Below are 56,852 nucleotides of genomic sequence, written 5' to 3'. Positions count from 1 at the left end.
TCACGGATAACGTTGTGATCGCCGATCACCAGACGTGTTTCTTCGCCTTTGTATTTGAGATCGGGCGTGTCCTCACCCACCGAAGAAAACTGGTAGATGCGGTTATGCCTACCGATTCGGGTCGGGCCTTTGAGAATCACATGCGGCCCGATCACTGTACCCTCGCCGATTTCCACACCAGCGCCGACGATCGACCAAGGGCCGACCTCGACGTCGTCGGCCAGAATGGCCGTCGGATCGATGATTGCGCGAGGGTCAATCAAACTCATAGTTTGCGTTCCGCGCAGATGATTTCAGCGGAGCAGACCGGCTTGCCATCGACCGAAGCCTGGCATGCGAATTTCCAGATCTGACGCTTGCAGCTGATGAAACGGGCTTCGAGGATCAACTGATCGCCAGGGGTGACGGGCTGGCGAAAGCGCAGCTTGTCGGAACCGACGAAGTAATAAAGCGTACCGTCGGCAGGCTTCACATCGAGCATTTTGAAACCAAGGATACCGGCAGCCTGAGCCATCGCTTCGATGATCAGTACGCCCGGCATGATCGGATGAGCCGGGAAGTGACCATTGAAGAAAGGTTCGTTGATGCTGACATTCTTGTAGGCACGAATGTACTTGCCCTCAACGTTCAGCTCCGCTACACGATCCACCAACAGGAACGGGTAACGGTGAGGCAGGTATTCGCGAATCTCGTTGATGTCCATCATTTGGGGGGGAAGCCTGTAGTAAAGATTGGGAGCGCGCGACTGACGCGCACTCCTCTAGCAAATCAAGGAGGCAGTCTAATGGCTGAGCACACTTGATATGGAAATGGTATCAGCCATCTGATGAAGCATTACCGCCAGGGGTCACGTCCCCTACACGCTTTTCCAATTGCCGCAGGCGTCGCGCGATGTCATCGAGCTGACGAATGCGTGCCGCGCTTTTGCGCCACTCGGCAGCAGGCTGCATAGCCGTACCGGATGAATAGGAGCCCGGCTCTGTAATGGAGTGGGTCACCATGGTCATCCCGGTCAGGAAAACGTTGTCGCAAATATCGATGTGCCCAACCAGACCGACACCGCCGGCGAGCATGCAATGCTTGCCGATTTTGGTGCTGCCGGAGATCCCCACGCAGGCGGCCATGGCGGTGTGATCACCGACCTGCACGTTGTGGGCGATCTGAATCTGGTTGTCCAGCTTCACGCCGTTGCCGATCACTGTATCGGCCAACGCACCGCGGTCTATAGCCGTGTTCACGCCGATTTCCACATCGTCACCGACCAACACGCCACCGATCTGGGCAATCTTCTGCCAGACACCCTTTTCATTGGCGAAGCCAAAGCCTTCACCGCCAATGACAGCGCCAGACTGAATCACCACACGCTTGCCGATCCGCACGTCGTGGTACAGCGTCACTCGGGGAGCCAGCCAGCCGTCTTCACCGACTTCAGAGCGAGCACCGACAAAGCAGTGAGCACCGACCGTGACACCAGCGGCAATGCGCGCAGCGCTTTCGATCACGGCAAATGCACCGATGCTCGCAGCCGGATCGACCACCGCATCCTCAGCCACAACCGCAGTCGGATGAATACCGACGCTGGCTTTTGGCTTGGGATCGAACAGATGGGAGATTCGCGCGTACGCAAGATACGGGTCAGCGATGATCAGCGCATCACCGGTAAAACCGTCGGCGTCAGCAGCCTTCAGCAATACGGCTGCGGCCTGGCTGGCTGCCAGATATTTACGGTATTGGGGATTTGCCAGAAAGCTCAACTGAGTTGGGCCAGCCTCCTGCAAGGTGGCCAGCCCGGTAATTACTTTCTCCGGGGCACCACGCAGGGTGGCGCCGAGGAACTCGGCCAACTGGCCGAGCTTTATAGTCGCGCTCATGGCTTACTTCAGCTGATTCATGCGCTCGATAACCTGGCGAGTGATGTCGTACTGAGGTTTGACATCAATCACTGCGCCACGCTCGAAGACCAGGTCAAAAGCACCTTTCTTGATGACTTCTTCCACAGCGCTATCCAGTTTCGGCTTGAGCTGTTTCAGCATTTCACGGTCGGCAACGGCTTTGGCTTCGTTCAGCTCCTTGGACTGGAACTGGAAGTCACGGGCCTTTTGCTTGAACTCGAGCTCAAGACGCTCACGCTCGCCTTGGGCCATCTTGTCGCCACCACTGACCAGACGGTCCTGGATGCCTTTGGCACTGCTTTCCAGGCTTTTCAGCTTGGTCAGTTGCGGGCCGAACTTCTTCTCGGCATCCACGGCGTATTTCTTCGCCGCGTCGGACTCCAGCAGAGCCATTTGGTAGTTCAGTACTGCAATTTTCATTTCGGCAAATGCCGGGGTCGCTACCAGGACAGTTGCCAGGAGAACCAATTGAGTCAACTTACGCACGATGCACTCCTACAAAATCCATTGTCGTTATCTTGGGTCAGACTATTAGAAAGTCTGGCCGAGGGAGAATTGGAATACCTGGGTCTCAGCGTCATCCGGCTCTTTGATCGGCATTGCCAGGCTGAAGCTCAACGGGCCCAAAGCGGTGATCCAGGTCACGCCGAGACCGACGGAGCTGGCCAGACCGTCAAGGCCGATATCGTTGCATGTAACTTTTTCGCCGGTAGCGGATACCTTGCTCGAGCTGCAATTGCTGTTGAACACGTTACCCACGTCCCAGAACACCGAGGTCCGCAACGAGCGTTGATCCTTGACGAATGGCAGAGGGAACAGGAGTTCTACACCACCTTGAATCAACACGTTACCACCGAACGGCAGTGGGTCCTGATCCGGGTTTAGGCTGGTACCCGGGTTCGTACCCTGACTCGGCGTACTACGCGGGCCTAGCGTACTGTCCTTGAAGCCACGCACCGAGTTGAAACCACCGGCGTAGTAGTTCTCGTAGAACGGCAGACCATCGGTGGAACCGTAACCATCGCCATAACCCAGCTCTGTGTGCAGGCGCATGGTGTAGTTATCAGTCAAAGGCTGGAACAACTGGCCGCGATAATCGAGCTTGAAGAACGACAGGTCGCTGCCAGGCGTCGTGGTTTCCAGCACCAGGCTTTGGGAATGGCCACGAGTTGCCAGCACACCCTTGTTCAGGGTCGATTCGGACCAACCGGCCGAAGCCTTGAAGTTCAGGTATTTATCGCCTTCCTTTTCAACGAAGTCGAAAATCTCGTCAACGGTATAACGACCGGTCTTGATCGTGTCTTGTTGCGCATTCAGGCCGAAGGTCAGACGCGAGGTCTCGCTGATCGGGTAACCGACGCTGACGCCCGCACCATAGCTGTCCACCGCATAGCTGGCTACGTCGACATCGAGCTCGTCGTAGTCGGTGGTGCGATAGAACGCGTTGTAACCCAGGCTGACACCGTCCGCCGTCCAGTAGGGGTCGACATAACTGAAGTTATAGCGGCTCTGGTATTCGCTACGGGTCAAGCCGATGCTGACCTTGTTACCGGTACCCAGGAAGTTGTTCTGGGTGATCGAACCACCGAGGATCAAACCGGCGCTCTGAGCGAAACCGACGCTGGCGGTGATCGAACCGGAAGCCTGCTCTTCAACGCTGTAGTTCACGTCAACCTGGTCATCGACACCCGGCACGGCCGGTGTCTCGACGTTGACTTCCTTGAAGAAGCCCAGACGCTCCAGACGAGTCTTGGACTGATCGATCAGGTAGGTCGAAGCCCAGCCACCTTCCATCTGACGCATTTCACGACGCAGCACTTCGTCTTCGGTCTTGGTGTTGCCACGGAAGTTGATACGGTTTACATAAGCACGCTTGCCGGGATCGACCACGAAAGTGATATCGACGGTGTGGTCTTCATCATTGGGCTGCGGCACGCCGTTGACGTTGGCGAAGGTATAGCCTTCGTTACCCAGACGACGGGTGATCAATTCGGAAGTGGTGGTCATCAGCTTGCGCGAGAACACCTGACCCTTCTGAACCAGCAGCAATGCCTTGACCTGGTCTTCAGGCACTTTCAAGTCACCGCTCAGCTTGACGTCACGAACGCTGTACTTCTCGCCTTCATTGACGTTGACCGTGATGTAGACGTGTTTTTTGTCCGGGGTGATCGAAACCTGGGTCGAAGCGATATCCATGTTGATATAGCCACGGTCCAGGTAGTAGGAACGCAGACGCTCCAGGTCACCGGACAGTTTTTCACGAGCGTACTTGTCATCGTTCTTGAAGAACGACAACCAGTTGGAAGTTTTCAGCTCGAACAGGTCGATGAGATCTTCATCAGGGAAGACCGAGTTACCCACCACGTTGATGTGCTGGATAGCGGCGACAGTGCCTTCGTTGATATTGACCTTCAAGGCAACGCGGTTGCGCGGCTGCGGCACCACTTCGGTGTCGACGGTCGCCGAGTAGCGGCCCTGGGCAACATATTGACGTTGCAGCTCGTTACGCACGCCCTCAAGGGTCGCACGCTGGAAGATCTCGCCTTCGGCCAGGCCGGATTGTTTGAGACCCTTCATCAGATCTTCAGTGGAAATTGCCTTGTTCCCGTCGATCTCGATACTGGCGACAGATGGACGCTCGACTACCGTGATGACCAGAACATTGCCATCGCGGCCCAGCTGGATATCTTGAAAGAAACCGGTTTTGAACAGCGCACGAGTGGATTCCACCAGGCGACGATCGTCCGCCTGCTCACCGACGTTCAACGGTAAGGCACCAAAGACGCTACCCGCGGAGACCCGCTGGAGGCCATTGACGCGAATATCGGAGATAGTGAAGGACTCGGCGTGAACTTCGGCGATCATCAATACGGTGAGAACCGCAGTTAGCAGCAGACGTTTCATGAAGTCCTTTCTTATTCCAACTGGCAATAAACAAACTGCCGCAAAATGCGGCAGATTCGCAATTCAGCGAAGTGTTACAGACGACCCAGATCGTTGACCAGAGCAAGCAACATCACCCCGACCACCAAACTGATACCGATCTGTATCCCCCAACCCTGCACCCGATCTGACAAGGGACGACCACGCGCCCACTCGATCAGATAAAACAACAAATGCCCCCCATCCAGTACAGGAATGGGCAACAAATTGAGAACTCCCAGGCTAATACTCAGATAAGCCAGGAAATTCAGGAAATCAGCGACACCCGACTGGGCAGAAGCGCCCGCCACTTTAGCAATGGTTATCGGTCCACTCAAGTTTTTTACCGAGAGCTCGCCGAACAACATTTTCTTTAATGAATCAAGGGTCAACACACTCATGGTCCAGGTGCGTCGAGCACCCTCGCCAATCGCCTCCAACGGACCGAAGCTGACCTCGCGAATCATCGTTGGCGGCCAATCGACAGCTTTTACCCCTGCGCCCAGATAACCACTCGCGATTTTGTCCTTGCCGCGGGTACCCAAGGTCACCGGGACGTCGATTTGAGCACCATCACGTTCGACATGCAGCACAATTTTGGTATCAGGCCGCACACGGACCGAGTCGACGACTTGCTGCCAATCGCTCAAGGCCTGACCATCCAGCGCCAGCAGACGGTCACCGGTTTTCAGGCCGGCAGCCTGCGCAGGCCCTTTTGGATCGAGCTCAGCCAACACCGGCGGCAAGGCTGGACGCCAGGGACGAATCCCCAGCGAGCCAATCGGATCGGGCTCATTGGCACCTTTAAGCCAACGATCCAGAATCAGCTCGTGAGGTGAATCGGTAGTCGAGCCCTCCTCGCGCGTCAGCACCTGCAAGGAGCCGCTTTCACCCAAACGGCGCACCAGTTGCAGATTGACGTTCGCCCAACCAGAAGTCGGCTCACCATCGATCGCAACGATTTCCTGACCCGGGCTCAAACCGGCCCTGGCGGCAATGCTACCGATTTCAACCGCGCCGATGACCGGACGCACCTGCTCGCTGCCGAGCATCGCCAATACCCAGAAAAACACCAGGGCCAGCAGAAAGTTGGCAACCGGACCGGCCGCGACAATAGCGATACGCTGGCGAACGGTCTTGCGATTGAAGGATTGATCGAGCTCGTCAGCCGGCACTTCGCCTTCGCGCTCATCGAGCATCTTCACATAGCCGCCCAACGGGATGGCAGCGATCACGAACTCCGTGCCGCGACGATCATGCCAGCGCAGCAGGGGCATACCGAAGCCCACGGAGAAACGCAGCACCTTGACGCCGCAGCGGCGCGCCACCCAAAAGTGGCCGAATTCATGGAAGGTGACCAGCACGCCCAGGGTAACCAGGGTGCCGACAATCATATAGAGCGCGTTCATCTACTTTCTCCGCATTCCTGTCCAGTACCGCTACGCTCAAACCGCGCAATATCTATCGCCCGTGGCGACTTAACCATTGCTCGGTCAGGGTACGGGCCTTGGCGTCCGCCGAGAACACCGCGTCGAGTTCGTCGACGGCAACCACTGGCTCGAGGTTCAAAACCTCCTCAATGATACTCGCGATCTCCGGGTAGCGGATGCGCCGTTCAAGAAAGGCTGCCACAGCCACTTCATTTGCAGCATTCAACATAGCGGGGGCACTGTTGCCCGCCTCCGCCGCCTGGCGCGCAAGTCGCAAGCACGGGAAACGCTGCTCATCGGGCGCCTGAAAGTCCAGACGCGCAATTGAAAACAGGTCAAGAGGTGCAACGCCGGAGTCGATTCGCTCCGGCCAGGCCAGGGCGTTGGCGATCGGCGTACGCATGTCAGGGTTACCCAATTGCGCCAACACCGAGCCATCGACGTAGTCGACCAGCGAATGAATCACGCTCTGCGGGTGAATCACCACTTCGACCTGAGCAGGCCTGGCATCGAACAACCAGCAAGCCTCGATCAGTTCGAGCCCCTTGTTCATCATGCTGGCCGAATCCACCGAGATCTTGCGGCCCATCGACCAATTGGGATGCGCGCAAGCCTGCTCGGGCGAAACATGCTCAAGCTCGGACAACGGCGTTTGCCGGAACGGGCCACCGGAGGCGGTCAGCAGAATCCGCCGAACCCCGACAGCTGCTAGTCCACGAGCAAAGTCGTTAGGCATGCACTGAAAAATTGCGTTGTGCTCGCTATCGATCGGCAACAGGATCGAGCCGCTCTTGCGCACAGCCTGCATAAACAAGGCACCGGACATCACCAGCGCTTCTTTATTAGCCAGGAGGATTTTTTTGCCGGCTTCTACCGCCGCCAGGGTCGGACGCAGCCCCGCAGCCCCGACAATGGCCGCCATCACCGCATCGACTTGAGGATCGGCTGCGACCTGGCACAACCCCGCCTCCCCCACCAGGACGCGGGTTTGCAGACCAGCAGCGCGCAAATCGTCCTGAAGACCACGGGCAGTGGCAGCCTCAGGAACAACCGCGAAGCGCGGCGTATGGCGAACGCACAACGCGAGCAACTCGCTCAGGCGACTGAACCCACTCAAGGCAAAGACCTGGTAGCGTTCAGGATGGCGAGCAATGACATCAAGGGTGCTCAGGCCAATCGAACCCGTGGCTCCCAGCACTGTGATCTGTTGTGGGCGATTCATGGCGCAGCCATCCACAAGAGGACAGCAAATACTGGAATGGCCGCCGTCAGACTGTCGATTCGATCCAGCACACCGCCATGACCTGGCAACAGATTGCTGCTGTCCTTGATCCCTGACTGACGCTTGAACATGCTTTCGGTCAGGTCGCCCACCACTGAAATGAACACGATGACTGCGGCACCGAACAGGCCCATCAGCATCTGAACGAAACTCCAGTCCCGCACAAAACCGACGATTGCGGTAATCACCAGACTCACCAGCAAGCCGCCGTAAACGCCTTCCCAGCTCTTGCCTGGGCTGACCTGTGGCGCCAACTTACGTTTGCCGAAGGCCCGACCGGAAAAGTACGCACCGATATCAGCCCCCCAGACCAGCACCATCACCGCCATGATCAGCCAGTTACCCAGCGGATACTTCTTTATCTCTACCAGGCCCTGCCAGGCCGGCAACAGAATCAGCAGGCCGATCACCAGCTTGCAGGCCGCACTGGCCCAGAGCTCGCTGGAGCGTGGATACGTCAGTACCAGATAGCTCGCAACCCCCCACCAGAGCACCGACGCCCCCAACACCCAAGGCGCAAGACCGGGCAGGACATGCATGACAAACAGCATCAAAGCAACGACAGCAGCGTAGGTGACGCGCATTGACTGAGCATCGAAGCCCGCCAAACGTGCCCACTCCCACGCCCCAAGCGTCACCACCAGCCCGATGAACAGCGCAAAACCGGACCCTTCAAGCAGGAAAAACCCGCACAAGGCGATCGGCAGCAGGATCAGCGCTGTAATGACTCGTTGTTTAAGCATTAAACCCGGGCTCCAGCTTCGACCTGCTCGCTCGTTTTACCGAAGCGGCGCTGGCGGGAAGCGTAATCGGCCAGCGCAGCACGCATGGCATCGTGTTTGAAGTCCGGCCAGAACAGGTCGGAGAAATACAGTTCGGCGTACGCCAACTGCCACAACAGGAAGTTACTGATGCGGTGTTCCCCGCCGGTACGGATGCACAAGTCCGGCAAAGGCAGGTCGCCCGTCACCAGACAGGTTTGCAACAACTCGGGCGTAATGTCTTCAGGTCGCAGATGCCCGGCCTGAACCTCACGCGCCAGGCGCTGGGCAGCCTGGGCAATATCCCACTGACCGCCATAATTGGCCGCGATTTGCAGGATAAAGCGATTACTGCCGGCCGTCAGTGCTTCAGCCTCACGCATGGCCGCCTGCAGCTCCGGATGGAAGCGCGAGCGATCACCAATGATGCGCAGGCTGATGTTGTTGTCGTTGAGGCGCTTGGCCTCACGACGCAACGCCTTGAAGAACAGCTCCATCAAGGCACTGACTTCGTCAGCCGGGCGCTGCCAGTTCTCGCTGGAGAAGGCAAACAACGTCAGCACTTCGACTTTGGCCTCGGCACACACCTCGATCACCGCACGAACAGCGTCGACACCCGCTTTATGCCCGGCAACACCCGGCATAAAGCGTTTTTTTGCCCAGCGATTATTACCATCCATGATGATCGCGACATGGCGCGGCACCGAAGACGGAACATCCTGCTTGGTCTTTTCCATGAAAACGAGACCCTTATACGGCCATCAGGTCCGCTTCTTTTTGCTTCACGGCCGTTTCGATCTCCGCCACGAACTTGTCAGTCAGCTTCTGGATATCGTCTGCCGCGCGGCGCTCTTCGTCTTCGCTGATCTCTTTTTCCTTGACCAGGTCTTTCAACTGGCTCAGGGCATCGCGACGAATGTTGCGCACCGCTACACGGCCGTCTTCCGCTGCTTCACGCGCCTGCTTGGTGAAGCCCTTGCGGGTTTCTTCAGTCAAGGCAGGCATGGAGATCAGCAGCAACTCACCCAGGTTCGTCGGGTTGAAGCCCAGACCGGAGCTCTGGATCGCCTTATCGACCGCTTGCAGCATGTTGCGCTCGAAAGCCACGACTTGCAGGGTGCGCGAATCCTTGACGGTCACGTTCGCCACCTGGTTCAGCGGGGTATCAGCGCCGTAGTAAGGCACCATCACGCCACCCAGGATGCTCGGGTGAGCCTGGCCGGTACGGATTCGGCTGAACGCGTGCGCCAGCGATTCCAGGGATTTGGTCATGCGCTCTTGAGCGTCTTTCTTGATTTCGTTGATCATTGCTGGCCTTCCTCGATCAGAGTCCCTTCAGCGCCGCCATGTACGATATTCAGCAGGGCGCCGGGCTTGTTCATGTTAAATACGCGCAACGGCATCTTGTGGTCGCGGCACAGACAGATGGCTGTCAGATCCATTACACCCAGCTTGCGATCCAGCACTTCATCATAAGTCAGATGATCGAACTTCTCGGCATGCGGGTCTTTGAATGGGTCAGCAGTGTAGACACCATCAACCTTGGTCGCTTTCAGCACGACATCAGCATCGATCTCGATCGCTCGCAGACAGGCTGCCGAATCCGTGGTGAAGAACGGGTTGCCGGTACCGGCCGCGAAGATCACGACTTCCTTGGCGTTCAGGTGACGCATGGCTTTGCGGCGATCATAGTGATCGGTCACGCCAACCATGGAAATAGCCGACATCACGATCGCCGGGATATTCGCACGTTCCAGCGCATCGCGCATGGCCAGGGCGTTCATCACAGTGGCCAGCATGCCCATGTGATCACCGGTAACCCGATCCATCCCGGCGGCGCTCAGCGCTGCACCACGGAACAGGTTACCACCGCCAATCACCAGACCGACCTGAACGCCGATACCGACCAGTTGGCCGACTTCCAGCGCCATGCGATCGAGCACCTTGGGGTCGATCCCGAACTCTTCCGAGCCCATCAGGGCCTCGCCGCTAAGCTTGAGTAGAATGCGTTTATAGCGAGCCTGATAACCACTGCCCTGCTGAGCCATTGCGAATCTCTCCTGCGGCGTATTTTAAAAATTCTTTGCAAGCTGTTTGCAGCCTGCGTTCACTCTAGCTTGACGCTATCACAGCGCCATCGGAACACGGCTTTGTAAGCCAGTTCCGAAGGGAAACCAAATAAATTGATCACCCCATTTGAAAAGAGGCTGCGCGCGTGAGCGGGCAGCCTCTTCAGGGCGACAGTTAAAAAACCGTCTTACTGCTTGGCAGCAGCCAGCTGGGCAGCAACTTCTTCAGCGAAGTTGTCTACTGGCTTCTCGATGCCTTCGCCCACTTTGAAGTAGGTGAAGGAAACGATTTCAGCACCAGCTTTCTTGGCCAGTTCACCGACCTTGATTTCAGGGTTCTTGACGAACGCCTGCTCAACCAGGCTGGCTTCAGCCAGGAACTTGCTGATACGGCCTTTAACCATGTTTTCAACGATGTTTTCAGGCTTGCCTTTGATTTTTTCTTCGTTGAGGCTCAGGAACACGGCTTTTTCGCGCTCGATCGCTTCAGCGGAAACTTCCGATGGCAGCAGGAATTCAGGGTTGCTGGCCGCTACGTGCATAGCGATGTCTTTGGCCAGTTCAACGTTGCCGCCTTTGAGGGCAACCACAACACCGATCTTGTTGCCGTGCAGGTAAGCACCTACAACATCACCTTCGATGCGAGTCAGACGACGGATGTTGACGTTTTCGCCAACTTTACCCACCAGGACCAGACGCGCAGCTTCTTGAGCTTCGATCAGCGGAGCAACATCAGTCAGCTTGTCAGCGAATGCTTTTTCAACGCTGGCAGCGACGAAGTTCTTGAAGTCGTCTTGCAGGGCCAGGAAGTCGGTCTGCGAGTTCACTTCCAGGAGAACGGCGGATTTACCGTCTTCCTTGATAGCGATAGCACCTTCAGCAGCAACGTTGCCTGCTTTCTTGGCAGCCTTGATCGCGCCGGAAGCACGCATGTCATCAATGGCTTTTTCGATGTCGCCGCCAGCCTTGGTCAAGGCTTTCTTGCAATCCATCATGCCTTCGCCGGTACGCTCGCGCAGTTCTTTGACCAACGCTGCAGTAATCTCTGCCATTTCAAAATTCCTCTTGGATAGGTTTTCAACCATTCCACCCGATCGAACGGGCGTTCAATTCTTGCCCCGAAAACATCAGTAACCGCCGCTCATGACAAAAACTGCAGAGGGCATGTCCAGCAAATGATTTTCGAGGTGGCAAAAAGGGGGCCAAGCCCCCTTTTTGCGTACTGAGTAAACGCTAAGCGCTAGTTACTCAGCCTTCAACTACTGCTGCTGGAGCGTCTTCGACGAACACTTCGGTGCCGCCAGCAACGTGGTTGCGACCTTTGATCACAGCATCAGCCATCGCACCCATGTACAACTGGATGGCGCGGATTGCGTCATCGTTGCCTGGGATGATGTAGTCAACGCCTTCCGGGCTGCTGTTGGTATCGACAACGCCGATAACCGGGATACCCAGCTTGTTGGCTTCGGTGATCGCGATGCGCTCGTGATCAACGTCGATAACGAACAGTGCGTCAGGCAGACCGCCCATGTCCTTGATACCACCCAGGCTACGATCCAGCTTCTGAAGATCGCGAGTGCGCATCAGCGCTTCTTTCTTGGTCAGCTTGGCGAAAGTACCGTCTTCAGCCTGGACTTCAAGGTCACGCAGACGCTTGATGGAGGCACGGATGGTTTTGAAGTTGGTCAGCATGCCGCCCAACCAGCGGTGATCGACGTACGGCGAACCGCAACGTGCTGCTTCTTCAGCAACGATCTTGCCAGCGGAACGCTTGGTGCCAACGAACAGAATCTTGTTTTTGCCCTGGGCCAGACGCTCTACGAAAGTCAGCGCTTCGTTGAACATTGGCAGGGTTTTTTCAAGGTTGATGATGTGGATCTTGTTACGTGCGCCGAAAATGTATTTACCCATTTTCGGGTTCCAGTAACGGGTTTGGTGACCGAAGTGGACACCGGCTTTCAGCATATCGCGCATGTTGACTTGGGACATGATAGTTCCTTGATAAGTCGGGTTAGGCCTCCACGCATCCCAATGACCAACCAGCAGCGTCGAGCTGAAGGCACCCAGGTCATCGTGTCGACACGTGTGTGGGTTTAAGCTTTTCAGGGTATCCCCGGAAAGCGGCGCATTTTATACCATAAGAAAGGGAAAAACGAAACCTGGATTAACACCTCCCGACACCCGCTTTTGCCCTGACCTTGGAATCGGGTCAGAATGCCCCACTACTATAAGAGAGAAGCGAAGGCGAGAGGCTCATGATTTGCACCGATCGTCTGTTAGAATCGTCTTTTTAGGGCTGCGAAGACGCAACATTCAGTCACGCAATCCATCTTCCGTATTCATAGCGCCATTGTGCGCCTAGAGAGCCTGTATGACCGTCACCCTCAAGACCCCAGAGGACATCGCAAAAATGCGTGTCGCCGGCAAACTGGCCGCCGATGTGCTGGAAATGATCGCCGACTACGTCAAACCCGGCGTCACCACTGACGAGCTGGACCGCATCTGCCACGACTATATCGTCAATGAACAGAAGGCTATCCCTGCCCCCCTCAACTACAAGGGCTTCCCGAAGTCGATCTGCACCTCGATCAACCACGTGGTCTGCCACGGCATCCCGAACGAGAAGCCGCTCAAGGATGGCGACACCCTGAACATCGATGTCACCGTCATCAAAGACGGCTATCACGGCGACACCAGCCGGATGTTCCATGTCGGCACCGTACCTGTCTGGGCCGAGCGCCTGTCGCAAGTCACCCAGGAATGCATGTACAAGGCCATCGAACTGGTCAAACCGGGCTGCCGCCTCGGCGACATTGGTGAAGTCATCCAGAAACACGCCGAGAAGAACGGTTTCTCAGTGGTTCGCGAGTTCTGTGGTCACGGTATCGGCAAAGTGTTCCACGAAGAGCCGCAAATCCTGCACTACGGTCGTGCCGGCACCGGGATGGAACTGAAAGAAGGCATGACCTTCACCATCGAGCCGATGATCAACCAGGGCAAAGCCGACACCAAGGTTCTCGGCGACGGCTGGACCGCGATCACCAAGGACCGCAAGCTTTCCGCCCAGTGGGAACACACCCTGTTGGTGACCGCTACTGGCTACGAGATCTTCACATTGCGCCGCGATGACACCATCCCTCGCGTTTCGGCCTGATCCGCCCTGTTCTGTTCGTACCTATAGAAAGAAAGGAAAGCCAATCGATGCCGCAGGTGGATCCCGAACTCTTCGACCGCGGCCAGTTCCAGGCGGAACTGGCCTTGAAGGCAAGCCCTATTGCGGCCTTCAAGAAGGCTATCCGCCAGGCCCGCGAGGTGCTTGACGAACGCTTTCGCAGCGGGCGGGATATCCGCCGACTGATCGAGGATCGCGCCTGGTTCGTCGATAACATCCTGCAAAAGGCCTGGGAGCAGTTCAACTGGAGCTTCGAGGCCGATATCGCGCTGGTCGCGGTCGGCGGTTACGGTCGCGGTGAGCTGCACCCCTACTCCGACATTGATCTGCTGATCCTGCTCGACAGCGCCGATCACGAGATTTTCCGCGATTCCATCGAGCGGTTTCTGACGCTGCTGTGGGACATCGGCCTGGAAGTCGGGCAAAGCGTGCGTTCGGTGGACGAATGTGCCGAAGAAGCCCGCGCCGACCTGACGGTCGTTACCAACCTGATGGAAAGCCGCACCATTACCGGCCCCGAGCGGTTGCGCCAGCGCATGCTGGAGGTCACCAGCACCGCTCACATGTGGCCGAGCAAGGATTTCTTCCTGGCCAAGCGCGCCGAGCAAAAGGCTCGCCACCACAAGTACAACGACACCGAATACAACCTTGAACCCAACGTCAAAGGCTCGCCTGGTGGCCTGCGGGATATTCAGACCCTGCTCTGGGTAGCCCGCCGCCAATACGGCACGCTGAATCTGCGCGCGCTGGCTGGCGAAGGCTTCCTGGTAGAGAGCGAGAACGAGCTGCTGGCGTCTTCCCAGGAGTTTTTGTGGAAGGTCCGTTACGCCTTGCACATGCTGGCCGGCCGTTCCGAAGACCGTCTGCTGTTCGATCACCAACGCTCTATCGCCGGGCTACTGGGCTTCGGGGGCGAGGACGCCAAGCAAGCCATCGAAAGCTTCATGCAGCAGTATTACCGAGTGGTCATGAGCATTGCCCAACTCAGCGACCTGATCATCCAGCACTTCGAGGAAATCATTCTCGCGCCGGAAGATGATGCGCCACCGCAACCGCTCAACTCGCGCTTCCAGCTGCATGACGGCTACATCGAAGTCACCCACGTCAACGTCTTCAAGCGCACGCCTTTCGCCATGCTGGAGATCTTCCTGCTGATGGCTCAGCACCCGGAGATCAAAGGGGTTCGCGCCGATACCGTGCGTTTGCTGCGGGAAAACCGGCATTTGATCGACGACGATTTCCGCAATGACCTGCGCAATACCAGCCTGTTCATCGAATTGTTCAAGTGCGAGATCGGCATCCACCGCAATCTGCGACGGATGAACCGGTACGGCATACTCGGGCGTTATCTGCCGGAGTTCGGCTTTATCGTCGGCCAGATGCAGCATGACCTGTTCCATATCTACACCGTCGACGCCCACACCCTGAACCTGATCAAACACCTGCGCAAACTGCAGTACACCCAGGTTTCCGAGAAATTCCCGCTGGCCAGCAAACTCATGGGCAAGCTGCCCAAACCCGAGCTGATCTACCTGGCTGGCCTGTATCACGACATCGGCAAGGGTCGGCATGGCGATCACTCGGACATTGGCGCAGTGGATGCCGAGGCGTTTTGCGCGCGCCATCATCTGCCGCAGTGGGACACTCGACTGATTGTCTGGCTGGTGCAAAATCACCTGGTGATGTCGACCACTGCCCAACGCAAGGATCTTTCCGATCCACAGGTCATCCACGATTTTGCGCAAATCGTCGTCGATCAGACCCGGCTCGACTACCTGTACGTGCTGACCGTCGCCGACATCAATGCGACCAACCCGACCCTGTGGAACTCCTGGCGGGCCAGCCTGCTGCGCCAGCTCTACACCGAGACCAAACGCGCCTTGCGTCGCGGCCTGGAAAACCCGGTGGACCGCGAAGAGCAAATCCGCCAGACCCAGAGCGCAGCCCTGGACATCCTGGTGCGCAGCGGCACCGATCCGGACGATGTCGAACAGCTCTGGGCGCAACTGGGCGATGACTATTTCCTGCGTCATACCGCTGGCGACGTGGCCTGGCACAGCGATGCGATCCTGCAACAGCCGGCCGACGGCGGCCCTTTGGTGCTGATCAAGGAAACTACCCAACGGGAATTCGAGGGCGGTACGCAGATTTTCATTTACGCGCCGGACCAGCACGACTTCTTCGCGGTGACCGTGGCGGCGATGGACCAGCTCAACCTGAACATTCACGACGCCCGGGTTATCACCTCCAGCAGCCAGTTCACCCTCGACACCTATATCGTGCTCGACACCGATGGCGACTCGATCGGCGACAACCCGCTGCGCGTCAAGCAGATCCGCGACGGGCTGACCGAAGCCCTGCGCAATCCAGCGGACTACCCGACCATCATCCAGCGTCGGGTGCCACGCCAGCTCAAGCACTTCGCTTTCCCGCCACAGGTCACCATCCACAACGACGCCCAGCGTCCGGTCACCGTTCTCGAACTGAGCGCACCGGACCGGCCGGGCCTGCTGGCACGGATCGGAACGATCTTCCTCGAGTTCGACCTGTCGCTGCAGAACGCCAAGATCGCCACCCTCGGCGAACGAGTGGAAGACGTATTTTTCATCACCGACGCAAACAACCAGCCGCTGTCCGACCCACAGCTGTGCAGCCGCTTGCAGGACGCCATCGTCGAGCAACTGAGCGACAGCCACGAACCCCCTATCGAACTGACGCGCCTAAGTATCTGAATTAACCAACTTTCCCTGTGGGAGCGAGCCTGCTCGCGAAGAGGCCGTCAGCTTCAACATCAATGTTGACTGAAACACCGCTTTCGCGAGCAGGCTCGCTCCCACATTAAAAGAGGCCCCCATGAACAACGCTCTTGACCAGTTGCAACCCTACCCGTTCGAGAAACTCCGCGCCCTGCTTGGCAGCGTCCAGCCGGACGCCGACAAGCGCCCGATCGCCCTGTCCATCGGTGAACCGAAACACCGCTCGCCAGACTTTGTGGCGCAAGCCCTGGCCAGCAACCTGGATAAGATGGCGGTTTACCCGACCACTCTGGGCATCCCGGCTCTGCGCGAAGCGATTGCTCATTGGTGCGAACGCCGTTTCAGCGTTCCCAACGGCTGGCTCGATCCGGCGCGCAACATTCTGCCGGTCAACGGTACGCGCGAGGCGCTGTTCGCGTTCACCCAGACCGTGGTCAACCGCAGCGATGAAGCACTGGTGATCAGCCCGAACCCGTTCTATCAAATCTACGAAGGTGCGGCGTTCCTCGCCGGGGCCAAGCCGCACTACTTGCCATGCCTGGATGAAAACGGCTTCAACCCGGATTTCGACGCTGTTTCGCCGGACATCTGGAAGCGCTGCCAGATCCTGTTCCTGTGCTCGCCGGGCAACCCGACCGGCGCACTGATCCCGGTCGATACCCTGAAAAAACTGATCGCCCTGGCCGACGAATACGACTTCGTGATCGCTGCCGACGAGTGCTACAGCGAGCTGTACTTCGACGAACAAACGCCTCCCCCAGGCCTGCTCAGCGCCTGTGTCGAATTGGGTCGCAAGGATTTCAAGCGCTGCGTGGTGTTCCACAGTCTCTCCAAGCGCTCCAACCTGCCGGGCCTGCGCTCTGGTTTTGTCGCCGGTGACGCCGAGATCCTCAAGGCGTTTCTGCTCTATCGCACCTACCACGGTTGCGCCATGCCGGTTCAGACCCAGCTGGCCAGCATTGCAGCCTGGAACGACGAAGAACATGTGCGCGCCAACCGCACGCTGTATCGGGAAAAGTTCGATGCAGTACTGGATATTCTGAGCCCGGTACTCGACGTGCAACGCCCGGATGGTGGCTTCTATCTGTGGCCGAATGTTGAAGGTGATGATGCCGCGTTCTGCCGCGAACTGTTCGCTGAAGAACACGTGACCGTGGTGCCGGGCTCCTATCTGTCCCGTGAAGTCGATGGCTTTAATCCGGGGGCCGGACGTGTACGGCTGGCACTTGTAGCGCCATTAGCGGAATGTGTTGAAGCGGCAACGCGGATTCGCAATTTCATTCGAGCCCGCCAGTAATCTCATCCCTGTGGGAGCGGCGGTGCGGCGATCCGGCTTGCCCGCGAAGCAGACGCTGCGGTCCACCAGGCCAACCGCGTCATCGTTCTTCGCGGGCAAGCCACGCTCCCACATTAGATCGCCTATCCCTGTGGGAGCCGGGCTTGCCCGCAAAGCAGACGCTGCGGTCCATCAGGTCGACCGCGTCATCAATCGACTGCTAATGGCACACATCAGGCAACAATCGCCATTGAAGTGCCATATTAGTCGCTTAAGCTGCCGCCCGAGCACTGCACGAAAGTCGCAGCTGGCCCGGTAGCGGTAACACAGTGCAACAAAGCCCGGCCGCAGCCGGCGCCTAAACCGCCCGGTCATGGCATAATCCGTCACCTTTCGTTTCCAGCACCTGCAAAGGAGGCAATTCCTTGACCGCTTCAAGCAAAACGTTGCACCTTTTCGGCATCAAAGCCTGCGACACCATGAAAAAGGCGCGCACCTGGCTCGATGAAAACGCTGTCAGCTATGACTTTCATGATTACAAAACGGTCGGAATCGACCGTGAGCATCTGATCCAGTGGTGCAACGAGCACGGCTGGCAAGTGGTGTTGAACCGTGCAGGCACGACCTTTCGCAAACTCGACGACGAACGCAAAGCCGATCTCGATCAAGCGAAAGCCATCGAACTGATGCTCGCACAACCTTCGATGATCAAGCGCCCGGTGCTCGATCTCGGTAGCAGAACCCTGATTGGCTTCAAGCCAGATATCTACGCGGCGGCATTCAATTAAGTCTGCCCGTTCATTTTTGTAAGAGGTAACTGCATGTCCACTACTCTATTCAGCCTGGCATTCGGTGTCGGCACCCAGAATCGTCAAGGCACCTGGCTGGAAGTGTTCTACGCCCAGCCGTTGCTCAATCCATCGGCCGAACTGGTGGCTGCCATTGCGCCTGTTTTGGGTTACACCGAAGGCAATCAGGCCATCGCCTTCAGTACCGCTCAAGCAGCGCAACTGGCCGAAGCCCTGAAAAGCATCGATGCCGCTCAAGCTGCGTTGCTGACCCGTCTGGCCGAGAGCCACAAGCCGCTGGTCGCCACCTTGCTGGCAGAAGACACACAACTGAGCTCCACGCCTGAGGCCTACCTCAAGCTGCACCTGCTGTCCCATCGTTTGGTCAAGCCTCACGGCCTGAGCCTGGCCGGCATTTTCCCGCTGCTGCCGAACGTGGCCTGGACCAGCCAGGGCGCGATCGACCTCGCCGAACTGGCCGAGCATCAACTCGAAGCCCGTCTGCGCGGCGAGCTGCTGGAAGTGTTCTCGGTGGACAAATTCCCGAAAATGACCGACTACGTGGTTCCGGCCGGCGTGCGTATCGCTGACGCGGCACGTATCCGTCTGGGCGCCTACGTGGGCGAAGGCACTACCGTGATGCATGAAGGTTTCGTCAACTTCAACGCCGGCACCGAAGGCCCGGGCATGATCGAAGGCCGTGTCTCGGCAGGCGTCTTCGTCGGCAAGGGTTCGGACCTGGGCGGCGGCTGCTCGACCATGGGCACCCTGTCCGGTGGCGGCAACATCATCATCAAGGTTGGCGAAGGCTGCCTGATCGGCGCCAACGCCGGTATCGGCATTCCGTTGGGCGACCGCAACACCGTTGAGTCCGGCCTGTACGTGACTGCCGGGACCAAAGTGGCGTTGCTCGACGAGAACAACGAGCTGGTCAAAGTCGTCAAGGCCCGTGAACTGGCCGGTCAGCCTGACCTGTTGTTCCGCCGCAATTCGCAGACCGGTGCCGTGGAGTGCAAAACCCACAAATCGGCCATCGAACTGAACGAAGCGCTGCACGCTCACAACTAAGCAGCGACTCGATGTTAGTAGAGCGGCCGGGCGCGTATCATCAGCGCCCGGCCTGCTCAAACGAGTCTTGACCACCATGCTTGTGCCCTCTCCCTGGCGCGCCGATTTTCCGGCCATCGCCGCTCTGCAACGGCAAGACCAGACCTATCTGGACAACGCCGCCACCACTCAGAAACCCCAAGCGTTGCTGGACGCCCTGACGCACTACTACGCCAACGGCGCAGCCAATGTACATCGGGCCCAACACCTGCCCGGTGCGCACGCCACCCAGGCGTTCGAAGACAGTCGCAGCAAGGTTGCCCAGTGGTTGAATGCCGGCGACAGCGGGCAGATCATTTTTACCCACGGCGCGACTTCCGCGCTGAATCTCCTGGCCTATGGCCTGGAACACCAATTCAATCCGGGCGATGAGATTGTCATCAGCGCCCTGGAACACCATGCCAACCTGCTGCCCTGGCAACAGCTGGCCCTGCGTCGCGACCTTGAGCTGATAGTCTTGCCACTGGATGCCGATGGCCTGATCGATCTCGACGCCGCGGCCAGCCTGATCGGCCCGCGTACACGACTGCTGGCGGTCAGCCAGTTGTCCAACGTACTCGGCGCCTGGCAGCCGTTGTCGGCGCTGTTGGCGATGGCCAAGGCCCATGAGGCCTTGACCGTGGTCGATGGCGCTCAAGGCGTCGTTCACGGGCGCCACGATGTGCAGGCGTTGGGCTGCGATTTCTATGTCTTTTCCAGCCACAAGCTCTACGGGCCGGACGGCCTCGGCGTGCTTTATGGCCGCAATGAGGCGCTGCGCCAACTGCGCCACTGGCAGTTCGGTGGTGAAATGGTGCAGAACGCGGACTATCAACATGCCTCCTTCCGCCCCGCCCCGCTCGGCTTCGAAGCAGGAACACCGCCGATTGCCAGTGTGATCGGTCTTGGCGCGACCCTCGATTACCTAAACGGACTCGATCAGCAAGCGGTGAATGCCCATGAGGCCGCATTGCATGCCTATCTGCTGCACGGCCTGCTCGCGCGCAAAGGCATTCGCTTGCTGGGTAAACCGCAGGTGGCGCTGGCCAGTTTTGTCGTCGAGGGCGTACACAACTCGGACCTTGCGCACTTGCTGACCGAGCAGGGCATTGCCGTGCGTGCTGGCCATCATTGTGCAATGCCGCTGCTGAAAAGCTTCGCCCTGCCGGGAGCGATTCGGGTGTCTCTGGCGCTGTACAACGACTCCGAAGACCTCGAACGCTTCTTCGAAGCCCTCGATCAAGCCCTGGAGCTGCTGCGATGAATCTGCCCGCCGAAGCGCTGACGGCGCTGGAAACCTTCCAGGCCGCCGCCGGATGGGAACAGCGAGCACGCCTGCTGATGCAGTGGGGCGATCGCTTGCCAGCCTTGAGCGACGTGGACAAGATCGATGCCAACCGGGTGCATGGCTGTGAAAGCCAGGTCTGGTTGATCGGTACATTGCAGGATGGCCACTGGCAATTCGCCGCCAGCAGCGATGCGCGGTTGATTCGTGGCTTGGTGGCGCTGCTGCTGGCGCGGGTCAATGGGTTGTCTGCTGCGGAGCTGCAACAGGTGGATTTGCCGGACTGGTTCAATCAACTTGGGCTGAGCCGCCAGCTGTCGCCGTCGCGCAGCAATGGGTTGAATGCCGTCTTGCAGCGCATGCGGGAGTTGGCAGGGTACTAGATCTGCGGTGTCAGTCAGGGCCTCATCGCGAGCAAGCTCGCTCCCACAGGGATTTGTGTTGGATGCAAATTCTGCAGCCAATGGAGATCAAGTGTGGGAGCGAGCTTGCTCGCGAAGGGGCCATCAGCAGCAACCCTTAAACCACAGGCTTGACCCGATCCGCCGGCCGCCGCACGCCGGCTACGATCTTGTCCACAGCCTTGGTCGCGGCGACCATGCCGAAGGTCGCCGTGACCATCATCACTGCGCCAAAGCCGCCGGCGCAATCGAGCTTCACGCCGTCGCCGACAAAACTCTTCTGCAGGCAAATGCTGCCGTCCGGTTTCGGGTAGCGCAGCTGCTCGGTGGAGAATACGCAAGGCACGCTGTAATGGCGGGTCACGGTGCGGGAGAAGCCATAGTCACGACGCAAGGTCGAGCGCACTTTCGAGGCCAGCGGATCATTGAAAGTCCGATTGAGGTCACAGACCTGAATCAGCGTCGGGTCGATCTGCCCGCCAGCACCGCCAGTGGTGATGATCTGGATCTTGCGGCGTTTGCACCAGGCGATCAGCGCGGCCTTGGCGTTGACGCTGTCGATGCAGTCGATCACGCAATCGATGTCTGGCGTGATGTATTCGGCCATGGTCTCGCGAGTGACGAAGTCGGCCACCGGATGCACCGTGCAATCAGGGTTGATCCCACGCAAGCGCTCAGCCATCACCTCGACCTTGGCCTGGCCGACGGTGCTGTCCAATGCATGCAACTGACGATTGCTGTTGCTGACGCAGACATCGTCCAGGTCGAACAACGAGATTTCGCCGACCCCGCAACGGGCAACGGCTTCCGCCGCCCAGGAGCCGACTCCGCCGACCCCGACGATCGCCACATGGGCCGCACGCAAGCGCGCAAGACCTTCGATGCCATACAAACGGGCGACGCCAGCAAACCGCGGATCTTCTGAACTCATGACCATTACCCTAAAAACCGGCGCGCATTATAGGGCCGGCGTCGGCGAAGAGCATCTTTGCGCTATGAACGGCGGCCAAGCCTGCTTAAATAGACTACATATCACTGCGATTTAAGCTACAACGCAGCCGGTAAAGAACTTAATCGGACTTGGGTTGCCCAATGTCCGGCCATTCTGCTGTCCGCTGTACGATCAGCTGAAGGCCAGTGTAGGATGCGCGCCCCTTGGCGCACGCCAACCGTTCCCTCGTTCCACACCTTTTGGAACCCGAAATAGCTATGTCATCGCGTAAATTTGGACTCAACCTGGTGGTGGTTCTGGCAATCGCCGCGCTGTTCACCGGCTTCTGGGCGCTGGTCAATCGCCCGGTCTCGGCCCCCAACTGGCCTGAACAGATCTCCGGCTTTTCGTACTCGCCGTTCCAGCAAGGGCAGTACCCACAAAAAGAGCAGTATCCATCCGACGATGAAATGCGTCGTGATCTGGAGATCATGAGCAAGCTGACCGACAACATCCGTACCTACTCGGTCGACGGCCCCCTTGAGAACATCCCCAAGCTGGCTGAAGAGTTCGGCCTGCGGGTCACTCTGGGGATCTGGATCAGCCCGGATCAAGAGCGTAACGAGCGCGAAATCACCCGGGCCATCGAAATTGCCAATAGCTCGCGCAGTGTTGTGCGGGTTGTCGTGGGCAACGAAGCGATTTTCCGTAAGGAAATCACCGCCAAGGAACTGAGCGTTCTGCTTGATCGCGTACGCGCCGCCGTCAAGGTTCCGGTCACCACGTCCGAGCAGTGGCACGTCTGGCAAGAACATCCTGAGCTGGCCAAGCACGTCGATCTGATCGCGGCCCACGTCCTGCCCTATTGGGAATACGTCCCGGTAGACAAAGCCGGTCAGTTCGTTCTCGACCGTGCACGGGACCTGAAAAAGATGTTCCCGAAAAAGCCGCTGCTGCTGTCCGAGGTGGGCTGGCCGAGTAACGGCCGCATGCGTGGCGGTACCGATGCCAGCCCGGCCGATCAGGCGATCTACCTGCGCACGCTGGTCAACAAGCTCAACCGCCAGGGCTTCAACTACTTCGTGATCGAAGCCTTCGACCAACCGTGGAAGGCCAGTGACGAAGGCTCGGTCGGCGCCTACTGGGGCGTTTTCAACGCCGCACGCCAGCAGAAATTCAACTTCGAAGGCCCTGTCGTCGCGATCCCGCAGTGGCGCGTACTGGCCATCGGCTCGGCGGTTCTGGCGATGCTCTCGCTGGCCCTGCTGTTGATCGACGGCTCGGCGCTGCGTCAGCGCGGTCGTACCTTCCTGACCTTTATCGCATTCCTTTGCGGTTCGGTGCTGGTGTGGATCGGCTATGACTACAGCCAGCAATACAGCACCTGGTTCAGCCTGACGGTGGGCTTCTTGCTCGCCCTCGGGGCGCTCGGGGTGTTTATCGTGTTGCTGACCGAGGCCCACGAACTGGCCGAGGCGGTCTGGACCCACAAACGCCGGCGCGAATTCCTGCCGGTGGTGGGCGATTCCGACTACCGTCCAAAAGTCTCGATTCATGTGCCCTGCTACAACGAGCCGCCAGAGATGGTCAAACAGACCCTCGATGCGCTGGCCAACCTCGACTATCCGGACTTCGAAGTCCTGATCATCGACAACAACACCAAGGACCCGGCCGTCTGGGAACCGGTGCAGGCCTACTGCGAAACCCTCGGCCCGCGCTTCAAGTTCTTCCACGTCGCGCCACTGGCCGGCTTCAAGGGCGGTGCGCTGAATTACCTGATTCCGCACACTGCACCGGACGCCGAAGTCATCGCGGTGATCGACTCCGATTACTGCGTCGAGCCGAACTGGCTCAAACACATGGTGCCGCACTTCGCCGACCCGAAAATCGCCGTGGTGCAGTCACCGCAGGATTATCGCGACCAGAACGAAAGCACCTTCAAGAAGCTCTGCTACTCGGAATACAAAGGCTTCTTCCACATCGGCATGGTCACCCGCAACGACCGCGACGCGATCATCCAGCACGGCACCATGACCATGACCCGTCGTTCGGTGCTCGAAGAGCTGGGCTGGGCCGACTGGTGCATCTGTGAAGACGCCGAATTGGGTCTGCGGATCTTCGAAAAAGGCCTGTCGGCTGCGTATTACCACGACAGCTATGGCAAAGGTTTGATGCCCGATACCTTTATCGACTTCAAGAAACAGCGCTTCCGCTGGGCCTACGGAGCGATTCAGATCATCAAGCGTCACACTGCCAGCCTGTTGCGCGGTAAAGACACCGAGCTGACCCGTGGCCAACGCTATCACTTCCTTGCGGGCTGGTTGCCGTGGGTTGCAGATGGCATGAACATCTTCTTCACTGTCGGCGCCCTGCTGTGGTCGGCGGCGATGATCATCGTGCCGCAACGGGTCGACCCGCCACTGTTGATCTTCGCGATCCCGCCATTGGCGTTGTTCGTGTTCAAGGTCGGCAAGATCATCTTCCTCTACCGTCGTGCGGTCGGGGTCGACATGAAGGATGCATTCGCGGCGGCACTGGCCGGTCTGGCGTTGTCTCACACCATCGCCAAAGCGGTGTTGTACGGCTTCTTCACCAGCAGCATTCCGTTCTTCCGCACTCCGAAAAATGCCGACAATCACGGCTTTTGGGTGGCGATCTCGGAAGCCCGCGAAGAGATGTTCATCATGCTGCTGTTGTGGGGCGCGGCGCTGGGCATCTGCCTGGTGCAGGGTCTGCCGAGCAACGACATACGCTTCTGGGTGACCATGTTGCTGGTGCAGTCGCTGCCGTATCTGGCGGCGCTGATCATGGCGTTCCTGTCGTCGCTGCCGAAACCTTCGACCGAGACTGAGCACGCACCGGCCGTCTAAATCAATACAGAAGCACTAATCGGCGGCCAATGGCCGCCGTTTTGCTTTAAGATATCCGCCATTTTGTAGGCCTTGAGCTCAATGGCCTGACCCAATACCTGTGGGAGCGAGCCTGCTCGCGATGAGTCCGTCACATTCAACATCTATGTTGACTGTCAGTCCGTCTTCGCGAGCAAGCTCGCTCCCACATTTACAGTTTTCGGAGCTTTCCATGACGGCCCACGCCGACCTTTCGCCGACCCTTCAACTCGCCTGTGATCTGATTCGCCGTCCGTCGGTGACGCCGATCGATGCCGATTGCCAGAAGCTGATGATGCAGCGCCTGGGCGATGCCGGCTTCAAGCTGGAGCCAATGCGCATTGAGGATGTGGATAACTTCTGGGCGACCCATGGCAAACACGAAGGCCCGGTGCTGTGCTTCGCCGGCCACACCGACGTGGTCCCGACCGGCCCGGTGCAAGCCTGGCAGACCGATCCGTTCGATGCGCTGATCGACGAACACGGCATGCTTTGCGGCCGTGGCGCGGCGGACATGAAAGGCAGCCTCGCGGCCATGACCGTGGCGGCCGAGCGTTTCGTCGCCGACTATCCGGATCACAAAGGCAAGGTCGCCTTCCTGATCACCAGTGACGAAGAAGGCCCGGCCCATCACGGCACCAAAGCCGTGATCGAGCGTCTGGTTGCCCGCAAGGAGCGCCTGGACTGGTGCATCGTCGGCGAGCCGTCGAGTACCACGCTGGTCGGTGACGTGGTGAAAAACGGTCGTCGCGGCTCCCTCGGCGCCAAGCTCACCGTGCGCGGTGTGCAAGGCCACGTGGCCTATCCGCACCTGGCGAAGAACCCGATCCACCTCGCCGCCCCGGCACTGGCGGAACTTGCCGCCGAACATTGGGACCACGGCAACAGCTTCTTCCCGCCGACCAGTTTCCAGATTTCCAACCTGAATTCCGGCACCGGCGCGACCAACGTGATCCCCGGTGATCTGGTCGCCGTGTTCAACTTCCGGTTCTCCACTGAGTCGACCGTCGAAGGCCTGCAACAGCGGGTTGCCGATATCCTCGACAAGCATGGCCTGGACTGGCATGTGGAGTGGGCGCTGTCCGGCCTGCCGTTCCTCACCGAACCGGGTGCGCTACTCGATGCCGTCGCGGACAGCATCAAGGCCATTACCGGCCGTGAAACCAAGGCGTCCACCAGTGGCGGCACGTCCGACGGGCGCTTCATTGCGACCATGGGCACCCAAGTGGTCGAACTGGGCCCGGTCAACGCAACGATTCACCAGGTCAATGAGCGTGTGCTTGCCAGCGACCTCGATGTGCTGACCGAAATCTACTACCAGACCCTGATCAAGTTGCTCGCCTGATGCTCACCTGCCCTATCTGCACCGCGCCGCTGAGCGCGGTCGACAATGGCGTGGCCTGCCCGGTCGGGCACCGCTTCGACCGCGCGCGTCAGGGGTATCTGAACCTGCTGCCGGTGCAGCACAAGAACAGCCGTGATCCCGGCGACAACCAGGCGATGGTCGAAGCCCGGCGTGATTTCCTCAACGCCGGCCATTACGCGCCAGTCGCCAGACGCCTTGCCGAACTGGCCGCCGAACGTGCGCCCCAGCGCTGGCTGGATATCGGCTGTGGCGAGGGTTACTACACCGCGCAAATCGCCGAAGCCCTGCCGAACGCCGAGGGCTACGCGCTGGACATCTCCCGCGAAGCAGTGAAGCGCGCCTGCCGGCGCAATCCGCAGCTGACCTGGTTGATCGCCAGCATGGCCCGTGTGCCGCTGGCCGATGCCAGCTGCCAGTTCCTCGCCAGCGTTTTCAGCCCCTTGGACTGGCAGGAAGCCAAGCGCCTGCTCAGCCCTGGTGGCGGCTTGATGAAAGTCGGGCCGACCAGCGGCCATCTGATGGAATTGCGCGAGCGCCTGTATGACGAGGTCCGCGAGTACACCGACGACAAGCATCTGGCGCTGGTGCCCGAAGGCATGCAGCTGCAACACAGCGAAACCCTGGACTTCAAGCTGAGCCTGGCCAGTGGTCAGGACCGCGCCAACCTGTTGGCCATGACCCCCCACGGCTGGCGCGCCAGTGCCGAACGCCGGGCGAATGTCATCGAACAGGTCGAGCCGTTCGAGGTCAGCGTGTCGATGCGCTACGATTACTTCGTGCTTCAATAACCCCTTAATTCATGGCCTTGAGCATAGTTTGAGGCCGACTAAATCCGCGAATGGATTTTTCAGACCCGCAGTGAGGACATCCATGCGCCAACCCGATATCGAGATTTACCTGAAAGACGCCGACGTCGACTACAAGGCCATCGCGGCCTGGCTCGGCACGGCTCTGGGCCCTTGCACCGACTGGGTACAGAAAGGCCAGACCTACAAATGCAAGGCCGGCAATGTGCCGGTGACCTGGCTGCCCAAGGCCGTCGGCAAGTGGAACAGCCTGCACCTGGACAGCGACCAGACCCCTTGGGACGACGACATCGCCTGCGCCCGCGCCGCGTTCGCCGCGCTGAACGTGGAAGTGCGCTGCGCACCGGGTAGCTGGGTCGAAGAAGAAGGTGAGGAGTCGGCGGATCGCTGGATTCGGATCAGCGCCGATGGTGAAGAAGAGATCACCTGGAAAACCGCCTGAGTGTGGGAGCAGCCGGTCGACGCTCGATTGCTCGCGATAGCGGTGTAAGGCGCGCAGTCGATGTCGCGCCAGATGACGCCATCGCGAGCAAGCTCGCTCCCACAGTACTTGTGCACGACGTTAATTTGGTGCGGGAGATTGAGTTACTGCTCCAGTTTTTGTGGCGTTTCCTGGCCCATGCAGCGCACCGCTTTCTTCTTGCTATTGACCAGTACGCCGGTCAAACCCTTCTGCCCGGTGTCGAACAGCACCAGCACGCCATCAATGCACTGTGCCACTTGTGCAGCGGGTTCCAGCGATACTTTGTAATCCTCGCCCGGCTGGGTCTTGACCATGGTGAAGTCGCTCAGCAGCAGCGCATCTTCCGGTTTGGCGAAGTGCAGGTAACCGTAGAACCACAAGGCCCCGACGGTGCCGAGGATGCTGCAGATACCGGTGATGATCAGGGGGATGGCGTTGCGTTCTTCACTCATTGCGGACTCTCTGGAGGTTCAACTTCTGAATTCGGGGGTTGCGGGTAATTCGGGATTTCGCCCAGCCGGCGCAGGCCGTTGAAATGCTGCGGATCATCAAGATAGCGCAGCATGACTTTGCGCCAGACCGGGTCGGCCAAGGTCTGTACATGGCCGCCACGGGTCAGTTGCAGCACCCGCGGTGGGGGCGCAGCTTGATACAGACGGATGCCGTTGGAAAGAGGCACCAGCGGATCATCGATGCTGTGGTAGATCAGTTTCGGCACAGCGTTGAGCTGCGCCATGGCGCTGATTGCGCTGTCGTCGTCCGGCACCAGCCAGGACAACGGCACCTGGAACAGCCAGGTCAGCCAGTAGGTACTCAAGCCGTAGCGTCCGACATCACGGTAACTGGCGGGCACGCCGTCGAGAACGATCGCTTTGAGCTGGCGTTGGCGCTCGGGATGTTTGACCAGATAGTGCACGGCCAGCGCACCGCCGAGGCTCTGGCCAAGGACCACCAGCGGTTTTCCTTGCACCTCGGGGGCGCTGTCCAGCCATTTGAACGCCGCGTCAATGTCCTGATAAATCTCCGGTAATTGCGGTTTCCCTTCAGAGAGGCCATACCCCCGATAGTCCACCAGCAACACCTGATAGCCCTGCTCCGGCAGCCACCAACTGGCGCCCAGATGCCAGGCCAGGTTGCCACCATTGCCGTGCAGATGCAGCACGGTGCCCTTGACCGCCACGCCAGCCTTGGCCGGCAGCCACCAACCGTGCAGCTTGAGGCCGTCGGCAGTGATCAGCGTGACGTCACGGTATTGCAGCCTGGCCTTTTGCGGAGTGAATGGCTGGCCGGGTTCAGGATAGAACAGCAAGGAGCTGCAACCGCTCAAGGCCAGTAACAGACTGATGATGCCGAGGATTCTCATCCGATTGAAACCTCGCGTTGAATGTTGAAATTCTTTGGCCTTATGCAGACTTGTGGCGAGGGAGCTTGCTCCCGCTGGACTGCGAAGCAGTCCCAAAATCTGCAATCGCGTTTTATCTGACTCACCGTATTCACAGGTTTTGCGGCTGCTGCGCAACCGAGCGGGAGCAAGCTCCCTCGCCACAAAAGCCTGTCCACCGGCAGACGTAACTGTTACAGGATATTCGAGTAATCCGCCTCGATCCGGTCCAGGCTCAGATGATTGAGGAAGTTGGAGAAGCACATCCAGGCCGACAAGGCATTCAGATCGCGGAACTGATCCGGCAAATACTTGGGCGGTATGATCAGGCCTTCGTCCACCAACTGACGTAAGGTGCGCATGTCCTCCAGGGTGGTCTTGCCACAAAACAGCAAGGGTATCTGCTCAAGCTTGCCTTTACGCACGGCCAACTGAATGTAGTTGTAAACCATGATAAAGCCCTTGAGGTAGGACAAGTCTTTGGTAAATGGCAGACCGTTAGGCACCGAGCCGCGGAACACCCGGCTGGCGTTGCCGTAGCTTTGCGCCATATCGAAGCCATGTTCGCGGAAGAATTCGAAGATCTGCATGAAGTCCGCGCCCTCTTCCACCATGTGAATGGCGCGGGTGCGGTTGGTCAGTTTGCGCAGGCGGCTGGGATAGGAGGCGAAGGTGATGATTTCCATCAGGATCGCCAGGCCTTCCTGGGTCACGGTCGAAGACGGCGGGCCCTTGGACAGGAAGGTGCAGATCGGCTGGTTCAGACCATTGAGGGTAGTGCCCACATGCACCAGCCCTTCATGGACTTCCAGGGCGCGCACGTCACGGTCGTTGAACATCGCATCGGCGCGGATCTTGATGTAGTCGGCACCGGCCGCCGCATCGGCGACGATCCCGTCGGACTCGAACACCCGAATGGTTTCCTCGGCCTCGCCGAAGACCTTGTTCAGACGGGTTTGCAGCAGGTGGACGGCTTCCTTGGCGGTCAGGGTCTTGGGTTCGTCCTTGAGGTCGCCGCGGCCGTCGATGTTGTTCAGGTAGTCGGAGAGCATCAGGCCCAGGTCGGCCAGCGTCGGGTCACCGGCATGGAAGGCATCGGAGGCGGCGCCGTAAAGCTCCTGGGAGATCAGACCGAAATCTTCGGTGCCGCGCGCTTCGAGCATGCGCACTACCTGGCGGTATTCCTTGCACATGCGCCGCATGATCTGCCCGACCGGATTGAACTGGCCCAGTTGACGGGTGATATCACGCTCGATGTTCTGGAATTCCAGCTTCACCGCACTGGAGTCGAACGACAGCGGGCGATTGAGGTAGTAGTCGCGGTCGACGGCGGGCATTTCCTTGCCATTGGCCTTGAGGAAACCATTGCGGATGTTGTCGTCCCATTTGACCGCATCGAGTACGCGGATCGGCGTTTGCGCCAGCACTATGCGATCGGACAAGAGGCGTATCGTCTGCTGGTAATCGTCCACCCGAAGCTCCTATTGATAACGTTTTGTGCCGCGTTTACTTGCCCGAACGCTGAAAGCGCGCCGCTTCGACGAACACGTCAGAGTTGGCGGGATCATCCAGCCAGGCGAACACCTGTTCCAGCGGGTTGCTGATCAGCACGCCCTCGCCGTCCTGGGTGTCAAAGGGTTCACCACTCAGGGCCTCTTGCCCCAGCGCCTGATGGATCTGCTCAAGGTCCAGGTTGTAGACCACCAGTTCATGGTTATCGGTCAACTCGAAACCGGCGATAGTGAAATGACCACCAAATTTATCCGGCACAGCCGCAGACAGGTACCAGCGACTGCCATGGCGCGAAACGGTGAAATCATAGCCGTCGCGCTGTTTCGGCTTGCCTTGGGGGTAGCTGACGGCCCTGTAGCGATTGGCGGCAACGCGGGTCAGCTGAAGACTGAGTGCCTCGCCCCAGGCGTTCTTGCTGGTCCATTTGCCGAGCAGCGCGGCAGGCGCCGCCTGATCGGCTGGCAGCGGCTCCTTGAAACTCACCAGACAGCCACTGAGCAGCAGAAACGACAAGGCGATTACGACACGCCAGGACTTCATTCAATACTCCCTATGAACACAACGCCGACCGCTCCCACAGGGTTACACCGACGCCAACACCAAATGCATGTAACGCTTGAGAATTCCGAGCATTTCTTCCTCGGACTCAGGCTCCGGGTCATTGAGCAGACCTTGATATTCCATCCGTCCGATAATAGCCGTCAACACTTTGGCATCTTGTTGTGGCTCACGGGAACCCAATACCTGGAAAAACTGGCAAGTACCTTGTAGGAGAATTTGCTGGTGCGAGCGCACCAACAGCGCCAGACGCGGGTTAAGCAACGCTTCCTGGCGGAACGCCTGTTCGGCCATCAGGTGCTCACGACGGTTGTGCAATTGACGCTGGACATAGTCGCCGGTCAACCGGGCAATGTCGTCAGCCAGTTGCGAACGGGACTGCGGGCTGCCGTCGCCATAAGCGACCATCTCGCGCAGCAGGCCTTCGTTGCTGGCCCAGAGTTTGGCCATGAAGGCCGCGCTGCGCTCCACGTATTGCGCGAAGGTATCGGTGAGCAAGTCATCGATATCCTTGAAATAGTAAGTGGTCGCCGACAGCGGCACGCCAGCCTCGGCCGCCACTGCACGGTGACGCACCGCCCGCACACCGTCACGTACGACAATGCGCATCGCGGCATCGAGAATGACCTGTCGGCGCTGCTCGCTGCCCTGTCGGCTGGCCTTGCGACCCTGGTACTGAACGCTTTCAGCGACCGCAGTGGCGATCCCAGCTGCACCTTCTAGAGCAATTGCATGATTCACGACAGGTATTTCCTCTCAAATGAAAGCAACAAATTGATACGTTTGTACCAGACAGGCAATAAAAAGCCGCCTGATGTAGGCGGCTTTTTATTCAGAACACTTACGCTTGCGGCCGCATGTGCGGGAACAGGATCACGTCGCGGATCGACGGAGCGTCGGTGAGCAGCATCACCAGACGGTCGATACCGATACCTTCACCGGCCGTCGGCGGCATGCCGTACTCCAGGGCACGGACGAAGTCGGCATCGTAATGCATGGCTTCGTCGTCACCGGAATCCTTATCGCGCACCTGCGCCTGGAAGCGTTCGGCCTGGTCTTCCGCGTCGTTCAACTCGGAGTAGGCGTTGGCGATTTCACGGCCACCGATGAACAGCTCGAAGCGGTCGGTGACGTTCGGATTGGTGTTGTTGCGACGGGCCAGCGGCGACACTTCGAACGGGTATTCGGTGATGAAGGTCGGCTGTTCCAGTTTGTGCTCGACCAGCTCTTCGAAAATCATGGTTTGCAGCTTGCCCAGACCTTCGAAGCCTTTGACGTCGGCACCGGACTTCTTGGCGATAGCCCGAGCCTTGTCGATGTCTTGCAGATCGGCTTCGGTGATCTCGGGGTTGTACTTGAGGATCGAAGCGAACACCGAGATGCGCTGGAACGGCTGGCCAAAGTGGAACACCTTGCCCTGATACGGCACGTCGGTGGAACCCAGAACCAGTTGCGCGAGCTCGCGGAACAGTTCTTCGGTCAGGTCCATGTTGTCTTCGTAGTCAGCGTAGGCCTGGTAGAACTCGAGCATGGTGAACTCGGGGTTGTGCCGGGTCGAAACGCCTTCGTTACGGAAGTTGCGGTTGATCTCGAACACACGCTCGAAACCACCGACCACCAGACGCTTGAGGTACAGCTCCGGCGCGATGCGCAGGAACATGTCCAGGTCCAGGGCGTTGTGATGAGTCTCGAACGGCTTGGCCGCGGCGCCGCCAGGGATGGTTTGCAGCATCGGCGTTTCGACTTCGAGGAAGTCGCGCTTCATCAGGAAGCTGCGGATGTGCGCGATCACTTGCGAACGGATGCGGAACGTCTGACGGACTTCTTCGTTGACGATCAGGTCGACGTAGCGCTGGCGATAGCGGGTTTCGGTATCGGTCAGACCGTGGTGCTTGTCTGGCAGCGGGCGCAGGGACTTGGTCAACAGGCGCACGTTGGTCATTTCAACGTACAGGTCGCCTTTGCCGGAACGGGCCAGGGTACCTTCGGCGGCGATGATGTCGCCCAGGTCCCAGGTTTTCACTGCGGCCAGGGTTTCTTCAGACAGGGTTTTACGGTTGACGTAAACCTGGATGCGCCCGGACATGTCCTGGATCACCATGAAGGAACCGCGGTTGAGCATGAGACGACCGGCAACCTTGACCGGGATCGCCGCCTCGGCCAGATCTTCCTTGGTCTTGTCCACGTACTGCTTCTGCAAGTCTTCGCAGTAGCTGTCGCGGCGGAAGTCGTTGGGGAAGGCCTGACCCTTGGCGCGCTCGGCAGCAAGCTTTTCCTTGCGCAGGGCGATCAGGGTGTTTTCTTCCTGTTGCAGGGCTTGCGGATCGAGTTGTAGGTCGCTCATGTCTTTGAATTTTCCATCACAGGTTCGTTGCCCCCAGCCTTCGGCTGGGGATCGCGGGCAAGTCGGGTCGCCGCACCGCTCGCTACTACAGGGTCGCGGTGACCCTGTAGCGCGGGCCTTAAAGCCCTTGTTTCAGGCTTGCCACCAGGTATTCGTCGATATCGCCGTCAAGCACGTTGGTGCAGTCGCTGCGCTCGATGCTGGTACGCAGATCCTTGATCCGCGACTGGTCGAGTACATACGAGCGGATCTGATGACCCCAGCCGATATCCGACTTGGTGTCTTCCAGCGCCTGGGAGGCGGCGTTGCGTTTCTGCACTTCCTGCTCGTACAAGCGCGCCCGCAACATTTTCATCGCGGTGTCTTTGTTTGCGTGCTGGGAGCGTTCGTTCTGGCAGCAGACCACGGTGTTGGTCGGTACGTGAGTGATCCGTACCGCCGAGTCGGTGGTGTTTACGTGCTGACCACCGGCACCGGAGGAACGATAGGTATCGATCCGCAGGTCCGAGGGGTTGATGTCGATTTCGATGTTGTCATCGATTTCCGGCGAGACGAAAACCGCCGAGAACGAGGTGTGACGACGGTTGCCGGAGTCGTACGGGCTCTTGCGCACCAGACGGTGCACGCCGATCTCGGTCCGCAGCCAGCCAAAGGCGTATTCGCCCTTGATGTGCACGGTCGCGCCCTTGATCCCGGCGACTTCGCCGGCAGACAGTTCCATGATGGTTGCGTCGAAACCGCGTTTATCCGCCCAGCGCAGGTACATGCGCAGCAGGATGTTGGCCCAGTCCTGGGCTTCGGTGCCGCCGGAACCGGACTGGATGTCCAGATAAGCGTTGTTGGGGTCCATCTCGCCGCTGAACATCCGGCGGAATTCAAGCTTCTCGAGGGACTCGCGCAGACGCTCGACTTCAGCGGCGACGTCGTCGACAGCAGCCTGGTCTTCTTCCTCGGCAGACATCAGCAGCAGGTCTTTGGCATCGGCCAGACCGCTGGACATTTCATCGAGGGTATCGACGATCTGGGCCAGCAAGGAACGCTCGCGGCCTAGATTCTGGGCGTATTCAGGGTTGTTCCAGACACTCGGATCTTCAAGCTCGCGATTGACTTCGGTCAGACGCTCATGCTTTTGATCGTAGTCAAAGATACCCCCGAATAGTTTCGGAGCGCTCGGACAGGTCCTTGATACTGTTAAGGATCGGGTTGATTTCCATGGCGGGCAGCACTCGTTGGCGAACTTTTGAAAGCCGACGAGTATAACGTAATCAGGCTGTCACGGCAGCCCGTCGAGCGGCAAAGCATCGAAATCACTGGGTTCAGACGGGTCATGGCCAAGAGCGCCTGATGTGGGCTGGGAGCTTTCAGCGAGGGGCCACTCAGGAATCTCGACCGGACACACCTACGATCTCCTCAGATAGCTTATCCACGGCGCGATGAAAACGTCGAAAATTCTGTAGGAAACAACCTCAATAGAAACGGACAAAGACTACAAAGTTAGCAATTGCTCAATGCTTTGTTTTTATCTATAAATAAACGATACAAAGTAAGTCAGAGCAACTGAATAGCGCCTGACTACTTAACAATCGCACTATCACCTTAAGCTAAAGCTTAGGCCAACTGTTGCGCTGTCTAAAACCGCAATTGCGAAAAAAACTAGCGAAAGCTCGATCTTATTATTGAGCCTCTATGACACTGTCCTTTGATCGTTCTCCCGGTGGCTGACATGTCCAACATCGCACAGGGTAATAATTTTTGCATTGCCACACCCCACTACAAGTCGTCGATGTTGGGTATATCTGAATATATTGCATCGCGACAACCTTCCTCAGCTGCATTAAATGCAGCGTTATCCCTAACCTATAACCTGCCTCACCTGTGCGGCTTGGGTAGAGATGCCATTATCACGAACAAAACTAAAGGACTATAATGAAACTCATCAACAACATAATAATTGTAGGCTTTGGCAGCATTGGCCAAGCACTACTTCCGTTATTAGTCGAAAACTACAACGCAAAGATTATTATCTTCGACAAAGAAACGGATGAGGTTCGACAGGACATTGCGAAAGAGTTTTCGGCCATCTTAAAGAAAAAACTAATAACTGATGATAATTTTTGCGAAGTTTTGTCCCCACTACTAAGTGGCAGTAGCTTTCTATTGAATTTGGCGGTATCCGTTTCAAGTATAGCTTTGATAGATCTTGCTCAACGATTCAAGGCACTTTATCTAGATACCTGCATAGAGCCTTGGGAGTATGACACCCAGAAAGGTCATGGACTTACTAGCAATCATTGTCTACGGGAGGAATTGAAAGAATACGCGCAAGCTCAGGCGGGGACAACAACGGCACTCGTTGCACATGGAGCAAATCCCGGCTTCATCTCCATACTGCTCAAGAAAGCATTGCTTGAAATGGCAATCATTAACGAAATACACGATCGACCAACGGTACAAGTCGAGTGGGCTGAGTTAGCCGAGAAGCTTGGATTGCAAGTTATACAGATATCAGAGCGAGACACTCAAGTCACTTCAAGAACTCGCGAAGCCTATAATTTTATGTGTACTTGGTCTGTGGATGGGCTTATCACCGAGTGTTTGCAGCCAGCGGAAATAGGATGGGGATCCCACGAAGAGGCAACGCCTCATGGAGCTAAAGTTAACGGCTATTCACTGGAACTGATCGAGCAGGGGCGAGAGGTCATAGTGAAAAGTTGGTCCCCTAACTATTTAGAGTTTTCCGCGTATTTGTTGACGCATAATGAATCGCTCTCAATTGCGGAATACTTAACTTTAGGCGATCCTGTCAACCCCCAATATCGGCCGACTGTTTATTACGCTTATCACCCTTGCGATCAAGCGGTAGAATCAATGCAACTGCTTAATGACGGAAGTGAAAACCGAATCGCCTCCAAGGAAGTATTGAAAGACGATATAGCCTCAGGTATCGATGAGCTTGGTATTTTTTTGATCAGCAAAAAATACAAATCATTTTGGCTCGGATCTAATCTTTCAATAGGTAAGGCGAGAAAAATGGCGAAGCACAATAGCGCCACAAGCTTGCAAGTTGTCTCAAGTATAGTTGCTGGAATGAAGTGGGCTGAGCAGCACCCCGAGTCTGGAGTGCTAGAATCCGAAAGTCTCGACTGGCAGTACATTTTCGATTTCGCGGAGCGGTATTGGCAGCCAATAGTTACGCAGGAAACTGATTGGCGGCCAGGTTCACCTGGCGACACCTTATCCTTTCAGAATTTTCGAGTACTTCCTCAGAGTTAAACTAAAAGACAATGGAGTGCCAAAATATCATGAACAACACAACAAGCACCAACAGTAGATTCGGAACTCGCTCGACCCCAGATGCCGCAGTAGTTCTGGCAAACTTCAAATTCCCTCTTGTTGAGCTCAATGATATCGAGCGCACCGAATGGAAGGAGATATTGTTTGACTCAATAATTACAGAGTACGATGCTCGGCGTCTGTACTGGCATCTAGAAACCAAATACACAGACTACTTCCCGGCACTGGTAGAGGTATTAAATCCATGGCTCAGGGACGAAATTGACCACGCTTATGGCTTTACTCTGATCTACTCATCTTACACAGGCATACCACTTGATCAAGTTGTACTGGAAGCTGAAATCAGAAAACCTGACTTCAGCATAATTAGTCCAATCGCTAACGATGCATTCAAGCTACTCATCATGCTGGCCTATGACGAAATAATTACTACACATGTTTATCATCGCAGCATAGCCAAGTACGATCAGTTCGACTCCCAACAATTATCAACCTGGATCAGAAAGACAAAGAAAGATGAAATCACACATTTTTTCTCATTTATGCAGAAAGCCAAGGAGTTATTCCCCAATCGGACAAACGAGGTCCCTTCAATACTTGAAGAGATCTTCGATATAGACTTTGAAAAAGAAAGCTATAGCGGAACATTCGTCTTGGATCATAACACGCCCGACTTCCCTATATCCAAGCAAGAAATTAAAAGCATGATCATTCCTGCTATTGTAAAAAAATTTAACGAATGAGAATTTGGCCTATAAGGAATAAAATCAAATGAAGCGGCCGTTTTTAGCCAAAAGGCATTGGAGTTCCCGGGCTCTTTTCAATGAGATCTCTGGCAGCGAATGGGCAAACCCAGGAGTTGATCTTAAGTATCAAGATTTTTTCATGGCGGACTTGGTCTCAGAATATGACTCCGTGAATCTTTACCATCACCTACACCCGCAAAGAGGGAAGTTTTCGCCATACTTCGTTCAATATTTAGATTTTTGGTTTGCAGATGAGAGAAATCATGCCGATGGTTTCTTTGAGCTTAATCGCCTCTTATTCGGCTCAAGTGAAGAGGAACTGATTAACCAATTAAAGGTGAGGACTGGAAACTTCGAAGACCTGGAAGAAATACTTGCCAGCGAATTCAATCTACTACTCATGTTCGCTTATGATGAGTACGTATCTGTCAAGACGTACAAAAAAGATACGTTTTATAGCGAGTTTGGGCATCCCGCTTTCAACAGATGGATTAAAAATCTAATAGCGGATGAAGCAATTCATTTCGGAAATGCGATAAAAATACTTAAGAACACTCATGCATCGGAATTGAGCAAGGCTGAAAACGTACTTCGCAGCATAGTTAAATTCGAAGGAAACGCATACCAAAATACCTTCCTATTCGATCACGATGGTCCTCATTTTCTGCTTGATGGCAATGAACTCGGGGACGTTGTAATAGAGGAGATTTTATCAGCATTAGCTAAAGGTCGAAAATGAAAAACCACTATTACATGATAGCGGCCCTGATACTTATGATCTTCGGCGAAATACTAACGATCTACAGCGAAGTGTATGCATCAAAACTTCCTGGACGACCAATGGAAACCCCGTTGATGTTCCTTAAACCCATGATACTCATTAGCATTGCCGGTACCAGTCTGGTTTTTGCATATTGGCTTGGATATCAAGGTACCGGAAATATTTGGGTGGTGACGGTCGTTTCTTTAACGCTTCTGCTTATTCTAGAACCTATTGTGATATATGCAATGCTGAAGGAGCTACCTGAAAGAGGTGCAGTAATAGGTTTTTTTCTAGGGGCGGCTGGACTAATTGCTGCAGTAGCACTTTAAAAAAATAATCGGAGTTAAATTATGCTAACCAAAGAAAAGGTAATGAGCTGCACTGTCTGTGGCTATGAATACTGCCCTGCGGCAGGTGATCCTGAAAATGGAATACCACCAGGTACGTCTTGGGAAGACATCCACGACGATTGGCTATGTCCGGATTGTCAGATGCCTAAGGGTGATTTTGAGTAAGTACTCCTATTATGAAGCTGCTCGCCAGAGCACCACTTCGCTCGCGTCCTTGCCATCCCGCTACGAGACGGCTGCGATTTGATGGAAGTAATTGGGCGGCGATTGCAGACGCAGATTTCGTAAACCGTACGAATAGCTGACAGGTTTATTTTTATTCCATCAAAAATAAGCTTGTCAGCTATCTCTATTCAACCATCGATGCGCATCCCCCTACTCAATCCCCACCTGATTGCGCCCATTGTTTTTCGCCAGGTACAAACCTTTGTCGGCGGCCGAGATCAGTTGTCGGCAATTACTGCCTGACTGCGGGGTCATGGCCGACAGGCCGATGCTGATGGTCAGATTCGCGCCTTCGGCCGGGAAAACATGCGGAATTTTCATTGCGTCCACGGTCTGGCGCAGTTTTTCGGCCAGCAGCCGCGCGCCGCCCGGTGAGGTGTTGGGCAGTACCAGCACGAACTCTTCACCGCCATAACGGGCCGGCAGGTCCGAGGGTCGGTTGCTGGCTTCGCGAATGGCCGTGGCGACTTTGCGCAGGGCTTCATCGCCCTCCAGATGGCCGAAGCTGTCGTTGTAGGACTTGAAGTAGTCGACATCGATCATCAACAGCGACAGTTGCGCCTGGTCGCGCATGGCTCGTCGCCATTCCAGCTCGAGGTATTCATCGAAGTGCCGGCGATTGGACAGCCCGGTCAGGCCGTCGGAGTTCATCAAGCGCTGCAGCACCAGATTGGTATCAAGCAACTGCTGCTGACTGACCCGCAACGCGCGATACGCCGCATCGCGTTGCAGCAGGGTCATGTAGGAACGCGAGTGATAGCGGATGCGCGCAACCAGTTCGATGTTATCCGGCAGCTTGACCAGGTAATCGTTGGCACCTGCGGCAAACGCCGCGCTTTTGATCAGGGGGTCTTCCTTGGTCGACAGCACGATGATCGGAATATCCTTGGTTGCCGGATGGTTGCGGTACTCGCGCACCAGCGTCAACCCGTCCAGACCGGGCATGACCAGGTCCTGAAGGATCACCGTCGGCTTGATGCGGATCGCCTGGGCGATGGCCTGATGCGGGTCGGCGCAGAAGTGGAAGTCGATATTCTCTTCATTGGCCAACCCGCGCCGCACAGCCTCACCGATCATTGCCTGGTCGTCGACCAACAGCACCATCGCGGCATTTTCATCGGTTTTGAAATCGTCGAGCTGTAAATCATTCATGTACGGTCACCTGAATTGCTACCTGGCCAGGACAGCGGCTGTTGTCGGTCATTTGGCAAATACTTCCAGTAGTCGTGGTGCAATCTTGTCCAGTGGGCGAATTTCCACGGCGGCGTCAATGGCGGCGGCCGCTTTCGGCATCCCGTACACCGCACTGCTGTGCTGGTCCTGGGCGATGGTCAGGAAGCCTTGCTCGCGCATCAATTTAAGCCCCTGAGCGCCGTCACGGCCCATGCCGGTCAGCAATACACCGACAGCGTCGCCGTTCCAGTGGCGGGCCACGCTCTCGAAAAACACGTCGATCGAGGGTCGATAGATCTCATTGACCGGCTCGGCTGTGTAGGCCAGCGTGCCGTTCTTCAACAGCCGGATATGATGGTTGGTGCCGGCCAGCAGCACCGTACCGCTTTGCGGTCGCTCACCCTGTTGCGCCAGCCGCACCGTCAGCCCAGAAGCACTGCTCAGCCATTCGGCCATGCCGGAGGCGAACACCTGGTCAACGTGCTGAACCAGCACAATGGCCGCCGTGAAATCGGCTGGCAGGCCTTTGAGCAAGGCTTCCAGCGCCGCCGGCCCGCCAGCGGAAGAACCGATGGCCACCAGGCTCTCGCGCTGCCCCGTCGTGCGTAAATGCGGCGCAGCCGAACGCACCCGGCTAGCGCTCTGGCCGATCAACCAGCCAATATTGAGGATCTTGCGCAGCAATGGCGCTGCGGCTTCTTGCGCATTGCCGGCACCGACGGCCGGGGTATCGACCACATCCAGCGCGCCATGGCCCATGGCTTCGAACACCTTACGGACGTTCTGCTCGCGATCGACGGTGACAATCACGATGGCACACGGGCTCTCGGCCATGATCCGCCGGGTCGCTTCCACGCCATCCATCACCGGCATGATCAAATCCATCAGGATCAGGTCCGGCGTCAGTTCGGCGCAGTACTTCACCGCATCAAGGCCATTGCTCGCGACCCAGGCCACTTCGTGGGCCGGCTCGAAAGCCAGGGCTCTACGCAAGGCCTCTACCGCCATGGGCATGTCATTGACGATAGCGATCTTCATGCCCGGGCTCCTCCGATGAGTTCCACGACTGCATCAAGCAAAGCGTCGTCATGAAAACTGGCTTTGGCTAGATAATAGTCGGCTCCGGCGTCCAGTCCACGACGGCGGTCTTCTTCGCGATCCTTGTAGGAAACCACCATGACCGGCAGCGACTGCAAGCGGTTGTCGCGACGCAACAGGGTGACCAATTCAATGCCATCCATTCGGGGCATATCGATGTCGGTGATCAGCAGATCGAAATCTTCGGCACGCAAGGCGTTCCAGCCGTCCATCCCGTCTACCGCCACGGCGACGTCATAGCCGCGATTGAGTAGCAGCTTGCGTTGCAATTCGCGCACGGTCAGCGAGTCGTCGACCACCAGAATGCGTTTGCGCGCGACTTGCGCGGCCTCGCTGTGCCGGGCGATGCGCTCCAGGCGGCCGGTGTTGAGCAGTTTGTCCACCGAACGCAGCAGGTCTTCGACGTCGACGATCAGCACCACCGAGCCGTCGTCCAGCAGCGCCCCGGCGGAAATGTCCTGAACCTTGCCCAAGCGCTCATCCAGCGGCAACACCACCAGCGTGCGCTCGCCGATAAAGCGCTCGACAGCCACCCCGTACACGGCATCGCGCTCGCGAATGACCACAACTTTGAGGGTTTGCTCGTTGGTCTGCGCCGCCGGGCGCTGCAACAACTGGCTGGCCGCGACCAGACCGACATGCCGGCCTTCGTGCCAGAAATGCTGACGCCCCTCCACCTGCACGATGTCATCCGGTTCCAGGTCGCACATACGCTCGATATGCGCCAGCGGAAAGGCATAAGCCTCCTCGCCGACTTCGACCACCAGACTGCGCACCACCGACAGAGTCAGCGGGACTTCAAGGTGGAAGCGACTGCCCTCTCCCGCTGTCTGCTCCAGAACCACCGCCCCGCGCAACTGCCGGGCCATATGCTGAACCGCGTCCAGGCCAACGCCGCGCCCGGAGACTTCAGTGACCTTGTCCCGCAGACTGAAGCCCGGCAGAAACAGGAAGGTCAGCAGCTCCTCTTCGCTTAACTGCGCAGCCGTCTCGGCCGGCGACAACTGACGCTCGACGATGCTGCGGCGCACGTGTTCGAGGTCGACCCCGCCTCCGTCATCGCTCAATTCCAGCACCAACAATCCGGCCTGATGGGAGGCGCGCAGACGAATCAGGCCTTCGCCGGGCTTACCGGCCAATACGCGCTGCTCAGGCATTTCGATGCCGTGATCCACGGCGTTACGCAGTAAATGGGTCAGTGGTGCTTCGAGTTTTTCCAGCACATCGCGGTCGACCTGGGTTTTCTCGCCCTCGATCTCCAACCGCACTTGTTTACCCAAGCTGCGGCCCAGATCACGAACCATCCGCTCCTGCCCGGCCAGCACATCCGCAAACGGCCGCATCCGGCAGGCCAGCGCCGTGTCATACAGCACCTGGGCACGCTGGCTGGCGTGCCAGCCAAACTCATCCAGCTCGGCGGTTTTCTCGGCCAGCAGTTGCTGGGACTCGGCGAGCATGCGCCGGGCATCGGTCAGCACTTCCCGGGCTTGCAGGCTCAGCTCGTGTTCTTTGAGGTGAACGTTGAGGCTTTCCAGAGCCCGCAGACTGTTGTTCTGCATACGCTTGAGGCGTTGCATAGTCGCCAGCCAGGGCTTGAGACGCTGGGTTTCCACCAGGGACTTGCTCGACAGATCGAGCAAGCTGTTCAGCCGTTCGGCGGTAACCCGCAGCACCCGTTCGCCGCCTTCGGTAACGCGCGTGGCTTGACGCGGCATCGCGATGGGAGCAGCGGGCAGCGGTTCGGGCTCCAGCCGCGGCGCCTCGGACTCACGCCTGACAGCCAGCGCATCGAGCAGCAGTTCAGCCATCGGTGGCGTGGCTGGCTTAACGGCTGGCTCAACGGCTGGCGCAGCGGGCGCCGCAACGTTGGCGGTCAACGCAGCGGGATCCAGCAACAAGCCCATCAAGGCGACATAGGCCTCGATATCGCCGGAACTGACGTCGCTGCCCGGTGTGGCGATGCGCGTCAGAAAATCCGTGCCTTGCAGCAAGGCATCGATATGTTCGGGTTGCAGGTACAGGCGACCTTCCTGGGCGCTGACCAGGCAATCCTCCATGACATGCGCCACGCTGACCCCGGCATCCACTCCGACAATGCGTGCGGCGCCCTTGAGTGAGTGAGCCGCGCGCATGCAGGCTTCCAGTTGATCGGCCTGGGTCGGATTGCGTTCCAGTGCCAGCAGGCCGGTGCTGAGCACCTGAGTCTGCGCTTCGGCCTCCAGGCTGAACAGTTCCAGCAGCGATGCATCGCGCATTTGCTCGGGGGTCATGTGAGGCTCCGGGTCACGGCGGACAGCAACTGTTCTTCATCCAGCCAGCGCAAGCTGCGGCCCTTGAATTGCAACACGCCACGGGTGTATCTGGCGCTGGCTTGCGGGCCTGCACCTGAGGCGGCGTTCAAGGTGCGCTCATCGATAGCGTGAATCCCGTCGACTTCGTCCACCGGCACCACCACCGGGCCGCCGTGGGCAGCGATGATCAACATGCGCGGCATGACCCGCGTACCCGAGGCAACGCCAGTGGTCGCGTCCAGCCCCAGCAGTTCCACCAGCGACAGGCAGGCGACCAGCGCGCCACGCACATTCGCCACACCCAATAATGCCCGCGAACGCTGGTGCGGCAAGGAATGTATCGGTTGCAACGTCGCAACCTCCACCAGGCAGCGAGTCACCAGGCCCAACCACTCTTCGCCAAGGCGGAACATCAACAGTGAGCGGGTGACGACATCGGTCTCGACTGCCAGCGACTGCCGATGGTCTTCCTGTTGCAACGCATAACGGTCGAGCAAGCGGGTCGCGGCAGTGGAGTACACCGCGCAGTTGCGGCAATGAATATGCTCGGGCAATAGCGGGCAGGATTTGTCACCGTGGACACCGATCCGGTTCCAGCAATCATCGATGGCCTGCGCATCCTCATGGGTCACGCTCAACGAAACAGATCCGCTCATCGTTTACGCTCACTGTCAGCGGTGCGTTCGCTACGGGCAGCGCGCTCCTGCAATCGACGGGCGCCCGCCGCGTCCCCTTTGGAAGCCAGCAATGCGGCCAGATGCACCAGGGCTTCAGGGTGCTGCGGCTCCAGATAGAGTGCCTTGCGATAGAAACCCTGGGCCTCCAGCGCGCTGCCGGCGACATCGCTGAGCAATCCCAGCCAATAAAACACTTGAGCCACCGGTTCATGGCTGCGCAGGTACTGCTCGCAGGCGGCACGTGCCTCGGCGCTTTTGCCCTCATCGGCCAGCGCGGCGATGCTGGCGAGCAAGGCGCCTGCATCACTCAGCGCAGCAGCAGGTTTACTGGAACCTGTTGCTGGCGCAAGGCTGGTAAAGGGTCGGCTGCGCATCGGCGGTTGCGCCACGCTGCGGATCGGCTGACGCACGGGTAATGGCGTCGGGATAAAAGTCGGCTGCGACGCGGGTTCAGGGTCGCTGTGACGACTGAATGCAAAAGACTGGGGAATGCCGATCGAACGCATGCCCAAACGCCCCAGCAGACTGCCCTCGGCCGGGCCGATAAACAGCACGCCGTCGACATGGGTCAGGCGCTTGAGCACTTCAAGCACCTGTTGCTGGGTCGGTTGGTCGAAATAAATCAGCAGATTGCGGCAGAACACAAAGTCATAAGGCGGTTCATTGGCCAGCAACCCGGGATCGAGCAGGTTGCCGACCTGCAAGCGCACTTGTTCGCACACTCGCGCGCTGAGACGATAGAGCTCGCCTTCGGTACTGAAATGGCGCTCGCGAAAATCGCTCAATTGCCCACGAAAGGAGTTCTTGCCATACACCGCACGCTTGGCGCGTTCGACCGACAAAGGGCTGACATCCAGCCCTTCGACCTTGAACTGATGGGGCGCAAACCCGGCATCGAACAAGGCCATGGCAATCGAATAAGGCTCTTCGCCGGTAGAACACGGCAGGCTGAGAATCCGCAAGGCACGCATGCCCTTGATCTCGGCCAAACGTGTTACCGCCAGTCTGGCCAGGGTGGCGAAGGATTCCGGATAACGGAAAAACCAGGTTTCCGGCACGATCACGGCTTCGATCAGCGCCTGCTGCTCATCCAGTGATCCCTGCAATGTGTGCCAGTACTCGTCAGCGCTAAGCGCCTGCTGCGCCGTCATGCGCTGGCGCACCGCCCTTTCGATGATCGCCGGCCCCACGGACGCCACGTCCAGGCCGATACGTTCTTTGAGGAAGTCGAAAAAACGCTGGTCGTTGCTCATGGACGCTCCTCGATCAGAGCGAGATCCAGCGGTGGCGACGGAAATAACAGCGCGCGGACCTCGGCATCGAGTAAATCAGCGACCCGAATCCATTGCAGCAAGCCCTGCTGATCTTCGCGCACCGGCCCCAGATAAGGCGCCTGGCGATTATCCAGACCATAGGCTTGAAAGTCCGCCGGATTGCAGCGCAGGGTATCGGTCGCCTGCTCAAGAATCAGCCCGAGCAACTGCTCAGGGACGGACGCTTGCGGCCGATAGTGCACCAGCACCAGTCGGGTACTGGTGCGTACCTCGGCCGGCTGGCCGAATGTCAGCGCACTGAGGTCGATCACCGGCACCACCGCGCCACGGTAGGCAAACACCCCGGCAACCCAGGACGGCGCCTTCGCGATCGGCTTGAGTGGCAGGCGCGGCAGCACTTCGGCCACCTCGATGGCCTGCAGGGCATAGCGTTCGTTGCCAATGCGAAACAGCAAAAACAACGATTGTTTCGGCGCCATCCCCGCACCGCGTTTCGCCGCGAGCTCGCTCATCAGACTTTGAATCGCGAGACGCCGCCACGCAGCCCCACCGCCACCTGACTCAGTTCATCGATGGCGAAGCTGGCCTGACGCAGGGAATCCACCGTCTGGCTGCTGGCATCGCCCAACTGCACCAGCGCGTGATTGATCTGCTCGGCGCCGGTCGCCTGGGCCTGCATGCCTTCGTTGACCATCAGCACGCGCGGCGCCAGAGCCTGCACCTGATGAATGATCTGCGACAACTGCTCGCCGACCTGCTGCACCTCGGACATGCCGCGGCGCACTTCTTCGGAGAATTTGTCCATGCCCATGACCCCCGCCGACACCGCCGACTGGATCTCACGGACCATCTGCTCGATATCGTAGGTGGCTACGGCGGTCTGGTCCGCCAGGCGCCGTACTTCGGTCGCGACCACAGAGAAACCGCGACCATATTCACCGGCCTTCTCGGCTTCGATCGCAGCATTGAGGGACAACAGGTTGGTCTGGTCGGCGACCTTGACGATGGTCACCACCACCTGGTTGATGTTGCCGGCCTTCTCATTGAGGATCGCCAGCTTGGCGTTGACCAGATCGGCTGCGCCCATCACCGATTGCATGGTGTCTTCCATGCGGGCCAGCCCCTGCTGGCCGGAGCCGGCCAGCACCGAAGCCTGATCGGCGGCAGTGGAGACTTCCGTCATGGTGCGCACCAGATCCCGGGAGGTCGCCGCGATTTCCCGTGAAGTGGCGCCGATTTCCGTGGTGGTGGCGGCGGTTTCAGTCGCGGTAGCCTGTTGTTGCTTGGAGGTGGCGGCAATTTCCGTGACCGAGGTGGTGACCTGTACCGAGGAACGCTGGGCTTGGGACACCAGCGAGGTGAGCTCGCTCATCATGTCGTTGAAGCCGGTTTCGACCGCGCCGAACTCATCCTTGCGCGCCAGATTCAGGCGACTGCTCAGATCGCCGTTACGCATCAATTCCAGGATCTGCACGATACCCCGCATCGGCGCCGTGATCGCCCGCATCAACAACAGACCACACACCCCGGCAATAATGACCGCGATCAGGAGCGAAATGCCCATGATCAGCTTTGCCTCTACTACCGCTGAAACGATCGAGTCAGTAGCCGACTCTGCCACATTCCTGTTGCGCTGAATCAACCTGTCCAGTTGTTTGCGGCCGTCCATCCAGGCCGGGGTCAGTTGTTCGGCGAAGATGCGACGGGCCTGTTCGATGTCCTTATGCTGGTAGGCATTGCGAACCTCTTCAAGCAGCTTGTCGTAATTGTCATGCAGCCGTTCAAACTCGTCGAAAATTTCCTGATCGTCTTTCTCGAAGATGGTCGTTCGGTAGCTGGCCATTGCATGTTGCAATCCTTCCTCAAAACGCTGGAACTCCTTGTCAACCTGGGTCATGTCTCGACCGCTGGCCTGTCCGATCAGTTGCTGGGTCAGCACGTAATCATCAACCCAGACATCGCGAATCAGGGAGCTGTAGTAAATCCCGGGAAGGCTGTCCGAGCGCACGGACTTCTCACTGGATTCAATCGACAGTAACCGGGAGTACGAGACGACCACCATCAGCATCATGATGGCGATAACGACCGCAAAGCTCGTCAAAATGCGTTGGCGCAACGTCCAGTTGTTCACAGTCAGTCCTCGAGGCCATGGAAATCGGAGGGAGTATAGCCGAGGGTGCGCCATCGTTTATCAACAGCTTGCGCACCACATCACATGATGAGAGGAGAAAGTCGGCATCCGCTCTGGATGGCTACTTTGGGGCAGATGCGGCGAACGCCGCCAGTGATGATTCAGTAGTAACAGACCGTGGATTGGTCATTGAGGGAGATTAGGGAGTCCTGAATAGAACAACTTGTGGCGAGGGAGCTTGCTCCCGCTGGAGCGCGAAGCGGTCCTGAAACCTGCAATCACATTTCGTCAGGCACACCGCATTCACAGGTCTTGCGGCTGCTGCGCATCCGAGCGGGAGCAAGCTCCCTCGCCACAGGGGGGGCACCTGTTTAGATCGAAGCCTGGCGAGCCTGCTTCTCCAGCTCAGCCTTCAACCCTGGCTCGAGCTTGAGCTGACGAGCCAACTCATCCAGATAGGACTTCTCCATGAAGCTCTCTTCGTCCACCAGCATCACGCTGGCGATGTACATCTCGGCGGCCATTTCCGGGGTGCTGGCGGAGCGGGCGACGTCGGCCGGGTCCAGAGGTTTGTTGAGTTCGGCGTGCAGCCAGTGTTGCAGTTCCTGATCGTTGTCCAGCTTGGTGAACTCGCCCTCGATCAACGCACGCTCGCGCTCATCGACATGTCCATCGGCCTTGGCGGCGGCGACCAGCGCCTTGAGGATCGCCTGGCTGTGCAATTCAACTTGCGCTGTCGGTAAACGGTCGAGGGTTTGCGGTTCAGCCTGTGGTGCACCGGCCTGTTGCGCCTGCCAGTTGCCATAAGCCTTGTAGGCCAACACGCCCAGCGCGGCCAGGCCGCCGTAGGTCAGGGCCTTGCCGCCAAAGTTACGGGCTTTTTTGTTCCCCAGCAACAGGCCCATGGCGCCCGCCGCCAGCGCACCGCCGCCGGCCCCTGAAAGCAGACTGCCGAGCCCGCCAGAACCGCCGCCAAGCAAGTTGCCCAGCGCGCCTTTATCCGAACCTGCCGGTTTGTTCTGAGTGCCACCCGCCTTGTTCTGCAACATGTCCTGACCGGACTTGAGTAACTGATCGAGCAATCCACGTGTATTCACTTGCTGCCTCCACGAATTGGGCTTAACCGGATCATTTAGGCCACCAGCGTAGATCGAAGTGCCCGCCTCCAGCTTTTGAGAGTGCTTCCAGATGTTGCACTACTCTAATAATTAGCCTCAACAAGCATGGTTTCACCACGTTCAAAACTGCCCCGACCATAATTTAAAGAAGAGGGAAACCCCATGTTCGTGCACAAGACCGCACTGCTCAGTGCAATCACCACAGCACTGCTAGCCAGCGCCAGCATCCAGGCCGCCGAACCGCTGAAAACCGTCGGTGCCGGCGAAGGCCAATTGGATATCGTCGCCTGGCCGGGCTACATCGAACGTGGTGAGAGCGACAAGAACTATGACTGGGTGACCGGTTTCGAGAAAGAGACCGGCTGCAAGGTCAACGTCAAAACCGCCGGTACCTCCGATGAGATGGTCAGCCTGATGGCCAAGGGTGGCTACGACCTGGTTACCGCCTCCGGCGATGCCTCCCTGCGCTTGATCGCCGGCAAGCGGGTACAACCGATCAACACCGCGCTGATCCCGAACTGGAAGAACATCGATCCACGCCTCAAGGACGCGCCTTGGTACGTGGTCGACAAGCAGACCTATGGCGCGCCTTATCAGTGGGGTCCGAACGTGTTGATGTACAACACCAAGATATTCAAGCAAGCGCCTGTCAGCTGGAGCGTGGTGTTCGATGCGCAGGTCCTGCCGGACGGCAAGACCAACAAGGGTCGCGTGCAGGCCTATGACGGCCCGATCTACATCGCCGACGCGGCGCTGTACCTCAAGTCGAGCAAACCGGAACTGGGCATCAAGAACCCCTATGAACTGACTGAAACCCAATACAAAGCCGTGCTCGATCTGTTGCGTGCCCAGCAACCGTTGATCCACCGCTACTGGCATGACACCACTGTGCAGATGAGTGACTTCAAAAACGAAGGCGTGGTGGCCTCCAGCTCCTGGCCGTATCAGGTCAACGGTCTGATGACCGAGAAACAGCCGATCGCTTCGACCATCCCCAAGGAAGGCGCCACCGGATGGGCCGACACCACCATGATGCACGCCGAGGCCAAGCATCCGAACTGTGCCTACAAGTGGATGGACTGGTCGCTAACGCCCAAGGTCCAGGGTGACGTAGCCGCCTGGTTCGGCTCGCTGCCGGCGGTTCCGGCGGCCTGCAAAGAGAGCGAATTGCTCGGTGCTCAAGGGTGCAAAACCAACGGTTTCGACCAGTTCGACAAGATCGCCTTCTGGAAAACCCCGCAGGCCGAAGGCGGCAAGTTCGTGCCGTACAGCCGCTGGACCCAGGACTACATCGCGATCATGGGCGGCAGATAGGCCCTCTGGTCCTTCGGACCTTCGCGGGCAAGCCCGCTCCCACAGGTTTGCGCTGTCCTTGTGGGAGCGGGCTTGCCCGCGAAGCTTCTATAAAAAGTTTCAGATTTTTCAGAAGTCCAGGCAGGGGCCGCTGCGACAGCCTTCGCCTTTTTGGAGCACCGCACCATGACGCTTGCAGTCCAGTTCACCAACGTTTCCCGGCAGTTCGGCGAAGTGAATGCCGTTGACCGGGTTTCCATCGACATCCAGGACGGCGAGTTTTTCTCCCTGCTGGGGCCTTCCGGCTCGGGCAAAACCACCTGTTTGCGCCTGATCGCCGGTTTTGAACAGCCGAGCGCGGGTTCCATTCGTATTCATGGCGAAGAAGCCGCCGGGTTGCCGCCGTATCAACGTGACGTGAACACCGTGTTCCAGGATTACGCGCTGTTCCCGCACATGAACGTTCGCGACAACGTCGCCTACGGCTTGAAAGTCAAAGGCGTCGGCAAAGGCGAACGCCTCAAACGCGCCGAAGAAGCCCTCGACATGGTCGCCCTCGGTGGTTACGGCGAGCGCAAACCGGCGCAACTGTCCGGCGGTCAACGCCAGCGTGTGGCCCTGGCCCGCGCACTGGTCAATCGTCCTCGGGTGTTGCTGCTGGACGAACCCCTGGGCGCCCTCGACTTGAAGCTGCGCGAACAAATGCAGGGCGAGTTGAAGAAGCTGCAACGCCAGCTCGGCATCACTTTTATCTTCGTCACCCATGACCAGACTGAAGCACTGTCGATGTCCGACCGCGTGGCGGTGTTCAACAAGGGTCGCATCGAGCAAGTCGACACCCCGCGCAACCTCTACATGAAACCGGCGACCACCTTTGTCGCCGAGTTCGTCGGTACCTCCAACGTAATTCGCGGCGATCTGGCCAGACAATTGAACGGCAGCGACCAGCCGTTCTCGATTCGTCCGGAACATGTGCGCTTCGCCGAGGGTCCGGTGGCCAGCCACGAGATCGAAGTCAGCGGTCTGCTCCACGACATTCAGTATCAAGGCAGCGCCACCCGTTACGAACTCAAACTGGAAAACGGCCAGACCCTGAACATCAGCCAGGCCAACACTCAATGGCTGGACAGCAGCGCCCAACACCAGACCGGGCAACGGATCAGCGCACGCTGGGCCCGCGAAGCCATGATCCAGCTGACCGACACCGTTGCGAGCGAGGTGTGACATGAGCCTGGCCATGACTCAAACGCCCACCAGCGGCTCGCCGCTGCGACGGTTTTCCGACCTGCTGTATCGCCGGCCCAATCTGTACCTGGCAATGTTGCTGGTACCGCCGCTGATCTGGTTCGGCGCGATCTATCTCGGCTCATTGCTGATCCTGCTCTGGCAGGGTTTCTACACCTTCGACGACTTCACCATGACGGTCACGCCCGACCTGACCCTGGCGAACTTTTCGGCGCTGTTCCAGCCGTCGAACTTCGACATCATCCTGCGCACGCTGGGCATGGCCGTGGCGGTGTCGATTGCCAGCGCCTGCGTCGCGTTCCCCATTGCTTACTACATGGCGCGCTACACCACGGGCAAGACCAAAGCGTTTTTCTACATCGCAGTGATGATGCCGATGTGGGCCAGCTACATCGTCAAGGCTTACGCCTGGACCTTGCTGCTGGCCAAGGGCGGCGTCGCCCAGTGGTTCGTTCAGCATCTTGGGCTGGAGCCGGTATTGCAGTTCATCCTGGGGATTCCCGGCGTCGGCGGCAGCACCTTGTCCACCTCGCATCTGGGGCGTTTCATGGTGTTCGTCTACATCTGGCTGCCATTCATGATTCTGCCGATCCAGGCCTCGCTGGAACGTCTGCCACCATCGCTGCTGCAAGCCTCCGCCGACCTCGGCGCCAAGCCGCGCCAGACCTTCATGCAAGTCACTCTGCCGTTGTCGATCCCGGGCATTGCTGCCGGGTCGATCTTCACCTTCTCGCTGACCCTCGGTGACTTCATCGTGCCGCAACTGGTGGGGCCGCCGGGCTACTTCGTCGGCAGCATGGTTTACGCCCAACAGGGTGCCATCGGCAACATGCCGATGGCCGCGGCCTTCACCCTGGTGCCCATCGTGCTGATCGCCATTTACCTGTCCATCGTCAAACGTCTGGGAGCCTTCGATGCGCTCTGATTCTTCAAAACAGGGAGAACAATCCTCCCTGGGCCTGCGACTGGCCGCTTGGGGCGGGTTGGTATTTTTGCACTTCCCGATCCTGATCATCTTCCTGTACGCCTTCAACACCGAAGACGCGGCCTTCAGCTTTCCGCCCCAGGGCTTCACCCTGAAGTGGTTAAGTGTGGCCTTCTCCCGGCCGGACGTACTGGAGGCGATCAAGTTGTCGCTGCAGATCGCCGCTGTCGCCACGCTGATCGCCCTGGTCCTCGGCACCCTGGCATCGGCCGCGTTGTACCGGCGTGAATTCTTCGGCAAGCAAGGCATCTCGCTGATGCTGATCCTGCCGATCGCCTTGCCGGGGATCATCACTGGTATCGCCCTGCTCGCGACCTTCAAGACCCTGGGCATCGAGCCGGGCATGTTCACCATCATCGTCGGCCATGCGACCTTCTGCGTGGTGATCGTCTACAACAACGTCATCGCCCGCTTGCGTCGCACGTCCTACAGCCTGATCGAAGCCTCGATGGACCTCGGCGCCGACGGCTGGCAGACCTTTCGCTACATCGTCCTGCCGAACCTCGGCTCGGCGCTGCTGGCCGGCGGTATGCTGGCGTTCGCCCTGTCGTTCGACGAAATCATCGTCACCACTTTTACCGCCGGCCATGAACGCACGCTGCCGCTGTGGCTGCTCAACCAACTCGGCCGCCCGCGGGATGTGCCGGTGACCAACGTGGTGGCGATGCTGGTGATGCTCGTGACCATGTTTCCGATCCTCGGCGCCTACTACCTGACCCGCGGCGGTGAGAGCGTGGCCGGGAGTGGCGGTAAATAACCCCTGAACATAAACCAACTGTGGGAGCGGGCTTGCCCGCGAAGGGGCCATGGACCGCGCCGCCTGATTCGCGGGCAAGCCCGCTCCCACAGAGCACACAAGAGGACATCGATATGCAAACCAAACTGCTGATCAACGGCCAACTGGTCGAAGGTGAAGGCGCCAGCCAACCTGTGTTCAACCCGGCGTTGGGCCGCGTACTGGTGGAAATCAACGAAGCCAGCGAAACCCAGGTCGATGCCGCAGTACGCGCCGCCGATGCCGCATTCGAAGGCTGGTCGCAGACACCGCCCAGAGAGCGCTCGCTGCTGTTGCTCAAACTCGCCGACGTTATCCAGGCCCACGGCGAAGAACTAGCCAAGCTGGAATCGGACAACTGCGGCAAACCCTATAGCGCGGTGCTGAACGACGAAATCCCGGCAATTGCCGACGTGTTCCGCTTCTTCGCCGGCGCCAGCCGTTGCATGAGCGGCACGGCCGGGGGCGAATACCTGCCCGGCCACACGTCGATGATCCGCCGCGATCCGGTGGGCGTGGTTGCCTCCATCGCGCCGTGGAACTACCCACTGATGATGGTCGCCTGGAAAATCGCCCCGGCCCTTGCCGCCGGTAATACCGTGGTGCTCAAGCCGTCGGAACAAACCCCGCTGACCGCGTTGCGCCTGGCTGAACTGGCGTCGGAAATCTTCCCGGCCGGCGTACTCAATCTGGTGTTCGGCCGTGGTCCGAGTGTCGGCAGTCCGCTGGTGACCCATCCGAAAGTGCGCATGGTCTCGTTGACCGGCTCGATTGCCACCGGCACGAACATCATTTCCAGCACCGCCGACAGCGTCAAACGCATGCACATGGAGCTGGGTGGCAAAGCCCCGGTAATCATCTTCGACGACGCCGACATCGATGCCGCCGTGGAAGGTATTCGTACCTTCGGCTTCTACAATGCAGGGCAAGACTGCACCGCCGCCTGCCGCATCTACGCGCAGCAAGGCATCTACGACACATTCGTCGAGAAGCTCGGCGCGGCGGTCAGCACCATCAAGTACGGCTTGCAGGATGATCCGGCCACCGAGCTCGGCCCATTGATCACTGCGCAGCATCGCGACCGCGTGGCCGGGTTTGTCGAACGTGCGTTGGCACAACCGCACATTCGCTTGATCACTGGTGGCAAGGCCGTGGAAGGCAATGGTTTCTTCTTCGAACCGACGGTATTGGCCGACGCGCAACAGGACGATGAGATCGTCCGTCGCGAAGTGTTCGGGCCGGTGGTGTCAGTGACCAAGTTCACCGACGAAGCACAGGCCCTGACCTGGGCCAACGATTCGGACTACGGCCTGGCGTCGTCGGTCTGGACCAACGATCTCGGCCGCGCCCACCGCCTCGCGGCGCGTTTGCAGTACGGCTGCACCTGGGTCAACACGCACTTCATGCTGGTCAGCGAAATGCCTCACGGCGGTCAGAAACTGTCCGGTTATGGCAAGGACATGTCCGCGTACGGGCTGGAGGATTACACCACCGTAAGGCATGTGATGTTCAAGCACTAAAAGCTTCGCGGGCAAGCCCGCTCCCACAGGTCCACCGCAGTTCATGTGGGAGCGGGCTTGCTCGCGATAGCGTCAGGAACGATCAACTCAACGGTCGGAAAGTAGCTGCGGTAACGTTTGGCATCTCGAGTCAGCAATGTCAGCCCCCCTACCACTGCATGAGCGCCAATAAAAAAGTCGGCCAAAACATTGCCTTTACTGCCACCCACCTTCCGATAGCGAACGAAGGCTTTACCCGCCAAAAACAACGCAGGCCGGGGAATCTCCTGTATCGACAGTCCCAGCTTCGCTACGACTGCATCCAGCGCTTCAAACGTAGAGAACGCCTGCGACAGCTCGGCATAGATAATCGGATTAATGACCAAATCATGAACCTGAGACTGCGCGCGAAGCTGTTGAATAGACCAATCAGCCCAGGTCGGGTCATCTTCAAGTACATCGATCAGTACGTTTGTGTCGACCAACAGCATCAGTCGTCACCACGTAACAACGACATCAATTCGTCGGTTCGCCATTTGATATCCGCTTTGCCGCGTACGGCTTCAAATCTATCCTGCTGAACCGGCTTGCCCGGTTTAGGCTCGCCACGGTGCAGGACCACTTCTCCTTGGGCATTGACGCTAAACTCAATCGCCGAGCCAGGAATGAGATGCAAAGCATCACGAATTGGCTTGGGAATAGTTACCTGGCCCTTGCTGGTCATAGTGGTCGACATAAGTCCCTCCTTAGGTATTACCAGAAAAACAAAAGTAATACCGCACTGACGAGAGTGCAACCGCCGCTTATCGTCAGACGCTTCACCTCAACTATTGGGAAAAAACCATTGAACAGGTGCTCACTCCCTGCGGAGTACAAGGGGGCATGATCCAGCCCCCCTCAGCCATTGAGGCCGCTCCCTCCCTAAAACCGCGAAATACTACGCATCGCATCCACCAGATAACGCATGGCGATGCGATCGCTCTCCGACAGCTCGCGATATCGCTCGACCAGCTTCACCTCCTCCGAACTGAGTCGACGCGACTTTCGCGAGATGTTCAAACCACAAACAAGACCAAAAAAACCGGCAATACCCTGTACTTTCGACATGGACGATGTCCTCTGCACGTCAAAGAAAAACTCCAGGCACCTCATCGCCCTAACGTTTTTTTCAGTAGTGGCGCAACGCACCCCCCTGCTGAAACCCACCGGCCTGAAGGGCCAAAACCGGTTATGAGTACAAGAATAGAAAGGTTCTGCCGGGTGAACAGGCGTTTTTAGAGTAATTAGTCAAAAAACACAGAAATGCTCTGTAAAACAGAAAGTACTGTCGGAAAACTTAACCGACATTTTTTGTTTCATTTGCCACGCCACTGCTGTGCCACCATTCATTTGTCTCTACAACCGAACGGTTTAAGCTATTTGGCATCTGTTATTAGTCCGTTGCGTTTGGCCGAAGGCATGTCCGAACCTCAATTTCTGATCCATCACGCAGCCAGGAACGGCGCGGGATCTTCCAAGACAGGTTTTATTTATGCACCGCAGGAATCTCCTGAAAGCCTCCATGGCCATCGCCGCCTATACCGGCTTATCAGCCAGCGGGCTGTTGGCTGCCAACGCCTGGGCCGGCACCAGCGCCGCCGATGGCGAGGCCCGGACGTTCGACTTCGAGGCCTTGAAGGCTCAAGCCAAACAGCTGGCGGGCAACCGCTATCTGGATACCAAACAGGTATTGCCGCCGACCCTCGCCAACATGTCCCCGCAGCAATTCAACGCGATCCGGTACGACGGCAATCATTCGCTGTGGAAAGAACTGAACGGTCAGCTGGACGTGCGTTTTTTCCATGTCGGCATGGGCTTCAAGCAACCGGTACGCATGTACAGCGTCGATCCCAAGACCCGCGAGGCACGGGAAGTGCACTTCCGGCCATCGCTGTACAACTACCAGAAAACCACGGTCGATACTTCGCAGCTCAAGGGTGACCTGGGTTTCGCCGGGTTCCAGCTGTTCAAGGCCCCGGAACTGGACAAGCACGATGTGCTGTCCTTCCTTGGCGCCAGCTATTTCCGCGCGGTGGATGCCAGCGGCCAGTACGGTTTGTCTGCACGCGGCTTGGCGATCGACACCTACGCCAAGCGCAAAGAAGAATTTCCTGACTTTACCAGGTTCTGGTTCGAGACCCCGGACAAGGACAGCACGCGCTTCGTGGTGTACGCCCTGCTCGACTCGCCCAGCGCCACCGGGGCCTATCGCTTCGACATCGACTGCCAGGCCAGTCAGGTGGTCATGGCCATCGACGCACATATCAACGCGCGGACCGCCATCGAGCAGCTGGGTATCGCGCCGATGACCAGCATGTTCAGCTGCGGCACCCACGAACGGCGCATGTGCGACACCATTCACCCGCAAATCCATGACTCGGATCGCCTGGCCATGTGGCGCGGCAACGGCGAGTGGATCTGTCGACCGCTGAACAATCCGGCGAAATTGCAGTTCAATGCCTTCGCCGATAAAGACCCGAAAGGTTTCGGCCTGGTCCAGACCGATC

Annotated in this window: 54 protein-coding genes (2 of these 54 only partly in view); 22 read left to right on the top strand and 32 right to left on the bottom strand. The window is 58.2% G+C overall.

All coding sequences use genetic code 11. From position 1 onward, the window contains the following. The 13 genes from lpxA to rpsB all read right to left on the bottom strand — a co-directional run. Positions 1 to 269: the beginning of an acyl-ACP--UDP-N-acetylglucosamine O-acyltransferase gene (gene lpxA, locus AC3I0A_RS05510; RefSeq protein WP_489376601.1), read on the bottom strand. 508 nt of this gene lie to the left of the window's left edge; the window shows 269 of its 777 coding nt (coding positions 1-269); its start codon is at positions 267 to 269; its stop codon lies off the left edge, out of view. After that, positions 266 to 706, bottom strand: coding sequence for a 3-hydroxyacyl-ACP dehydratase FabZ (fabZ, locus tag AC3I0A_RS05505; RefSeq protein WP_489376600.1), 441 nt, complete (start codon positions 704 to 706; stop codon positions 266 to 268). The genes lpxA and fabZ overlap by 4 nt, the downstream gene beginning before the upstream one ends. A 109-nt stretch (positions 707 to 815) precedes the next feature. After that, positions 816 to 1,871 (bottom strand): UDP-3-O-(3-hydroxymyristoyl)glucosamine N-acyltransferase, encoded by a 1,056-nt coding sequence (lpxD, locus tag AC3I0A_RS05500; protein WP_489376599.1) that lies wholly within the window; start codon positions 1,869 to 1,871, stop codon positions 816 to 818. Between the two features lie 3 nt (positions 1,872 to 1,874). Beyond that, positions 1,875 to 2,378 carry an OmpH/Skp family outer membrane protein gene (locus tag AC3I0A_RS05495; RefSeq protein ID WP_489376598.1) on the bottom strand — a complete coding sequence of 168 codons (504 nt, stop codon included), beginning with the start codon at positions 2,376 to 2,378 and terminating at the stop codon, positions 1,875 to 1,877. A 45-nt stretch (positions 2,379 to 2,423) separates the two neighbouring features. After that, positions 2,424 to 4,796 carry an outer membrane protein assembly factor BamA gene (bamA, locus tag AC3I0A_RS05490; RefSeq protein ID WP_489376597.1) on the bottom strand — a complete coding sequence of 791 codons (2,373 nt, stop codon included), beginning with the start codon at positions 4,794 to 4,796 and terminating at the stop codon, positions 2,424 to 2,426. Positions 4,797 to 4,870: 74 nt separating this feature from the next. After that, the gene (gene rseP / locus AC3I0A_RS05485; RefSeq protein ID WP_489376596.1) at positions 4,871 to 6,223 is read right to left on the bottom strand and encodes an RIP metalloprotease RseP; all 1,353 of its coding nucleotides are present in this window, start codon (positions 6,221 to 6,223) and stop codon (positions 4,871 to 4,873) included. A gap of 52 nt (positions 6,224 to 6,275) precedes the next feature. Further along, a complete protein-coding gene (gene ispC, locus AC3I0A_RS05480) occupies positions 6,276 to 7,466 on the bottom strand; it encodes a 1-deoxy-D-xylulose-5-phosphate reductoisomerase (protein WP_489376595.1) in 1,191 nt (396 codons plus the stop codon). Further along, positions 7,463 to 8,269 (bottom strand): phosphatidate cytidylyltransferase, encoded by an 807-nt coding sequence (locus AC3I0A_RS05475; protein WP_489376594.1) that lies wholly within the window; start codon positions 8,267 to 8,269, stop codon positions 7,463 to 7,465. Before AC3I0A_RS05475 ends, ispC begins: the two co-directional genes overlap by 4 nt. Beyond that, complete coding sequence (gene uppS, locus AC3I0A_RS05470; protein ID WP_489376593.1) at positions 8,269 to 9,024, bottom strand: polyprenyl diphosphate synthase; 756 nt, start codon at positions 9,022 to 9,024, stop codon at positions 8,269 to 8,271. Before uppS ends, AC3I0A_RS05475 begins: the two co-directional genes overlap by 1 nt. A gap of 13 nt (positions 9,025 to 9,037) precedes the next feature. Continuing rightward, on the bottom strand, positions 9,038 to 9,595 hold the full coding sequence (gene frr / locus AC3I0A_RS05465) for a ribosome recycling factor (protein ID WP_489376592.1): 558 nt from the start codon (positions 9,593 to 9,595) through the stop codon (positions 9,038 to 9,040). Further along, entirely contained in the window at positions 9,592 to 10,335 is a 744-nt protein-coding gene (gene pyrH / locus AC3I0A_RS05460; protein ID WP_489376591.1) for a UMP kinase, read from the bottom strand. Before pyrH ends, frr begins: the two co-directional genes overlap by 4 nt. A gap of 209 nt (positions 10,336 to 10,544) precedes the next feature. Continuing rightward, positions 10,545 to 11,408 carry a translation elongation factor Ts gene (gene tsf / locus AC3I0A_RS05455; protein ID WP_489376590.1) on the bottom strand — a complete coding sequence of 288 codons (864 nt, stop codon included), beginning with the start codon at positions 11,406 to 11,408 and terminating at the stop codon, positions 10,545 to 10,547. Between the two features lie 196 nt (positions 11,409 to 11,604). After that, positions 11,605 to 12,345, bottom strand: coding sequence for a 30S ribosomal protein S2 (gene rpsB, locus AC3I0A_RS05450; protein WP_489376589.1), 741 nt, complete (start codon positions 12,343 to 12,345; stop codon positions 11,605 to 11,607). Between the two features lie 382 nt (positions 12,346 to 12,727). On the opposite strand from rpsB, the gene map reads away from it, so the two are divergent. From map to AC3I0A_RS05415, 7 genes are all read left to right on the top strand, one after another. Beyond that, positions 12,728 to 13,510, top strand: coding sequence for a type I methionyl aminopeptidase (gene map, locus AC3I0A_RS05445; RefSeq protein WP_489376588.1), 783 nt, complete (start codon positions 12,728 to 12,730; stop codon positions 13,508 to 13,510). Positions 13,511 to 13,557: 47 nt separating this feature from the next. Further along, on the top strand, positions 13,558 to 16,260 hold the full coding sequence (locus tag AC3I0A_RS05440; RefSeq protein WP_489376587.1) for a [protein-PII] uridylyltransferase: 2,703 nt from the start codon (positions 13,558 to 13,560) through the stop codon (positions 16,258 to 16,260). A 121-nt stretch (positions 16,261 to 16,381) separates the two neighbouring features. Next, a complete protein-coding gene (gene dapC / locus AC3I0A_RS05435) occupies positions 16,382 to 17,581 on the top strand; it encodes a succinyldiaminopimelate transaminase (RefSeq protein ID WP_489376586.1) in 1,200 nt (399 codons plus the stop codon). Between the two features lie 458 nt (positions 17,582 to 18,039). Continuing rightward, positions 18,040 to 18,348 carry an arsenate reductase gene (locus AC3I0A_RS05430; protein WP_489378424.1) on the top strand — a complete coding sequence of 103 codons (309 nt, stop codon included), beginning with the start codon at positions 18,040 to 18,042 and terminating at the stop codon, positions 18,346 to 18,348. A 33-nt stretch (positions 18,349 to 18,381) separates the two neighbouring features. Next, positions 18,382 to 19,416, top strand: coding sequence for a 2,3,4,5-tetrahydropyridine-2,6-dicarboxylate N-succinyltransferase (gene dapD / locus AC3I0A_RS05425; RefSeq protein ID WP_489376585.1), 1,035 nt, complete (start codon positions 18,382 to 18,384; stop codon positions 19,414 to 19,416). Between the two features lie 76 nt (positions 19,417 to 19,492). After that, the gene (locus AC3I0A_RS05420; protein WP_489376584.1) at positions 19,493 to 20,698 is read left to right on the top strand and encodes an aminotransferase class V-fold PLP-dependent enzyme; all 1,206 of its coding nucleotides are present in this window, start codon (positions 19,493 to 19,495) and stop codon (positions 20,696 to 20,698) included. Then, positions 20,695 to 21,102 (top strand): SufE family protein, encoded by a 408-nt coding sequence (locus AC3I0A_RS05415; protein WP_489376583.1) that lies wholly within the window; start codon positions 20,695 to 20,697, stop codon positions 21,100 to 21,102. The genes AC3I0A_RS05420 and AC3I0A_RS05415 overlap by 4 nt, the downstream gene beginning before the upstream one ends. Positions 21,103 to 21,238: 136 nt before the next feature. Here the strand turns inward: AC3I0A_RS05415 and tcdA are convergent, their stop codons facing one another. Then, positions 21,239 to 22,051 carry a tRNA cyclic N6-threonylcarbamoyladenosine(37) synthase TcdA gene (gene tcdA, locus AC3I0A_RS05410; protein ID WP_489376582.1) on the bottom strand — a complete coding sequence of 271 codons (813 nt, stop codon included), beginning with the start codon at positions 22,049 to 22,051 and terminating at the stop codon, positions 21,239 to 21,241. 278 nt (positions 22,052 to 22,329) lie between these two features. Between tcdA and AC3I0A_RS05405 the strand changes: the two genes are divergently transcribed. The 4 genes from AC3I0A_RS05405 to AC3I0A_RS05390 all read left to right on the top strand — a co-directional run bounded on the left by AC3I0A_RS05405 (position 22,330) and on the right by AC3I0A_RS05390 (position 27,553). Continuing rightward, on the top strand, positions 22,330 to 24,921 hold the full coding sequence (locus AC3I0A_RS05405) for a glycosyltransferase (RefSeq protein ID WP_489376581.1): 2,592 nt from the start codon (positions 22,330 to 22,332) through the stop codon (positions 24,919 to 24,921). A 211-nt stretch (positions 24,922 to 25,132) separates the two neighbouring features. Then, positions 25,133 to 26,284: a succinyl-diaminopimelate desuccinylase gene (gene dapE, locus AC3I0A_RS05400; RefSeq protein WP_489376580.1), complete on the top strand. Its 1,152-nt coding sequence runs from the start codon at positions 25,133 to 25,135 to the stop codon at positions 26,282 to 26,284. Next, complete coding sequence (locus AC3I0A_RS05395) at positions 26,284 to 27,093, top strand: putative RNA methyltransferase (RefSeq protein WP_489376579.1); 810 nt, start codon at positions 26,284 to 26,286, stop codon at positions 27,091 to 27,093. Before dapE ends, AC3I0A_RS05395 begins: the two co-directional genes overlap by 1 nt. Before the next feature lie 82 nt (positions 27,094 to 27,175). Continuing rightward, positions 27,176 to 27,553 (top strand): hypothetical protein, encoded by a 378-nt coding sequence (locus tag AC3I0A_RS05390; protein WP_489376578.1) that lies wholly within the window; start codon positions 27,176 to 27,178, stop codon positions 27,551 to 27,553. Between the two features lie 143 nt (positions 27,554 to 27,696). Here the strand turns inward: AC3I0A_RS05390 and AC3I0A_RS05385 are convergent, their stop codons facing one another. From AC3I0A_RS05385 to prfB, 7 genes are all read right to left on the bottom strand, one after another. Then, entirely contained in the window at positions 27,697 to 28,026 is a 330-nt protein-coding gene (locus AC3I0A_RS05385; RefSeq protein ID WP_489376577.1) for a PA3694 family proteiin, read from the bottom strand. Continuing rightward, on the bottom strand, positions 28,023 to 28,937 hold the full coding sequence (locus tag AC3I0A_RS05380; RefSeq protein ID WP_489376576.1) for an alpha/beta hydrolase: 915 nt from the start codon (positions 28,935 to 28,937) through the stop codon (positions 28,023 to 28,025). Before AC3I0A_RS05380 ends, AC3I0A_RS05385 begins: the two co-directional genes overlap by 4 nt. 212 nt (positions 28,938 to 29,149) lie before the next feature. Further along, the gene (locus AC3I0A_RS05375; protein WP_489376575.1) at positions 29,150 to 30,427 is read right to left on the bottom strand and encodes a flavohemoglobin expression-modulating QEGLA motif protein; all 1,278 of its coding nucleotides are present in this window, start codon (positions 30,425 to 30,427) and stop codon (positions 29,150 to 29,152) included. A gap of 34 nt (positions 30,428 to 30,461) precedes the next feature. After that, complete coding sequence (locus tag AC3I0A_RS05370) at positions 30,462 to 31,007, bottom strand: hypothetical protein (protein ID WP_489376574.1); 546 nt, start codon at positions 31,005 to 31,007, stop codon at positions 30,462 to 30,464. Positions 31,008 to 31,049: 42 nt separating this feature from the next. Beyond that, positions 31,050 to 31,754, bottom strand: a complete 705-nt coding sequence (locus AC3I0A_RS05365) for a TetR/AcrR family transcriptional regulator (protein WP_489378422.1) — start codon at positions 31,752 to 31,754, stop codon at positions 31,050 to 31,052. Positions 31,755 to 31,866: 112 nt separating this feature from the next. Next, the gene (gene lysS / locus AC3I0A_RS05360) at positions 31,867 to 33,369 is read right to left on the bottom strand and encodes a lysine--tRNA ligase (RefSeq protein ID WP_489376573.1); all 1,503 of its coding nucleotides are present in this window, start codon (positions 33,367 to 33,369) and stop codon (positions 31,867 to 31,869) included. Positions 33,370 to 33,487: 118 nt separating this feature from the next. Beyond that, positions 33,488 to 34,583 (bottom strand): peptide chain release factor 2 gene (prfB, locus tag AC3I0A_RS05355; protein ID WP_419116221.1). Its coding sequence is split into 2 segments (ribosomal slippage): positions 33,488 to 34,510 and positions 34,512 to 34,583, totalling 1,095 coding nucleotides; the frame shifts between segments, so codons are not numbered across the junction. Positions 34,584 to 35,295: 712 nt separating this feature from the next. Here prfB and AC3I0A_RS05350 point away from each other — a divergent pair. From AC3I0A_RS05350 to AC3I0A_RS05330, 5 genes are read left to right on the top strand one after another with little or no spacing between them, the layout of a single operon-like run. Continuing rightward, positions 35,296 to 36,642, top strand: a complete 1,347-nt coding sequence (locus AC3I0A_RS05350; protein ID WP_489376572.1) for a saccharopine dehydrogenase C-terminal domain-containing protein — start codon at positions 35,296 to 35,298, stop codon at positions 36,640 to 36,642. A gap of 29 nt (positions 36,643 to 36,671) precedes the next feature. Continuing rightward, a complete protein-coding gene (locus AC3I0A_RS05345) occupies positions 36,672 to 37,406 on the top strand; it encodes a ferritin-like domain-containing protein (RefSeq protein WP_489376571.1) in 735 nt (244 codons plus the stop codon). Positions 37,407 to 37,434: 28 nt separating this feature from the next. Continuing rightward, positions 37,435 to 38,148, top strand: a complete 714-nt coding sequence (locus AC3I0A_RS05340) for a hypothetical protein (protein WP_489376570.1) — start codon at positions 37,435 to 37,437, stop codon at positions 38,146 to 38,148. 14 nt (positions 38,149 to 38,162) lie between these two features. Then, on the top strand, positions 38,163 to 38,501 hold the full coding sequence (locus AC3I0A_RS05335) for a hypothetical protein (protein ID WP_489378421.1): 339 nt from the start codon (positions 38,163 to 38,165) through the stop codon (positions 38,499 to 38,501). A gap of 21 nt (positions 38,502 to 38,522) precedes the next feature. Further along, entirely contained in the window at positions 38,523 to 38,687 is a 165-nt protein-coding gene (locus AC3I0A_RS05330) for a rubredoxin (protein ID WP_489376569.1), read from the top strand. A 210-nt stretch (positions 38,688 to 38,897) separates the two neighbouring features. On the opposite strand, the gene AC3I0A_RS05325 is transcribed toward AC3I0A_RS05330, so the two are convergent. The 8 genes from AC3I0A_RS05325 to AC3I0A_RS05290 all read right to left on the bottom strand — a co-directional run bounded on the left by AC3I0A_RS05325 (position 38,898) and on the right by AC3I0A_RS05290 (position 48,488). Next, positions 38,898 to 39,899, bottom strand: coding sequence for a diguanylate cyclase domain-containing protein (locus AC3I0A_RS05325; RefSeq protein ID WP_489376568.1), 1,002 nt, complete (start codon positions 39,897 to 39,899; stop codon positions 38,898 to 38,900). A 48-nt stretch (positions 39,900 to 39,947) separates the two neighbouring features. Beyond that, positions 39,948 to 40,958, bottom strand: coding sequence for a chemotaxis response regulator protein-glutamate methylesterase (locus tag AC3I0A_RS05320; protein WP_489376567.1), 1,011 nt, complete (start codon positions 40,956 to 40,958; stop codon positions 39,948 to 39,950). Further along, positions 40,955 to 43,288 carry a hybrid sensor histidine kinase/response regulator gene (locus AC3I0A_RS05315; protein WP_489376566.1) on the bottom strand — a complete coding sequence of 778 codons (2,334 nt, stop codon included), beginning with the start codon at positions 43,286 to 43,288 and terminating at the stop codon, positions 40,955 to 40,957. Before AC3I0A_RS05315 ends, AC3I0A_RS05320 begins: the two co-directional genes overlap by 4 nt. Continuing rightward, positions 43,285 to 43,965, bottom strand: a complete 681-nt coding sequence (locus tag AC3I0A_RS05310) for a chemotaxis protein CheW (protein WP_489376565.1) — start codon at positions 43,963 to 43,965, stop codon at positions 43,285 to 43,287. The genes AC3I0A_RS05315 and AC3I0A_RS05310 overlap by 4 nt, the downstream gene beginning before the upstream one ends. Next, positions 43,962 to 45,239 carry a CheR family methyltransferase gene (locus AC3I0A_RS05305; RefSeq protein ID WP_489376564.1) on the bottom strand — a complete coding sequence of 426 codons (1,278 nt, stop codon included), beginning with the start codon at positions 45,237 to 45,239 and terminating at the stop codon, positions 43,962 to 43,964. The genes AC3I0A_RS05310 and AC3I0A_RS05305 overlap by 4 nt, the downstream gene beginning before the upstream one ends. Next, positions 45,236 to 45,772 carry a chemotaxis protein CheW gene (locus tag AC3I0A_RS05300; protein ID WP_489376563.1) on the bottom strand — a complete coding sequence of 179 codons (537 nt, stop codon included), beginning with the start codon at positions 45,770 to 45,772 and terminating at the stop codon, positions 45,236 to 45,238. The genes AC3I0A_RS05305 and AC3I0A_RS05300 overlap by 4 nt, the downstream gene beginning before the upstream one ends. After that, entirely contained in the window at positions 45,772 to 47,328 is a 1,557-nt protein-coding gene (locus tag AC3I0A_RS05295; protein WP_489378420.1) for a methyl-accepting chemotaxis protein, read from the bottom strand. The genes AC3I0A_RS05300 and AC3I0A_RS05295 overlap by 1 nt, the downstream gene beginning before the upstream one ends. A gap of 434 nt (positions 47,329 to 47,762) precedes the next feature. Next, entirely contained in the window at positions 47,763 to 48,488 is a 726-nt protein-coding gene (locus tag AC3I0A_RS05290; protein ID WP_489376562.1) for a tellurite resistance TerB family protein, read from the bottom strand. Positions 48,489 to 48,671: 183 nt separating this feature from the next. Between AC3I0A_RS05290 and ydcS the strand changes: the two genes are divergently transcribed. The 5 genes from ydcS (at position 48,672) to AC3I0A_RS05265 (ending at position 54,327) form a co-directional block, all read left to right on the top strand. Further along, positions 48,672 to 49,823 carry a putative ABC transporter substrate-binding protein YdcS gene (ydcS, locus tag AC3I0A_RS05285; RefSeq protein WP_489376561.1) on the top strand — a complete coding sequence of 384 codons (1,152 nt, stop codon included), beginning with the start codon at positions 48,672 to 48,674 and terminating at the stop codon, positions 49,821 to 49,823. Positions 49,824 to 49,988: 165 nt separating this feature from the next. Next, a complete protein-coding gene (locus tag AC3I0A_RS05280) occupies positions 49,989 to 51,026 on the top strand; it encodes an ABC transporter ATP-binding protein (protein WP_489376560.1) in 1,038 nt (345 codons plus the stop codon). 1 nt (position 51,027) lies between these two features. Beyond that, positions 51,028 to 51,972: an ABC transporter permease gene (locus AC3I0A_RS05275; RefSeq protein WP_489376559.1), complete on the top strand. Its 945-nt coding sequence runs from the start codon at positions 51,028 to 51,030 to the stop codon at positions 51,970 to 51,972. Beyond that, on the top strand, positions 51,962 to 52,789 hold the full coding sequence (locus AC3I0A_RS05270) for an ABC transporter permease (protein ID WP_489376558.1): 828 nt from the start codon (positions 51,962 to 51,964) through the stop codon (positions 52,787 to 52,789). Before AC3I0A_RS05275 ends, AC3I0A_RS05270 begins: the two co-directional genes overlap by 11 nt. 113 nt (positions 52,790 to 52,902) lie before the next feature. Continuing rightward, entirely contained in the window at positions 52,903 to 54,327 is a 1,425-nt protein-coding gene (locus AC3I0A_RS05265; RefSeq protein WP_489376557.1) for a gamma-aminobutyraldehyde dehydrogenase, read from the top strand. A 41-nt stretch (positions 54,328 to 54,368) separates the two neighbouring features. On the opposite strand, the gene AC3I0A_RS05260 is transcribed toward AC3I0A_RS05265, so the two are convergent. From AC3I0A_RS05260 to AC3I0A_RS05250, 3 genes are all read right to left on the bottom strand, one after another. Further along, the gene (locus AC3I0A_RS05260; protein WP_489376556.1) at positions 54,369 to 54,797 is read right to left on the bottom strand and encodes a type II toxin-antitoxin system VapC family toxin; all 429 of its coding nucleotides are present in this window, start codon (positions 54,795 to 54,797) and stop codon (positions 54,369 to 54,371) included. Further along, entirely contained in the window at positions 54,797 to 55,042 is a 246-nt protein-coding gene (locus tag AC3I0A_RS05255) for an AbrB/MazE/SpoVT family DNA-binding domain-containing protein (RefSeq protein ID WP_489376555.1), read from the bottom strand. The genes AC3I0A_RS05260 and AC3I0A_RS05255 overlap by 1 nt, the downstream gene beginning before the upstream one ends. A gap of 185 nt (positions 55,043 to 55,227) precedes the next feature. Then, positions 55,228 to 55,413, bottom strand: coding sequence for a hypothetical protein (locus AC3I0A_RS05250; RefSeq protein WP_489376554.1), 186 nt, complete (start codon positions 55,411 to 55,413; stop codon positions 55,228 to 55,230). A 424-nt stretch (positions 55,414 to 55,837) separates the two neighbouring features. Here AC3I0A_RS05250 and AC3I0A_RS05245 point away from each other — a divergent pair, with 424 nt between their 5' ends. Continuing rightward, positions 55,838 to 56,852, top strand: partial view of a glucan biosynthesis protein D gene (locus tag AC3I0A_RS05245; RefSeq protein WP_489376553.1) — the 5' portion only. It continues 611 nt past the right edge of the window; only the first 1,015 of its 1,626 coding nucleotides appear in the window; its start codon is at positions 55,838 to 55,840; its stop codon lies beyond the right edge, outside the window.

This window comes from Pseudomonas sp. KH_024_B2 (genome assembly GCF_057839965.1).
This window is presented reverse-complemented; position numbering and strand designations above follow the sequence as displayed.

What these genes read in the sequence shown, in the direction of transcription:
- AC3I0A_RS05475 (WP_489376594.1), bottom strand. Translation starts at nt 8,269, where the DNA reads ATGCTTAAACAACGAGTCATTACAGCGCTGATCCTGCTGCCGATCGCC.
- AC3I0A_RS05295 (WP_489378420.1), bottom strand. Translation starts at nt 47,328, where the DNA reads ATGCTGATGGTGGTCGTCTCGTACTCCCGGTTACTGTCGATTGAATCC.
- AC3I0A_RS05415 (WP_489376583.1), top strand. Translation starts at nt 20,695, where the DNA reads ATGAATCTGCCCGCCGAAGCGCTGACGGCGCTGGAAACCTTCCAGGCC.
- pyrH (WP_489376591.1), bottom strand. Translation starts at nt 10,335, where the DNA reads ATGGCTCAGCAGGGCAGTGGTTATCAGGCTCGCTATAAACGCATTCTA.
- AC3I0A_RS05305 (WP_489376564.1), bottom strand. Translation starts at nt 45,239, where the DNA reads ATGAGCAACGACCAGCGTTTTTTCGACTTCCTCAAAGAACGTATCGGC.
- AC3I0A_RS05315 (WP_489376566.1), bottom strand. Translation starts at nt 43,288, where the DNA reads ATGACCCCCGAGCAAATGCGCGATGCATCGCTGCTGGAACTGTTCAGC.
- rseP (WP_489376596.1), bottom strand. Translation starts at nt 6,223, where the DNA reads ATGAACGCGCTCTATATGATTGTCGGCACCCTGGTTACCCTGGGCGTG.
- AC3I0A_RS05255 (WP_489376555.1), bottom strand. Translation starts at nt 55,042, where the DNA reads ATGTCGACCACTATGACCAGCAAGGGCCAGGTAACTATTCCCAAGCCA.
- map (WP_489376588.1), top strand. Translation starts at nt 12,728, where the DNA reads ATGACCGTCACCCTCAAGACCCCAGAGGACATCGCAAAAATGCGTGTC.
- AC3I0A_RS05280 (WP_489376560.1), top strand. Translation starts at nt 49,989, where the DNA reads ATGACGCTTGCAGTCCAGTTCACCAACGTTTCCCGGCAGTTCGGCGAA.
- AC3I0A_RS05310 (WP_489376565.1), bottom strand. Translation starts at nt 43,965, where the DNA reads ATGAGCGGATCTGTTTCGTTGAGCGTGACCCATGAGGATGCGCAGGCC.
- AC3I0A_RS05335 (WP_489378421.1), top strand. Translation starts at nt 38,163, where the DNA reads ATGATAGCGGCCCTGATACTTATGATCTTCGGCGAAATACTAACGATC.
- tcdA (WP_489376582.1), bottom strand. Translation starts at nt 22,051, where the DNA reads ATGAGTTCAGAAGATCCGCGGTTTGCTGGCGTCGCCCGTTTGTATGGC.
- ydcS (WP_489376561.1), top strand. Translation starts at nt 48,672, where the DNA reads ATGTTCGTGCACAAGACCGCACTGCTCAGTGCAATCACCACAGCACTG.
- tsf (WP_489376590.1), bottom strand. Translation starts at nt 11,408, where the DNA reads ATGGCAGAGATTACTGCAGCGTTGGTCAAAGAACTGCGCGAGCGTACC.
- AC3I0A_RS05300 (WP_489376563.1), bottom strand. Translation starts at nt 45,772, where the DNA reads ATGAGCGAGCTCGCGGCGAAACGCGGTGCGGGGATGGCGCCGAAACAA.
- AC3I0A_RS05345 (WP_489376571.1), top strand. Translation starts at nt 36,672, where the DNA reads ATGAACAACACAACAAGCACCAACAGTAGATTCGGAACTCGCTCGACC.
- frr (WP_489376592.1), bottom strand. Translation starts at nt 9,595, where the DNA reads ATGATCAACGAAATCAAGAAAGACGCTCAAGAGCGCATGACCAAATCC.
- AC3I0A_RS05330 (WP_489376569.1), top strand. Translation starts at nt 38,523, where the DNA reads ATGCTAACCAAAGAAAAGGTAATGAGCTGCACTGTCTGTGGCTATGAA.
- lysS (WP_489376573.1), bottom strand. Translation starts at nt 33,369, where the DNA reads ATGAGCGACCTACAACTCGATCCGCAAGCCCTGCAACAGGAAGAAAAC.
- uppS (WP_489376593.1), bottom strand. Translation starts at nt 9,024, where the DNA reads ATGGAAAAGACCAAGCAGGATGTTCCGTCTTCGGTGCCGCGCCATGTC.
- AC3I0A_RS05340 (WP_489376570.1), top strand. Translation starts at nt 37,435, where the DNA reads ATGAAGCGGCCGTTTTTAGCCAAAAGGCATTGGAGTTCCCGGGCTCTT.
- ispC (WP_489376595.1), bottom strand. Translation starts at nt 7,466, where the DNA reads ATGAATCGCCCACAACAGATCACAGTGCTGGGAGCCACGGGTTCGATT.
- AC3I0A_RS05385 (WP_489376577.1), bottom strand. Translation starts at nt 28,026, where the DNA reads ATGAGTGAAGAACGCAACGCCATCCCCCTGATCATCACCGGTATCTGC.
- AC3I0A_RS05250 (WP_489376554.1), bottom strand. Translation starts at nt 55,413, where the DNA reads ATGTCGAAAGTACAGGGTATTGCCGGTTTTTTTGGTCTTGTTTGTGGT.
- AC3I0A_RS05275 (WP_489376559.1), top strand. Translation starts at nt 51,028, where the DNA reads ATGAGCCTGGCCATGACTCAAACGCCCACCAGCGGCTCGCCGCTGCGA.
- bamA (WP_489376597.1), bottom strand. Translation starts at nt 4,796, where the DNA reads ATGAAACGTCTGCTGCTAACTGCGGTTCTCACCGTATTGATGATCGCC.
- AC3I0A_RS05405 (WP_489376581.1), top strand. Translation starts at nt 22,330, where the DNA reads ATGTCATCGCGTAAATTTGGACTCAACCTGGTGGTGGTTCTGGCAATC.
- AC3I0A_RS05260 (WP_489376556.1), bottom strand. Translation starts at nt 54,797, where the DNA reads ATGCTGTTGGTCGACACAAACGTACTGATCGATGTACTTGAAGATGAC.
- AC3I0A_RS05395 (WP_489376579.1), top strand. Translation starts at nt 26,284, where the DNA reads ATGCTCACCTGCCCTATCTGCACCGCGCCGCTGAGCGCGGTCGACAAT.
- lpxD (WP_489376599.1), bottom strand. Translation starts at nt 1,871, where the DNA reads ATGAGCGCGACTATAAAGCTCGGCCAGTTGGCCGAGTTCCTCGGCGCC.
- AC3I0A_RS05380 (WP_489376576.1), bottom strand. Translation starts at nt 28,937, where the DNA reads ATGAGAATCCTCGGCATCATCAGTCTGTTACTGGCCTTGAGCGGTTGC.
- AC3I0A_RS05265 (WP_489376557.1), top strand. Translation starts at nt 52,903, where the DNA reads ATGCAAACCAAACTGCTGATCAACGGCCAACTGGTCGAAGGTGAAGGC.
- dapD (WP_489376585.1), top strand. Translation starts at nt 18,382, where the DNA reads ATGTCCACTACTCTATTCAGCCTGGCATTCGGTGTCGGCACCCAGAAT.
- AC3I0A_RS05390 (WP_489376578.1), top strand. Translation starts at nt 27,176, where the DNA reads ATGCGCCAACCCGATATCGAGATTTACCTGAAAGACGCCGACGTCGAC.
- AC3I0A_RS05440 (WP_489376587.1), top strand. Translation starts at nt 13,558, where the DNA reads ATGCCGCAGGTGGATCCCGAACTCTTCGACCGCGGCCAGTTCCAGGCG.
- AC3I0A_RS05350 (WP_489376572.1), top strand. Translation starts at nt 35,296, where the DNA reads ATGAAACTCATCAACAACATAATAATTGTAGGCTTTGGCAGCATTGGC.
- fabZ (WP_489376600.1), bottom strand. Translation starts at nt 706, where the DNA reads ATGATGGACATCAACGAGATTCGCGAATACCTGCCTCACCGTTACCCG.
- rpsB (WP_489376589.1), bottom strand. Translation starts at nt 12,345, where the DNA reads ATGTCCCAAGTCAACATGCGCGATATGCTGAAAGCCGGTGTCCACTTC.
- AC3I0A_RS05420 (WP_489376584.1), top strand. Translation starts at nt 19,493, where the DNA reads ATGCTTGTGCCCTCTCCCTGGCGCGCCGATTTTCCGGCCATCGCCGCT.
- dapE (WP_489376580.1), top strand. Translation starts at nt 25,133, where the DNA reads ATGACGGCCCACGCCGACCTTTCGCCGACCCTTCAACTCGCCTGTGAT.
- AC3I0A_RS05270 (WP_489376558.1), top strand. Translation starts at nt 51,962, where the DNA reads ATGCGCTCTGATTCTTCAAAACAGGGAGAACAATCCTCCCTGGGCCTG.
- AC3I0A_RS05430 (WP_489378424.1), top strand. Translation starts at nt 18,040, where the DNA reads ATGAAAAAGGCGCGCACCTGGCTCGATGAAAACGCTGTCAGCTATGAC.
- dapC (WP_489376586.1), top strand. Translation starts at nt 16,382, where the DNA reads ATGAACAACGCTCTTGACCAGTTGCAACCCTACCCGTTCGAGAAACTC.
- AC3I0A_RS05320 (WP_489376567.1), bottom strand. Translation starts at nt 40,958, where the DNA reads ATGAAGATCGCTATCGTCAATGACATGCCCATGGCGGTAGAGGCCTTG.
- AC3I0A_RS05325 (WP_489376568.1), bottom strand. Translation starts at nt 39,899, where the DNA reads ATGAATGATTTACAGCTCGACGATTTCAAAACCGATGAAAATGCCGCG.
- AC3I0A_RS05370 (WP_489376574.1), bottom strand. Translation starts at nt 31,007, where the DNA reads ATGAAGTCCTGGCGTGTCGTAATCGCCTTGTCGTTTCTGCTGCTCAGT.